Here is a 51,323-nt window from a genome sequence, read left to right as displayed (position 1 = left end):
CGAGCTCGGCGAGGTTCAGGAACACGTTGAAGTCGTTGCGCACGCTCGTCGCCTGCACCTCGAGATCGATCCCCTGACGACTCGCCTCGGCGATGCGTGCGAGATGCTGCTCTTCGGCCCGCAGCGCCAGCACGGTGTCGACGCCGCGCACCGCCTCGATCGTGCGCTGCCCGCGCTCGGCGACGACGGCACGGTGCGCGCGGTACACGGGCGCGGAACGACGCAGGAACCGACGCAGGGCGAAATACTGCAGGGGCGCGGCGAGCAGCGCGGCCAGAGCGAAGCGCCCATCGAGCAGTCCCATCCCGACGAGGCTGAGGGCGACGCCGAACAGGGCGCTGAGGAACGCCGGCAGAGCCTCCTCCACCACCTGCCCGACGGCCCGGACGTCACCGGACAGACGAGCGACCAGGTCGCCGGTGCCCGCGGCCTCGATGCGGGCGGTCGGCTGCGCGAGGGCGGATCGGAACGCGGCCTCCCTGACCTCGCGGATGGTCCTCTGTCCGAGCCGCGCCAGCAGTACACGACCCACCCACGTGAGCACCGCTCCGAGCACGACCGATCCGGCGAGCGCGATGCCGTACGGGAGCAGCGAGCGTCCGCCGTCGACGATGTCATCGACGATCGCGCCGATGATCCACGGAGCGAGGAGGGCGGCGCCGACTCCCGCGCAGAGCGCCAGGAGCGCGAACACCAGGAGCACCCGCTCCTTCCCGAGGGCGGTCGACAGCCCGCGAGCGGTCTCGGCCCTGGTCGCGATCGGCAGCTTCTCGTCAGACATCCTCCGCTCCTCTCAGGTCGTGCACGCGATGGCAGGCGGAAAGCAGCGACGCCCGGTCTGTGAGGAGCAGGATCGTGCGCCCTTCCGCGGCCAGTCCGGCGGCGACCTGCGCCTCGGTGACGGGGTCGATCGCGGTGGTCGGCTCGTGCAGCACGACCAGCGGCTGGGGCTGGTGCAGAGCCCGGGCGAGCAGCAGCCGCTGCCGCTGACCACCCGAGAGAAGCAGACCGCGCTCGCCCACACGCTCGTCGAGGCCGGCCGGGAGACGTCGGAGCACTTCGTCGAACGCGGACGCCTCGAGGTGCGCGTGGTCGATCCGGGGCGCGATGTTCTCCGCCGCGGTCCCGGTGAAGACGGCGGCGTCGTGGGGCGGCGCGAACACCGCGGCGCGCAGAGCCGCCGGCGCGAGGTGCGCGGCATCGACGTCGCCGATGAGCAGTTCACCGGCGACGGCATCTCGTCGTCCTCCGAACAGGTGCGCGAGGTCGACGATGCGCTCGGGATCGGCCCGGATGCCGGTGACCTCGCCCGCGGCGATGTCGATCCACCGTCCGGCGACCTGCACCCGGGCGACGGTGCGACCGCGAGGAGCGGACCGCTCCCCGTCGGGCTGAACGGCATTCGCTCCCCCGTCGGCGACGGCCCTGGCCTCGTCGGAGAACTCCGCGATCCGGGTGGCAGATCCGTGTTTGGCGGCGATCTGCGCCGGGAGGTGGCCGAGCGACTGCAGCGGTTCGCGGATCGTCTGCGCGAGCCCGATGGCGGTGACGAAGCCGCCGACCGTGATCGTCCCCTCCAACGCGAGCCATCCGCCCAGCACCGCGATCCCCGTGAAGGCGAGCCCACTCACGAACAGACTCAGCGCGCTGAGTCCGGCGGCCGCACGCTCGGCACGGTAGGCCGCCTCGGCGGCGATCGCGCTCTCCGCGACGTAGCGCTCCGTCGCTCGGGGCGCGCCGCCGAGCGCGCCGAGCACGCGCAGTCCGGTCGCGTAGTCGGTGCTCACGGCATCGAGCCTCGCCGCCTGACGCTGCGCCTCGTACCCGCGCCGCCGGAGCCCCCGGCTGCACGCGTTCACGACCAGCGCCTGCACGACGGTGCCGATCACGACGGCGACCGCCAGCGGCCAGGCGATCACGAGCAGCGTGGCGCAGGCGACGAGCACCGCGGTGGCCGCGGCAGCCTGCTCTGCGATCGTCCAGAAGAACCCGGCGGTCTCCCCGGCATCCGAGGACGAGATCGTGAGCACCTCGCCGGCCGGACGACGGGTGCGGCGACGCAACGCCAGCCCGACCACGCTCTGCCGCAGCTCATGCTCCCCCTGCGCGTACACGCGCGTGCCGAGACGATCGCCGAGCTGCCAGGCGCCGATCAGCACCGCGAACACGACGACCAGGAAGACGATCCCCCAGGCCAACGCCACAGGATCCCCCGGCGCGATGGCCCGATCGATCACGACACCCACCGCGACGGGCACCATGACCTCGGCGAGCTGATGCCCGCAGAATCCCGCGACGGACAGCACCGCGCGACCGCGGCGTCCTGGCCCCCAGAGCCCCTCGCGGAAGACAGCCCCCGCCGTCGTCACAGCGTCGCCGAGCCGAGCGGCACGACGAGCGGGCTGCCTGCGACAGGGTCGGCGACCACGAGGCACTCCAGGCCGAAGACCTCGTTCACCAGTTCGGCCGTCACGATCTCCTTCGGCGGGCCTTCGGCGACGACCTGGCCGTCCTTCATCGCGATGATGTGCGTCGCGTATCGGGCGGCGTGGTTCAGGTCGTGCAGCACAGCAACGAGCGTACGGCCTTCGTGATGCAGGCGTCGGAACAATTCGAGCAGCTCGATCTGGTGGGCGATGTCGAGGAAGGTGGTCGGTTCGTCGAGCAGCACGATCGGCGTCTCCTGCGCGAGCGCCATCGCGACCCACACCCGCTGACGCTGTCCGCCCGAGAGCTCGTCCACCAGCCGCGTCGACAGCTCCGTGGTGTTCGTCGCCGCCAGGGCCTCGGCGACCGCACCGGCATCCTCCGCCGACCACTGCCTGATGAGTCCCTGGTGCGGATACCGTCCCCGCGAGACGAGGTCGGCGACGACGATCCCGTCCGGAGCCAGCGAGGTCTGCGGCAGGAGGCCGACCTCTCTCGCGAGCACCTTCGCCGGCATGCGCGCGATCGAGCGGCCGTCGAGCAGCACGTGCCCGCGCACGGGCTTGAGCAGACGAGCGAGGCTGCGCAGCAGGGTCGACTTGCCGCACGCGTTGGGACCGACGATCACGGTGAACGAGCCGTCGGGGATACGCACGTCGAGCGCCTCGGAGATCACCCGACGGTCATAGCCGATCGTCACGTCGTCGGCGTGCAGTCGGGTGGTCGCGGGAGCGGATGCGGTCATGACGGGTCCGTCTTTCGAGAGGGTCATCGGCGCCGGGTCTCCCTGATCAGGAGCCAGACGAAGTAGATGCCGCCGACCGACACCGTGACGATGCCGACCGGGAGCTGCAGCGGGGCGAACAGACGCTGCGCGAGGAAGTCGCTGAGCACGAGCAGGAGAGCACCGGTCATGCCGGCGGCGATCAGGCCCACCCCGGCCGAGCGGGTGAGGCGGCGCGCGATCTGCGGCGCGACCAGGGCGATGAACGCGATCGGCCCGGCCGCCGCGGTCACCAGGGCCACCAGGGCGACGCCGAGGACGATCGCGGCGAGGCGGATGCCGGTGGGGCGCGATCCGAGGGACCCGGCCGCGTCGTCGCCGAGTTCGAGCACCCGCAGCGCCGGGGAGAGGGCGAGGACCGCCGGAACGAGCACGACGAGCACGACGACGACCGGCACCAGCTCCGCCACGGACAGGCCGTTCAGGGATCCACTCCCCCACACGCCGGCCGTCAGCTGCTGCTCGGTGGAGGCTTTGAGCATCAGATAGGTGTTGAGCGCCGCGAGCAGGGCGGAGACGCCGATGCCGACGATGATGAGGCGGAACCCCTGCACGCCCCGCCGGTAGGCGAGCACGAACACCACCAGGGCGGTGGCGATGCCGCCGAGCAGCGCTCCGGTCGCGACCGCGTAGTACCCGCCGCCGGTGACGAGGATCACGATGAGCGCGCCCGTGTAGGACCCCGCCGAGAAGCCGATGATGTCGGGCGAGCCGAGCGGGTTCCGGGTGAGCGATTGGAAGACCGCTCCCGACATCCCCAGCGCGATGCCGAACAGCGCCGCCAGCAGGGCACGCGGCATCCGCCACTCGCGCACCACCAGGACCGTGCCGCCGTCGGCCGTACCCAGGAGCCCGCCGACCACCTGGTCGAGTGGGATGTCGGAGGTCCCGGTGGAGATCGACAGGATCACACCGAACACGGTGGCGGCGGTGATCGCGAGTGTCACGAGCACCGCGCGTGCCGACACCGTGCCCGACCAGTGTCGATGCTGCACGCCGAACGTTCGATAGCCGAAATCGACCACGGGTCCGCTCGCGGTGTTCACAGCGTGCTCACCCTCGTGCGACGGGCGAGGACGATGAGCACCGGCGCCCCCACGAATGCGGTGACGATGCCCACCTCGAGTTCCTGCGGAGCGAGGACGACCCGCCCGACGACGTCGGAGGCGAGGAGCAGCAGGGCGGCACCGAGGGCCGAGAACGGGATGATCCAGCGCTGATCAGGACCCGTGAACCAGCGCACGACGTGCGGCACCATGAGCCCGACGAAACCGATCGGACCGGCCGCCGCCGTCGCCGCGCCCGCGAGCAGCGTGACGGCGACGATCACGAGAACGCGGGTGCGGGTCACGTTCGCGCCGAGCGATCGTGCGAGATCGTCGCCGAGCGAGATCGCGTTGAGCGGACGACCCGCGACCGCCCCGATCAGGAGTCCGATCGCGATGGGGACGGCCACCACGGCGAGGGTCGACCACCCCCGCCCCGCGAGCGACCCGGCGCTCCAGCGCAGCATGTCGTCGAACGAGTCCGGGTTCAGCATGGTGATCGCCGAGGCGAAGCCGCCGAGCACCGCGCCCAGCGCGATGCCGACCAGCGTGAGCCGCACGGGCGTCGCGCCCGCCGTCCCGATCGATCCGAGCGCGTAGACCAGCACCGTGACGAGGACGGCGCCGGCGAAGGCGAACCACAGATACTGCGAGAGCGCGGTGACCCCGAGCAGGCCGATCGCGATGACGACCGCGACGTTCGCTCCCGCCCCCACGCCGAGGATGCCGGTGTCGGCGAGCGGGTTGCGGGTGAGCGCCTGGATCAGCGCGCCGGCCACCCCGAGTGCTGCACCGACGGCGAGTGCGAGGCAGGCACGCGACATCCGCATCTCGTGCACGATGAACGACGTCTCGCCGCCGTCGGGATGCCAGAGCGCCTGCCACACCTCGGCGAAGGAGATCCCCCGTGCGCCCACCCCGAGACTCACCAGGAACATGAGGATGAGCAGGACCAGCGCAGCGAGGAGGAAGAGCGTGCGGGTGAGCGCCAGGTGCCGCGGACGCGCGGGCGCGGCCACCTCGGCGGCGGGAGTCTCGACGATCGTCACGGTCAGAGTCCGAGTCGGGCGAGGTGCTCGTCGTAGCGGTCACGGCGCACCTCGTCGTCGTCCGCCGACTGCCAGATCGCCTGGAGCGAGGCGACCGTGTCGTCGTCGAGTCCTTCGTAGCGCTCGAGCCACTCCTCCTGCCGATCACGCCAGTACCCGATCACGGCGTAGCGGTCGGCGGAGAGCCCGCGCTCGTGGCGCAGGTAGCGACGGGCGGCACGCAACTCGCCCGCCTCGCCGGCGACCCACACGTAGCAGTCGTCGGTGATGGGCAGCGCCCGGAGGGCCTCGGTGATCGCGCTCGGGCCCACGCCGTTGCCGCGTCCGACGATCCAGCGCACCGCCAGCGAGCCGTCGCCGACCGGCATCCGATGCGACTCCTCAGCCACTTCGACCGCGGCGACCGCGCGGATCCCGGGAGGCAGTTGCTCGCTCAGCCGCGCGAGCGCAGGCAACCCGGTCGCATCCGTGACGAAGACCTGCTCGATCGCACCTGACGGTGGTCGGTACAGCCCCCGCGGATCGCCGAACGCGACCCGGTCTCCCTGCACCGCGGCGGAGGCCCACGCGCCCGCCCGCCCGTGGCCGTGCACCACGAGGTCGATGTCGACCTCGCCGGTCGCCTCGTCATGCCGACGGATCGTGTACGGCTCGACGTGGTCGTCCACTCCCTCCGGGTAGTGCCAGACGCCGTCCTCGTCGATCGTCGGAAGATGCAGCACCCCGTCGGATGAGGGGAAGTGCACGCGGACGAACTCGTCGCCGACGCCGGTCGTGCGGAAACCGCGGAGCCCTTCTCCGCCGAAGGTGACGCGCACCATGCCCGGCGTGAGCCAGGCGGTGCGCGTCACCTCTGCGACATGCAGTTCGCTCATCAGCCCTGGGCGTCGACCTTCGTCTGCACCTGGGCGAGCAGGGCGTCGAGATCCTCGAGGTTCTCGGACGCCCAGCCGAACGATCCTGTGGGCGACAGCGGGATGTAGTCGAACACCATGCCGCCCTGCACCGCGGGGAGGTTCTGCCAGATCGTGTTCGCGTCGAGCATCGCGAGAGTTTCCTCGTCGTGGTTGTTGAGCAGGATGACGTCGGCGTTGGCGAGACGGTCGAGGTTCTCGTACGAGAACCAGTTCGGGAACTTCGCTTCGTTGATCTCGTCGTCCGCCTGCTCGCGGAAGGTCGCTCCGAGGTCGCGCAGGATCGGGGTCGAGAAGTGCGTGTCGGCGTACGTCGCCCACTCGTCCGCGAACGGTACGAAGACCGTGACAGCCTGATCCGAGAGGATCCCCGCGTACTGCTCCTTGATCTCGTCCCGGCGGGCGTCGTACTTCTCGACGAGGGGCTGCAGCACGTCCTCCCTGTCGAGGATCTTCGCCAGCTCCGTCGCGCGCGTGCGCCAGCTCTCGCCGTCACGCGCGTCGAACGTGATGATCGGCGCGACCTTCTCCAGCTCCTCGCGCAGCGGGTCGTCCAGGGGCAGGAAGTCGCTGGTCGCGATGATGACGTCGGGGTCAGCCTTGGCGACGGCTTCGAGGTTCAGCTCGTAGTACTCGCCGATGGACTCGACGTCGGCATCCGCGATGGCCGACGAGTACTGCACCGGGATCGCCAGCCCCTCGGTGTCGGTGAAGTAGGTGTTCACCACGCCCACCGGCATGATGCCGAGATCGATCAGCGCGGCCGGCGTGTAGAAATCGACCGAGACGATGCGCTCGATGGTCTCGGGCAGCTCGACGTCGCCGAAGGCGCTCTCGTAGACACGTGTGTCGTCGGAGGCGTCGCCCTCCGCGGGGGCGCTGCATGCGGCGAGCGCGAACACGGCGACGGAGGCGGTGAGGATGCCGGCGAGACGGCGCACTCTGCGATTCGGGTGCGCGGAGGCGAAGAGGGACATGGGACTCCTGTGATCGCGACGAAACCCCGGACGATGACACCGCCCGGCGTTGGTAAGGGTTGCCTGACCTAAGCTAGACGATCACCCATGCCGAAGAGGGGACGGGTTGTACCGGTTTCGGTACTCACTCTCCGCCGCTGCTGGCTCGATCCGCCCGCGAACCTCGCACATACTCCGCCGGCGTCTGCCCCGTGAGCGCGCGGAAATGGTCGATGAAGGTCGACGGATTGCGGTATCCGACCGACCGCGCGACCGCGACGATCGGGCGCCCGTGCGTGAGTTCGCGGATCGCGAGTTGCATCCGCGCGAGGATGCGCCACTGCGTGAACGAGATCCCGGTCTCCGCCTCGAACTGCCTCGCCAGCGTGCGTCCGTGCACCCCGCACTCGTAGGCCCAATCGGCGGTCGTGCGCTTGTCTGCGGGATCGGCGAGGATCGCACTCGCGACCATGTGCAGGTGCGCACTCCGCGGCATCACGAGCTCGAACGACTCGCGCGGCGCGGGCACGAGCAGGTCGAGGATCACCCGCTGCAGTCGATGCCGCGCACCGTCGTCGAGAGTGCCCTGCAGGTTGTGATCGAGCAGCACGCGCAACGGCTCGGTCATCGCCACCCCCGTCACGACATCCGGCATCGCCGCCGTGTGGGGACCGCCATGCGTCAGATAGGTGGCACGCACCCGTGCGCCCCGCTCGGCAGAGGCCCGATGCACCACGCGCGAAGGAACCCACACGGCGAGCGCAGGAGGGATCGCCCACACCCGACCCTCGGCCTCGAGCCGCGCCATGCCGCCGGCCGACCACAGCAGCTCATGCTCGTCGTGCACGTGCTCCGGCCAGACGACCGGGTCGTGCACGTCGTACTCGAAGGTCGTGAGCAGGTAGCCGGACGGCACCCGCCGATAGTCGACCTGCGGACCCGCCGCGCTCACGGCGCGCACCGATCCCGGCGGTGCCGCACCCACGGGATGCTGCCGGTGGCCGACAGGATCACGAGGCGTCGTCGTCGGGGTCGGTCGGCCATCGGCCCATCGTATCGAGCCCCCGTGCGGTGCGGAGCCGGCGATCGACCGGCCGGAATACTGGCACACTGAGCGGTGGGAGGGGTCCATGAGCATCGACGCGCACGCCGACGAATCCGCACGCCCGAAGAAGGTCCGCAGGCCCTGGCACCGCACGAAGGTGGCCCTGGCAGTGGTCATCGCGGTGGTGGCCGTGATCGCGATCATCGGGTCGATCACGCCCTGGCCGTCCGCCATGATCATCCGCGCCGTGTTCACGAAGGGCGGCGACGACACCGCCGCCGAGATGGAGCGGCACGTCCCCGACACGAAGCTCACCGAGAAGCTCGACGTCGCGTACGGGGATGGCGGCGCCGACACCACGATGGATGTCTTCCGTCCGGCGTCCGCCACGGGGCCGCTGCCGACGGTGGTGTGGATACACGGCGGCGCCTGGATCTCGGGCGCCAAGGAGAACGTCGACCCGTACCTGCGCATCCTCGCCGGTGAGGGATACACGACCATCGGCGTGAACTACACGATCGGCCCGGAGGGCGTCTACCCCCTCGCCGTGCACCAGCTCGACGAGGCGCTCGCCTACATCGACGCCCACGCCGCGGAGCTCGGCGTCGACCCGACGCAGATCGTGCTCGCCGGAGACTCGGCCGGTGCGCAGCTGGCGAGCCAGATGGCGACCCTGATCACGAGCCCCGACTACGCGGCCATCATGGGCATCACGCCCTCCCTCGAGGCCGACCAGCTCGCCGCGACCGTGCTGAACTGCGGCGTGTACGACCTCGCCGCCCTCGCCCGGCTCGACGGCATCGCCGGGTGGGGATTCAAGTCGGCGATGTGGGCCTATTCCGGCACGAAGACCTGGGCCGAGGATTCGACCGGGGCCACCATGTCGACCGTCGACTGGGTCACCGCCGACTTCCCGACGACCTACATCTCCGGCGGCAACGGCGACGGGCTCACCTGGCTGCAGTCGATCCCGATGGCGCAGCGCCTGGATGAGCTCGGCGTCGACGTGACGACCCAGTTCTGGCCCGCCCCGCATGAGCCGCAGCTCCCCCACGAGTACCAGTTCCACCTCGACCTGCCCGACGCGCGGACGACCCTCCAGAAGACCATCGACTTCCTCGACGCGCACACCACGCGCTGACGGCATCCGCCCGCGTGAGCACCTCGCGGTCGAGGCCCGGACGGCGCCCGCATGTGCCCGCCGACACGCCCCGGGCCGGCTCGCGCTGGGCCGCCTCACCCCGGGGGCCGACACGCCTCGGACTGGCTCACCCCGGGGGCCGACTTTCCCGGGCCGACACACCTGCGGGCCGACACGCCAGATGTCGGACGCATACCCGTAGTCCGTCCGACATGTGGCGTGTCGGCGGGCAAATGGACGGGCACAGGGCCCGGCTCACCCCGGACTTGCTCACCCCGGAGGCCGACACGCCTCGGACTGGCTCACCCCGGGGGCCGACACGCCAGATGTCGGACGCATCCCCGTAGTCCGTCCGACATGTGGCGTGTCGGCGGGCAAATGGACGGACACTCGGGCGCTCGGGCACACGGGCACGGACACGCACACGCACACGGGCACGGGCACGGACAAGGGCGAAAGGGCGGTGCCCGGAGCGCCGACGCCTCGCTACTTCATCGTGTCGAGGATGCCGACGAGGTCTTCGAAGGTCGTCAGCGGGTTCAGGATCGCGAAGCGCGTGTTCGGTCGCCCGGCATGCGAGCTGGGCACCACGAACGCCCGCTGCGAGTCGAGCAGGGCCGACGACCACCGGTCGTAGTCGGCGCGCTCCCAGCCCTCGCGTTCGAACACGACGATCGACAGCTGCGGGTCGCGCACGAGACGCAGCTCGGGACGTCGGGAGATCTCGTCGGCGATCCGTCGCGTCAGCGCGAGCCCCGCACTCACCGCCTCCCGGTACGCGGTGACCCCGTACGTCGCGACCGAGAACCACATCGGCAGACCGCGCGGTCGCCGGGTGAGCTGGATCGAATAGTCCGAGGGGCTGAACTCGTCGACGTCGGTGAGGATGTCGAGATATTCGGCGTGCTGCGTGTGCGCCCGGCGCCCGCTGTCGGGGTCGCGGTAGATCAGGGCGCAGCAGTCGAACGGCGCGAAGAGCCACTTGTGCGGGTCGACGATCACCGAGTCGGCACGCTCGACGCCCTCGAAGAGGTGCCGCGCCTCGGGGGCCAGCATCGCGGTGAGGCCGTAGGCGCCGTCGATGTGCAGCCAGAAGTCGAACTCGTCCTTGAGCGCGGCGATGCCGGAGATGTCGTCGACGATGCCGAAGTTCGTCGATCCCCCGGTCGCGACCACCGCACAGATCTCGTCGCCGTGCGCGAGAAGGGCTTCGCGCACCCCCTCCGCCCGCAGCACGCCGTCTTCCCCTGCCGGGACCAGGAGCACGTCGGCATCCATGACCCTCGCGGCCGACTTGTTCGAGGAGTGCGCCTCGACGCTGCACAGGATCTTCCACCGGGTCGGCAGGTCCTTGCCTGCTGCGATCAGTCGAGCCTTCGCTGCCTCGCGCGCGGCGACCAATGCCGACAGGTTGCCGATCGTGCCGCCCTGCACGAAAACCCCGCCCGCGGTGTCGGGCAGACCGAATTCGCTCGCGAGCCAGGACAGCACCTCGTTCTCGGCGTGCACGGCGCCGGCACCCTCGAGCCAACTGCCACCGTAGAGTCCGGATGCCGACACGACCAGGTCGAACGCGATGGCAGCCATGGTCGGAGCCGTCGGGATGAACGACAGGTACAGCGGGTGGCTCGTGGTCAGGCACGCGGGAGCGAGGACGTGCTCGAAGACGCTGAGGGCGCGCGCGGCGCCGAGGCCCGCATCGGTGATCGTGGGCCCGACGAGACGATGCAGTTCGGCCTCGGACTGCGGCTTGTCGAGCGGCACGTCGGCGGCGAGCATGCGGCGACGCGAATAGTCGAGCACGGCGTCGACGATCGCGGTCGATTCGGGCGAGGCCGCGTGCATGCGCACAGCATCCATGGGCGTTCCTTTACTTGTCTTCGGGGCGGGAGTCGGCGAGCCGGGAATCGGCGGACCGGAAGTCTTCGGGACGGGAGCCGGCGAGCCGGGAATCGGCGGACCGGAAGTCTTCGGGGCGGGAGTCGGCGAGCCGGGAATCGGCGGACCGGAAGTCTTCGGGCGTCGCGCTGTCGAGCACGGCCGACAGCGCGCGCCGGGCGAGGTCGGCACGGTCGCGGGGCGCCCACTTCACGAGCGAGTGCGCATTCATGCCGTCGACCATCGCGAGCAGCAGCCACGCGGCGGTGTCGGCACGGCCGGCGGCGATCGCCCCTGTGGCGGCGGCTCGGGCGAAGATCTGCTCGAGCGCGCTCTGCCACCCGTCCATCTCCTGCCGCACGCGCGCCGCGAGCGCATCGTTGCGGGCACCGAGCGCCCAGGCCTGCACCCAGATGAGGGTGACATCGTCGCGGTCGGCATCGAGCAGAGTCTCGATCAGGCGCAGCAGACCGGCCCTCAGGTCGTCGGCGTCGTCGAAGGCGGTGTCGTCGAACGCGGCGATCACCTCGTCGCGCTCCGCCGTCACGATCAGGCCGAAGACATCGGCGACGAACGTGTCCATCCCCGGTCGATAGTGCGCGACGAGTGCGGGGGTGACTCCGACGCGGGCAGCGACCGCGCGCACGGTGAGGCTCTCGAGTCCGTTCTCGCGGGCAAGGGCGATCGCGCCGTCGAGGATCGAGTGATCGCGCTCCTCCGGCGACATCCGCCGCGCGGCGGCACCTGTTGACGTGGTCTTCATCACGGGTTACCGTAACACCTGTTGATCGCGTGTTCAATAGATGGATCGGCCGCAGCGAGGAGACCACGATGAGTTGGCGCATGCCCACGGAGACCGCACGTCACGAGCGCACCTGGATGGCGTTCCCGGCGGAGGGCGAGACTCTCGGCGACACCGATTCCGCGCGTGAAGAGGGCTACGCCACCTGGACAGCCGTCGCCCACGCGGTCGCCGAGTTCGAGCCCGTGTCGATGCTGGTCGACCCGAGCGAGATCGCGAGAGCCCGGCGCATGCTCAGCGGCAGCATCGAGATCGTGGAGGCACCCGTCGACGAGTTCTGGGTGCGCGACTCCGGGCCGACGTTCGTCGTCGACGACGAGCGGCCGGGAGTGCTCGGCGCTGTCGACTGGATCTTCAACGGCTGGGGCGCGCCGGAATGGGCCGAATGGCGCAAGGCCGCGCAGCACGCCCGCATCGTGGCCGGTGCGGTCGGAGCCGAACTCGTGAGCTCGACGCTCGTGAACGAGGGCGGCGGCATCCACGTCGACGGTGAGGGCACCGTGCTGCTCACCGAGACCGTGCAGCTCGACCCTCGACGCAACCCCTACGCCGACAGGCAGCGGATCGAGGCCGAGATGGTCCGCACGATCGGTGCAAGCAAGGCTGTCTGGCTCCCCCGCGGACTCACCCGCGACTACGACGACTTCGGCACGAACGGCCACGTCGACATCGTCGCCACCATCGTCTCGCCCGGACGGCTGCTGCTGCACGACCAGCAGAATCCCGATCACCCCGACCACGCCGTCACCCGTGAGCTGCGCGCCCTGCTCTCGGAGCAGACGGATGCCGCCGGCCGCCGCTTCGAGGTGATCGGGTTGCCGGCTCCGTCGACGCTGAGTGACGACGAGGGGCCTGTCGACTGGAGCTACGTCAACCACCTCGTCACGAACGACGGCGTGGTGGCGTGCGGCTTCGGCGAGGAGAAGGCCGATGCCGCGGCGCGCGAGATCCTCGCCGATGCCTACCCCGGACGCCGGGTCGTCACGGTCGATGCGCGCCCCCTGTTCGACCGCGGCGGCGGCATCCACTGCATCACCCAGCAGCAGCCCGCGCTCGACGGAAGTCGCTGATGTTCGACGTGGTCGAGGCGCCCATCGCCGACCTGCGACGCGCCCTCGAGACAGGCGAGACAACCGCGGTCGAGCTGGTCGATGCATATCTCGCCCGCATCTCCGCCTTCGACGCGCCCGACACCGAGACCGCTCTGAACGCCGTCGTGGTCGCCAACCCGGAGGCACGGCGGGAGGCCACGGAATCCGACGCGCGCCGCGCCCGCGGGGAGACACGGGGTCCACTCGACGGCATCCCGTACACCGCGAAGGACAGCTACCTGGTGCGCGGGCTCACCGCCGCCGCGGGGAGTCCTGCGTTCGCGCAGCTCGTGGCCCAGCGCGATGCCTTCACGATCGAGCGGTTGCGCGCGGGCGGCGCGATCTGCCTCGGGCTGACGAACATGCCTCCGATGGCCAACGGCGGCATGCAGCGCGGTGTGTACGGCCGGGCCGAGAGCCCGTACGACGCGGCTTCTCTCACCGCGCCCTTCGCCTCCGGTTCGTCGAACGGCTCCGGCACGGCGACGGCGGCGAGCTTCGCGGCCTTCGGACTCGGCGAGGAGACCTGGTCGTCGGGTCGGGGCCCGGCGACCAACAACGCCCTGTGCGCCTACACGCCGTCGCGCGGCGTGATCTCGACCCGCGGCAACTGGCCGCTCGTACCGACGATGGACGTCGTGGTGCCGCACACCCGCACGATGGCCGACCTGCTCGAGGTGCTCGAGGTGATCGTCGCCGACGACGCGGAGACCCGCGGTGACTTCTGGCGCGTGCAGCCGTGGGTGGAACTGCCTGCCGCCTCGACCGTCAGACCGCAGTCGTACCCGGCACTCGGGACCGGCGACCCGCTCGCCCTCGTCGGCACGCGCATCGGCGTCCCCCGCATGTACATCAACGCGGATCCGGATGCCGGCAGCACCGCGGACCCCGGCATCGGCGGCCCCACCGGCCGGCGCATCGAGACACGGGCGAGCGTCATCGAACGTTGGGAGGCGGCTCGCCGCGACCTCACCGCCGCGGGAGCGACAGTGATCGAGGTCGACTTCCCCGTGGTGTCGAACTACGAGGGCGATCGGCCGGGCGCCCACACCATCGCGACCCGCGGCCTCGTCTCGCCCGAGTACCTGCACCGCGAGATCGTCGACCTCTCAGCGTGGGCGTGGGAAGACTTCCTGGGGGCGAACGGCGACCCGGCCCTGCACTCCCTCGTCGATGTCGACGGGTCCACGATCTTCCCCCACCCCGATGGCGCACTCCCCGACCGCTACACGGGCTTCGACGACGACATCGCCGAGTATCCCGACTGGGTGCGCGTCAATCCCGACGCCTCGTTCACCGACATGCCCGAGCTCGAAGACGGCCTGCGCGGCCTGGAGGAGACCCGTCGCCGCGATCTCGAAGTGTGGATGGACGTACTGCGGCTCGATGCCGTGGTCTTCCCCGCCGTCGCAGATGTCGGCCCGGCCGACATGGATGTGAACCCGGAGTCCGCCGACCTCGGTTGGCGCAACGGTGTCTGGATCGCGAACGGCAACCTCGCCGTGCGCCACCTCGGCATCCCGACCGTCACCGTGCCGATGGGCCTGATGAGCGACATCGAGATGCCGATCGGCCTGACCTTCGCGGGGCGGGCCTACGACGACACGAAGTTGCTCCGCCTCGCGGCGGCGTTCGAGGCCTCCGGCAGCCCGGGAACCCGTCGCACGCCACCGCCACGCACCCCCGCGCTCTGAGGATCCGCAAGATATAACACTCCTGTGACGCTCGCTACGAAAGTGATATGTTCGGCACATGCACACCGAGAACGAACGCGCCCTCGAATCCGGCATCGTCACCGACCTCTCGGGCCGGATGACGTACGGCTCGTACCTGGCGCTGGACCAGCTGCTCACGGCGCAGCATCCGGTGAGCGAGCCGCAGCACCACGACGAGATGCTGTTCATCATCCAGCACCAGACCACCGAGCTGTGGCTCAAGCAGCTGCTGCATGAGCTGTCGTCCGCCCGTGAGCTGCTCGCCCGCGACGACCTGCGCGAGGCACTGAAGCGCATCGCCAGGGTCAAGCGCATCCAAGACGTGATGACGCAGCAGTGGTCGGTGCTCGCCACCCTCACCCCCACCGAATACGCGCAGTTCCGCGGTGCTCTGGGCAACTCGTCCGGGTTCCAGTCCGTGCAGTACCGGGCGGTGGAGTTCGCGCTCGGCAACAAGAACGAGAAGATGCTGAGCGTCTTCGCCGACCACCCCGCCAACCTCGCTCTCCTCACCGCCGAGTGGGAGAAGCCGACGCTGTACGACGAGTTCCTGCGCTTCGCCGCTCGACGCGGGCTGCCGATCCCGACCGAGATCCTCGAACGCGACGTGCGCGAGCCGTACCGGGAAACCCCGGAGCTGGTGCCCGCGATCCGCGAGATCTATCAGGACCCGAGCCGGTACTGGGACCTGTACGAGGCGTGCGAAGACCTGGTCGACCTCGAGGACAACTTCCAGTTCTGGCGCTTCCGGCACCTCAAGACCGTCGCCCGCACGATCGGCATGAAGGTCGGCACCGGCGGCTCCAGCGGCGTCGGCTTCCTGCAGCGCGCGCTGGATCTGACCTTCTTCCCCGAGCTCTACACCGTGCGCACCGAGATCGGCCGCTGATGCACGCCGCGACGTTCTTCGACGGGTTCGGGTGGCGCGAGGGCGTCGTCGAGCTCGTCGACGGGCGTGTGCGGCTGCGCGAAGAGGTCCCGACCGCCGGACTCCCCCGCATCGAAGGCGTCATCATCGGTGGGTTCACCGACCACCACGTGCACCTGCAGCTGGTGGATCACGCCCTGCTGGCGGGCTCCCGTCTCGGTCGCGTGGTCGACCTCGGCGGAGAGCCCGAGGAACTGCGCCGGCTCGCCGTGCACAACTCAGGAGGAACACCCTCCGACCGGTCCGCCACGGGCGAATCCGGCCCGGCCGACGCTCATGCTCCTGAGATACGAACCCGGCAGGCGGTGGAGATCGACTTCGCCGGCGCGTTCCTGACGGCTCCGGGCGGCTACCCCTCCGACCGTGACTGGGCGCCGGCAGGCTCGGTCCGTGAGATCGCCGACGTGGATGCCGCGGTCGAAGCTGTGGCGGAGATGGCGGATGCCGGCGCCTCCTGTATCAAGGTCACCAGCAACAGCACCGCGGGCCCTGTCTTCACCGACGACCTCTTCCGCCGGACCGTCGGACTCGCCGCCGACCGCGGCCTCCTCGTCGTCGCGCACGCCGAGGGTGCGGGCGAAGCGCAGCGCGTCGTCCGTCTCGGCGCGGCACGTCTCGCCCATGCCCCGTTCACGGAGCGCCTCGACGACGACGAGATCGCCCGCCAGGCGGCCGCTGCCTCGTGGATCTCGACGCTGGCGATCCACGACGACCCGGAGCGTGCGATCGCGGTCGACAACGTGCGCCGCTTCCACGCCGCCGGCGGCACCGTGCTCTACGGCACCGATCTGGGCAACGGGCCGATGCCGGTCGACCTGAACCCGCTCGAGGTCGCCGCTCTTGCTCGTCCCCGGCAGCGCGGCGACCGCCGGCCCTCTCGACGCCCGCCCCCTCACCCCCGCAGATCTGAAGGTGTGACATGACCGATCCCCGCGATGACGCCCTCCTCGAACGCGCCCGCGCCCTCGACGCGGCCGACCCGCTGCGCGCGCACCTCGATGCATTCGCCGATGCCCCCGGCGTCACCGCCTACCTCGACGGCAACTCGCTCGGCCGCCCCCTGCGCGACATACCGGAGAAGCTCGCCGCCTTCGTGCGCGACGACTGGGGCACGCCGCTGATCCGCTCCTGGGACGAGCAGTGGATGACGCTGCCGATGGAGCTCGGCGACCGCATCGGCCGCACAGCCCTCGGCGCGGCCGCCGGGCAGACCGTCGTCGCCGACTCGACCAGCGTGCTGATCTACAAGCTCATGCGGGCCGCCGCGGCCGCCGACGCGGACCGGACCGAGCTCGTGATCGAGGCGGGCAACTTTCCCACCGACCGCTTCCTCGCCGAAGGTGTCGCCGCCGAGACGGGGATGACCCTGCGCTGGCTCGAGCCCGACCCCGTGCACGGAGTGACGATCGCCGATGTCGAGGCCGTGGTCTCCGCCCGCACCGCCCTGGTGTCGCTGAGTCACGTCGACTACCGCTCCGGAGCGCTGGCCGACATGCCGGGCATCACGGCGGCGGTGCACGAGGTCGGCGCCCTGATGATGTGGGACCTGTGCCACTCGGTCGGCGTGATCCCGATGCAGCTCGACGACTGGGGTGTCGACCTGGCCGTCGGCTGCACCTACAAGTACCTCAACGGGGGCCCCGGCTCCCCCGCCTTCGCCTATCTCCGCCGGGGACTCCAGGGTGTGCTGCGTCAGCCGATCCAGGGCTGGTGGAGCGCCGCCGACATCTTCGCGATGGGGCCCGCGTACGTGCCATCGGGCGACATCCGCCAGCTGCTCAGCGGCACCCCTCCGGTGACGTCGATGCTCGCGATGCAGGGCATGCTCGACCTCATCGAGCAGTCCACGATCGAGGGTGTGCGGGCCAAGTCGCAGTCGCTGACCGATCTCGCGGTGCGCGCCTACGACGAGGTGCTCGCGCCTCTCGGTGTGCGGCTGCTCAGCCCCCGCGACGCCGAGCTGCGCGGCGGCCACGTCACGATCGGCCACCCGGACTTCCGCGATGTCACGCGACGGCTGTGGGCCGACGGCATCATCCCGGACTTCCGGTTCCCCGACGGCATCCGCCTCGGGCTCTCCCCGCTGAGCACCTCGCACGTCGAGACGATCACCGGCGTGCTCGCGGTGCGCGACGCCTTGGAGTCCGGTGACTTCTGATCTCGCCGCCGCCCCCGTGCTCGATGACATCGATGCGCGTCCCGGCAGCACCGCCTCGCTGCTGCGGACGTTCATCGGCGTCTTCCTGCGCCCGCTCGGCGGCTGGATCTCGGCCGCCGATCTGGTGGCCCTCGCCGGCGACCTCGGCGTCGAGGCCGCCCCGGCGCGCACCGGCGTCGCACGCCTCAAGCAGAAGGGGCTGCTGCTCGCCGAGCGTGAGGAGCAGATCGGCTACCGACTGAACCCGGCCGCGATCCCGATGCTCGAGCGCGGCGACCGGCGCATCTTCGAGATGCGGGAGATGACGGATGCCGACCCCTGGTGCCTGCTGTCGTTCTCGATCCCCGAGAGCGCGCGGAGCGTGCGCCATCAGCTGCGTCGACGGCTGCAGTGGATCGGCGCAGGAGTCGTGTCACCGGCGCTGTGGATCTGCCCCGGCCACCTGCAGGACGAGGTGGCGCAGATCCTCGACGAACTCGACGCACGCCCGTGGGCGACGCTGTTCCTGTCATCCACCCCCGTCCCCTCCGGTCCCCTGATCGACGCCGCGGCCCGGTGGTGGGACCTGGAGGCGCTGCGCGCGGAGCACCTCGCCTTCCAGGTCTCGCTCGACGCGCTCCCCGCCGAGCCGTTCGCCGCGTATGTGCAGCTGATCGACCGCTGGCGGGTGCTGCCCTACACCGACCCGGGTCTTCCCCCGTCGATGCTGCCGACCGATTGGCCCGGTCGTCGCAGCTTCGACGAGTTCGCCCGACGTTCGGCGGAGCTGACGGCACCTGCCTGGGCGCACGTGCGCGCCCGGATCTCCTAGCTCGGTCATCCCGCCCCTGCCCGTTCCGGTCGAGAGTCGGGTCAGCCCGCGACCTCGGCGAGGAAGCCCGCGACGTGCTCCTGCAGTCGCAGGATGCGCAGGTCGCGCGCGAACTCGCGGTCGAAGCCCTGGTAGGCCAGCGGCGGCAGGATCCGCACGTTCCGATTGCAGCCGAACTCGGCGCAGGTGAGCACGCCGATGGAGTCGCCCTTCCGCCCGGCCGGCCCGGCTTTCCTGGCCACGAACAGCTGCACGTCGTTGCGGAGAGTGACGTCTTCGCACCACGAGCACTGCGCCCTGGCGATCACGCGCTGCTCGGCGCGCTGCAGGAAGACGCCGACCGGGGCGTCATCGATCCAGGTGACGACGTAGGCCCGGCGGGGCATCTTCGGGTCGACCCAGCCGAGGAAGTCGAGCCGATCGAAGTCGAGCTCGGCGAAACCGGGAGGCAGGGTGAGGTCGGAGACCTCTTTGCGGGAGGCGTTGAGGAAGGAGTCGCGGATGGCGCGCTCATCGATGGGACGCATGAGAGAAGTGCTTTCGGAGTGGTCGCCGCGAAGGCGAGTCGATCGGAGGAAGGATTCCCGGACGCGGACGCCGGGTACGACACGGCACCGGGGACGGGGGTTCCGCCTCCGGTGGGTCCTCAGCCTCTGTCTGCGGCGCGGAAGGCGCCTGCAGCTCCGTTCTGCGCCCCGAGGGCGCTCATCGACGACAGCACCCGGCGAGCCTACACCCGTTTGTTTCACTCCGTGTCGGCCGGCCTGGGCGCCGCGGGACGGCCGACTTAGTCTTTCCGGAACGTCGAACGAGAAGACGTCGAACGAGAAGGAGACCACCGTGTCCACGCCGCTGAACCGCCTTTCGCCCCTCCCGGTGCGTGAGCGTGCGGCGTGCATGTGCAGCCATGGCGGCCGGTGCTCCTCGTTCGCCCCCGGCCACGCACTGCACCTGATCCAGGCACGCATCGCCTCGGCCACGCCGGCTGAGTGGATCGACGCTCTGGTCGAACACGCCGACGCCGTCTCCGGAGACCTCCTGGTACGCACGCTCGACGGCGAAGCGCATGCGCTGTGGAACGGAGCCGGCGCCGCGCTCGAGGCCGCACCTGGCACGCCCGTCGCCCTGCACACGCGCTACGGCGTGCTGGCCGTCGGCAGCACCCAGTTCAACGTCGCCGCCGTCTGACGCCAGCCTCCGAGGAATCCCTGAACCCGAGCTGCGGTTCAGGCGCTCGCCATCAGCATGTCCTTCATGGCGGAGCACGCATCCATGCAGGCCTGGCACGCCTGAGCGCACATCCGGCACACGTCGCTCTCGTCCGCATGACGCGCGCACGCATCCATGCACGTCTTGCACATCGCGATGCAGGCGTTGAGCATCGCCATCATCGAGGCGGGCGTCATGCCCTGCATCCGCATCATCGACCGCATCATGGTGTTGCACATGTCCGCACAGTTCATGCACGCGGGCGAACAGTCCATCATCTGCGTGGAGCACACCGTGCAGGCTTGCTCGCACGCGGCGCACGCATCCATGCACGCCTGCATGACGGACATGTCCATCATCTGCATGTCGGGCATCGACTCCATGTTCTTCGACATGGCGCCCATCATCATCGAGTCCATCGCACACCGCTTCCTTGGTCGAGGTCCGCGGGCAGGACCACCCGCCTGGCGCCAGGCTAGTCCTTCGCGGAGCGCGCGTCGATGGCGGGCGGAACGCTGTCACGCCCCGGCCCGATTGTCAATCCCGTGGCCCCTTCGGCAACACGGTGACAGTGTCGGAGACGATCCAACCGCCTACGAGAGGAGCTGCACATGAGTGCCGCAGACGACATCAAGAACGCCGCCGAGAAGGCCGCCGGAAAGGTCAAGGAAGGCGTCGGAAAGCTCACCGACAACGAGAAGCTCGAGGCCGAGGGCAAGGCGGATCAGGTCAAGGCCTCCGCCAAGCAGGCCGGAGAGAACGTGAAGGACGCCGCCGAGAAGACCGGCGACAGCGTTCGCGACGCGTTCGACAAGAAGTAACGGCCCCTCGGACGCCGAAGAGGTGAGGTCCGCCGATGGGCGGGCCTCACCTCGATGGGGTCAGACGTACGGTGTCGTCAGACCTTGCGGCTGCCACTGATCGCTCGGATCAACCAGGCGATCACAGCGATCGCGAGGAGGACGAGCCCGACCCACAGGAGGAACTGGAGCGACTGCACCAGTCCTCCGGTGATCGCGAGGATCACTGCGACGACGATGACGATGATCAGGAGGATGTTCATCGGTCTTTCCCTTCTTTCGGGGCGCGGACGCCCGACTGCGGTGACTCCACGCTAGCCGTGGCACACCATCTGCCAGAGGGGGTTGACTTCCACCCTCCGAATGCGCGAAGGAGATGAGAAACATGCCAGGACGACGGAACAATTCACTCAAGGATCCCGAGCTGTACGAAGAGCTCAGGGACGAAGGGGCGTCGAAGGAGAAGGCTGCGCGCATCTCGAATGCCGCCGCGAAAGAAGGGCGCAGCGCGGTCGGACGGCGGGGCGGAGAGCATGGCGACTACGAGGACTGGACCGTCCCTGAGCTGCGCAAGCGCGCGAAGGAGCTGGGCCTCACCGGCTACAGCGGCAAACGGAAGTCCGAATTGATCTCCGCGCTCCGGAATCACTGAGGCCGGGGATGACCCGCTTCGGCATCGAGGAGGAGTTCCTCTTCCTCGATGAGCACTCGCTGGTGCCCGTGACTCTGGCCGCCGGCACTCGCGAGCGCATCACCCGCCTGCGCACGGGTGGCGAGGTCACGAAGGAGTACCTGACCTCGCAGATCGAGTGCCTGACGGAGCCCGTCTCGACCGCCGACGACGCCGACGCACAGCTGCGACACCTGCGAGGGCTCATCGGCTGGCATGCCCGGGAGCAGCAGGCGATCGCCGCCGGCACCGGCACGCCGTTCGCGACGACGCGCTCTTCGGCCGTCTCGCCCTCCCCGCACTACGACGACGTCTCCGCACAGCTCGGTCATCTCACCCGCGACCATGAGGTCAACGGCCTGCACGTGCACGTCGAGGTCACCGATGACGAGGAGAGGGTCCGCGCACTGAACCGCGTGCGGGGCTGGCTCCCCGTGCTGCTGGCACTCACCGGCAACAGCCCGTATGTGAGCGGCCGCGACTCCGGTTTCGCCAGCTGGCGCAGCATCCTGATCCGCCGGCTGCCCGCGTCGTGGAGCCCTCCGAGGTTCCACGACTTCGACGACTATCGCGCCGGTGTGCGGCGGCTCATCGATCTGCACGCCGTCACGGATGCCGCGTCGTTGGCGTGGGCGGCCCGGATCTCGGAGCGCTATCCCACCGTGGAGGTGCGGGTCTTCGATGCGCAGCTGACGCCGGAGGATTCGGTGTTCGCCGCACTCCTCTCGCGGGCGATCGTGCGCACGGACGATCAGCGGCAGGCCGACATCGGCGTCGACGGGATCGACGCCTCCCTGTGGACGGCGGCCCGCCGCGGAATGGGTGCCCGTCTGATCGATCCGACGACCGGCGAGGTGGATGATGCCTGGGCCGTCGCCGAGCGGATGCTGGCGATCATCGGCCCCGCACTGCGTGAGCTCGATGACGAGGAGCGGATCCGCGACGGAGTCGAGCGTCTGCGCGTCCACGGCACCGGCGCCGCCCGGCAGCGACGCGCGCACGATGAGGACGGAACGCACGGACTCGCGGAGCTGCTCCTCGCCGGAACGCCGACGCCGTCTCCCGCCGCGCAGACCACACCGCGTCCGGAGCCCGCTCCGGCGCCGTGATCGCACCGCCCCGGGGGTCCGCCACCGGGAGTAGGGTCGGCCTGTGGCATCCTTCGCCCCGCTCCAGCGGCTCGTGATCTCGATCGCGGTGCTCGCGTCTTTCGTGACGTTCCTCGACGGCACGGTCGTGAACGTCGCGCTGCCGGCGATCAGCCGTGAGCTCGGCGGTGGCATCACCACGCAGCAGTGGGTGGTCGATGCCTACCTGATCACCTTGAGCGCCCTGATCCTGCTGGCGGGCTCCGTCTCCGACGCGTACGGCCGCGTCCTCGTGATGCGCATCGGCCTCATCGCCTTCGGCATCGCCTCGATCGCGGTCGCTGCGGCGTTCGATCCCCTGATGCTGATCATCGCCCGCGCCGCGCAGGGCGCCGCCGGGGCCCTGCTGGTGCCGAGCTCGCTCGCGCTGATCACCGCGACCATGCGCTCCGACGTGCAGTCCCGCGCGATCGGGGTGTGGACCGCCTTCACCACCGCAGCCCAGCTGGTCGGCCCGCTGCTCGGCGGACTCTTCGTCGACTTCCTGTCGTGGCGCTTCGTGTTCCTCATCAACGTCGTCCCGATCGGGATCACCCTCTTCCTGCTCGCCCGCCTCCACCTTCCGGAGCATCCGCGCGGCATCAAGGTCGACTGGTGGAGCGGAGCCTTGTGCGCGATCGGTCTCGGCGCCGTGGTGTTCGCCCTGATCGAGCAGCCCAACATGGGGTGGCAGTCGCCCGCGATCTGGATCCCCGCGATCGCCGGAGCAGCCCTGTTCGCCCTGTTCCTGTGGCGCCAGCAGCACTCGGCGTCGCCGCTCATGCCGCTCTGGCTGTTCCGGGTGCGCGACTTCGGCTGGGGCAACCTCGCCACCTTCTTCGTGTACGCCGCGCTGTCGCTCAACGGGTTCGTGGTCGGCGTCTACCTGCAGCAGGGAGCGGGACTCAGCGCGACCGCCGCGGGGCTCGCGAGCCTGCCCATGACGATCCTGATGATCCTCGTCAGCTCGCGCGCCGGCCAGTGGGCCGGCAGGTTCGGGCCGCGCATCTTCATGACGGTCGGCCCGCTACTCATGGCCGTCGGCGCCCTGATGCTGCTTCTCGTCTCCACCGAGTTCGACTACTGGTGGCAGGTGCTGCCGGCCATGATCGTGATGGGGCTCGGGCTCTCGCTCACGGTCGCCCCGCTGACCGCCGCGATCCTCGGGGCGATCGATGAGAACCACTCCGGTATCGCCTCGGCCGTGAACAACGCGGTCTCCCGCGTCGCCGGCCTGCTCGTGGTCGCGATGCTGTCGACGATCGTCGGTGGCACCCTCGACCTCGACGGGTTCCACAGCGCGGCGTGGGTCACCGCGGCGCTGCTCGTGATCGGCGGCGTCGTGTCGTGGATCGGCATCCGTCGCAATCCGGCCGAGTCCGTGCCGGCCGACGTCGCCGCGTCCGGCCCCGACCCGCATTGACCGTGTCGGCGGCCGCGCGCAGACTGGACGCACCGTCGCTCAGCAACCGGAGGTCATCGTGAGCACAGGACAGACAGCCCTTCCGCCGGTCGTCGATGCCGAGACATGGCGCCGCGAGCTCGACGCGCTGCGGGTGCGCGAGAAGGCCGCGACCCGCGAACTCGATGCCATCGCCGCGCAGCGACGCCGTCTGCCCATGGTGGAGCTGCCCGAGTACACACTCGTCGGCGCCGACGGTCCGGTGCGTCTCGCCGACATCTTCGACGGCGCCTCGCAGCTCATCGTCTACAACCACATGTGGTCGGACGGCAGCGAGTGGCAGTGCCCCGGCTGCACCGGCTTCACCTCGCAGTTCACGCGGCTCGACGTGCTCGATCGCTACTACGACGCCCGCTTCGTGATCGGGACGAACGGTCCGATCGATGAGGCTCTGGCCTACCGCGACCGCGTGGGCAACCGGATGGACTGGTACTCGAGCGCCGACAGCACGTTCGGAGCCGATGTGGATGCCCCTCCGAACGCGGGCTTCGGGGTGAACGTCTTCCTGCGCGACGGCGAGACCGTGTACCGGACCTGGCACACCGAGGGCCGCGGCACCGAGCGGCTCAGCTCCCTGCAGGGGCTCGTCGATCTGCTGCCGTACGGCCGGCAGGAGGAGTGGCAGGACGTGCCGGAGGGCTGGCCCCAGCACCCGACCTACTCCCAGGGGATGGGCTCGAAGGAGATCGCGGAGCTGTACGGGGCGACGCACTGAACCGGCTGCTCCGTGGCGCGCTGCTCCCCGCCGTCGCGGCGCTGCTGCTCGCGCTCGCCAGAGGAGCTCCTGCTGCACGCCGACGGCGAGGTCGTCTTCGATCCGGACTGGCCCGATGAGGCGCTGCTCGACACGTCGACCGCCGAGCATCGCGACCGGATCGACGGCTACGCGTTCGAGGTCTGCCGCTGATCCGACCGGAGGATCACTGCGGCGTGAGCACGATCACGCGACCGCCGATCACCCACTCCGACACGGCGATGGCCCCCGACGCGTCGACCGCGATGCCGTGCGGACTGCGGAAGACACCCCCGACGAGCTCGGACCGCTCCAGCTCATCGCCGACGATCGTGTTCGGCCAGCCGGCTGCGTCCGCGCCGTCGGTGTCGCCCAGCCGCGCGGCCACCCGCTCGTCGAGCCCGAATGCCACGATCGCGCCGTGCAGTTCCGTGACCCACACCTGCTCTCCGTCGAGCGCGAACCCCGATGGGCTCGTCAGCTCTCCCTCGCCGTAGGAGCGGAGGAACCGCCCTTCGGTGCTGAGCACGACGATCCGTCTGTTGTTGCGATCCGCGACCAGCAGTTCGGGAACGGGCCGGCGTGTGTCGAGGATGATGGCGTGCGGTGACGCGAAGGCCAGGCCGCCGTCGCCGCCGTCGGTCGTCCAGAGCGGTTCTCCGCTGCGGGCGAAGCAGTGCACGCGGCTGCGCCCGTAGCCGTCCGCGACCCAGATGCGTCCGCCGTCGCGCTCGGATTCACTCGTCACGCCGGTCGGACGCCAGCCACGGGATTCCTCACCGAGGGCGCTGTCGTCGATGACCTGCTGCGTGTGCCCGGTGGCGTCGACCCGCACGACCTGTCCAGGCCGGTCGACGTCGAGGTGGTCGCCGCGCTCCCGGTGGTCGTACTTCGTGCCGTTGTCGGCGATCCAGATGGCGTACTCCGTGCCGAACGCGTCGACGCTCATGCCGTGGCACTCGGTGACGTCGAGCTCAGCGGTGCGTCGCCCCTGTGCATGACGCAGATGCACGAGCGCGCGGCCGTCCGGCGACGCGGTCACGAGTCCCTCACCGTCGGGGCCGACGACGACGCCGTGATGCGCCCAGCCCCGGACCGGCCCCGCAGCGGTCGTGTATTCGCGCCAGTGGTAGCTTCGCTCGCCGAGGTCGACGGTGGTCCGTGCATCCACGTTCTCCGCGTCCCAGATCCCGCTGCCCCTGTTGTCCTTCACACCGCTCACAGTCCGTCATCCAGGTGCCAGTGCTCCTGCCAGCGCCAGTCGATCGGCTCGGAAGCGCGTTGGTAGCGGATGTCCGTCGAGAGGCGGACGCGGTCGAGCGGATCGACGTTGTCGGTGCTGGCGTGCACGACGTACGACGAGTGCACCATCACATCGCCGGCGCGGTAGTTCGCCATCAGCCAGCGGGCGTCGTGCGCATCGGCGAGTCCGGGGAGGTCGGCGGTGATCGACGCGGCAGGGTGCTTGTCGCCGCGCGCACGTTCGTCGGCGAGCGCCCAGTGGTGGCTGCCCTCGAGGTAGGCGAGGCCGCCCTGTTCGGCCGGACAGTCCCCGAGCGGGATCCACATCGACAGCACGCGCTCGCTCCCCTCACGCAGATACACGAGGTCGTAGTGCGCCTGCGTCGCGGTGCCGATCCCCGACTCCCCCGGGCGGATGTGGCGGATGATCTTGCGCTTGTGCAGATGCACGTCCTCACCGAGGAACCACTCGAACCACCCGCGGATATCGGGGTGCCCCGTGAGCGCCGCATACTGTTCGCCGGGAACGATGTGGTCGAACAGCGCCGAGCGGATCTTGGCCCTGTCGATCTCGCCTTGGGCGCCGACGCCGACCGCGGGGTCGGATCCGGGTGCCACGATCCCGGTGTCGGACATGGCGGTGAAGTAATACTCGCGGAAGTCGCGCACGATCTGCGGATCGAGTTGCTGCGGCAGGTACAGGTAGCCGTCCCGGCGCAGGCGCTCCCACAGGGCGTCCTTGTCGGTGCGGATGGCATCGGGCACGGGCTCCATCCACCCCAACCGCGAAGGCGAGTCGTCGAGCGTATATCCGTTGGACGTGAACATGAATCCAGGATCGAGGACATTTGGACTTCAGTCCATGGACTTTCACGCCCGATCGTTGGATTTTCGGGATGAGAGCCTGGGGACTTGGATGATTCAGTCGTTCTGAACGCGAGCTTGCTGCCGCCGGAACACCGAGGGCGAGACGCCGGTGCGGCGGCTGAAGATGCGCGAGAAGTACGCGGCGTCCTCGTACCCGACCTGTGCCGCGATCTGGCCGACGTCGAGTCGCGTCTCCGCCAGGAGCGTCTGCGCACGCGTGAGGCGCACCTCGATCACGAAGTCGTTGACGGTCAATCCCGTCGCGGTGCGCACCGCCTCGCCGAGCTCGCGGGCTGTGAGCCCGACTCCTCCGGCGCGGTCAGCCACGGAGAGCGATCGGGCAGCATCCCGAGCGATGAGGTCGACGACGCTCCCGCCCTCGCCCGCCGCCTCCACGGGATCGAGAGCATCGAGGATCGCGAGCAGGAGCCGCTGCGCGGCGACCGAGGCGGCGACCTCCGACCGCGGCCCGACCGCGGCGACCGCTTCCCGCAGTTCTCCGAAGAGCGCTTCCGCCTCGTCCACGGGCCGCGCGAGCGACTGCACCGGGCGGAGCCGCCCTCCCAGCCCTGTCCCCTCGAAGGCCGCGAACGGCTCGCCCTCGAACAGGATCCAGTGCTCGGACCAGCCGCCGGCATCCGGTCCGTATCCGTGCCGGACGCCGGGGGTCAGCCAGATCACCGCCGGTCCCTCGACCGGCAACCGCAGACTCCGCGGTTCGTATTCCTCGTACGTGCCGCGCCCCTCGGAGACGTACACCAGGCCTCGGGTGGGCAGCGCACGCCGGCTGAAGGGGCGCAGGGGGCCCGACTGCTCCCCGGCGCCGTGACACGAGACCAGGAGACGCCGCAGCGCGTGGCGCGGCGAGGCGTAGTGGGACCAGGAGCCCTGCGCAGTCATCGACGTCAGCCTAACGCCCCTCGATCGTCGCGCTCCGCTTCGCATCCGCGTCCGCCGCATGCCCCGCTGGGCGGCGCACGTCAAGTCCCTGTGCCCACCTCGCTCGGGCGGGCAGGATGCGAATGTCCGCATCGATTGGGAGCCCGACACATGACCACATCCGCCCCGGCGTCCACCCCCGGCACATCCCTCGCCTTCGCGGCGCGCGGCCCGGTGAGCCGCGCCGTCCTGGCGCACCTCACGGGCGACGGCGCCGACGAATCCGACCACACCGCCCTCGCCGCGGAAGCGGTGGCGGCGAGCGGCGACATCGCACGCGACGACGACATCCAGCTCGCGCTCTTCCTCCTCTACGCCTCCGCATACGGATCACTGCCCACGCTGGCCGCCGACCTGGAGTGGGATCCCGCGCTCCTCGCGACCCGGCGTCTCCTCGAGGGGGCGTTCGAGAGCGAGCTGCGCGCGAGGGTACCGATCCCGGAGCTGCCGGAGCCGACCGTGGATGCCGTCGGCCGGGCGCTCTTCGCCCTCGCCGCCGCCGATACCGGCCCGAGCCTGTCACGGTACTTCGCGAAGAAGGCCACCAGGGAGCAGGCCGAGGAGATGCTCGTCCTGCGTTCGGTGTACACCTTGCGCGAAGCGGATCCGCATTCCTGGGCGATTCCCCGTCTGGAGGGCCGCGCCAAGGCCGCGCTCGTCGAGATCCAGTCCGACGAGTACGGCGGCGGGCGTCCGGAGCGCGTGCATGCCGTGCTCTACGCTCGCGCGATGCGGGCCGCCGGGCTCGACGACACCTACGGCGCCTACGTCGACGACGTGCCGGCCGTCACACTCGCGTCGCTCAACATGATGTCGCTGTTCGGACTCAACCGCCGCCTGGTCGGAGCGATCGTCGGGCACCTCGCCGCGTTCGAGATGACCTCGTCCATCCCGTGCCGGCTGTATGCGGACGGCCTCCGGCGCCTGGGCTTCGACGCGGATGTCGCGGAGTACTTCGACGAGCATGTCGAAGCCGACGCCGTGCACGAGCAGATCGCGGCGCGCGACCTCGCCGGCAGCCTCGCGGAGGATCGCCCGGAGCTGCTCTCCGACATCATGTTCGGTGCTGCCGCGTGCCTCGCCGTGGACGGCTGGAGCGGAGCTCGCACTCTGGACGCCTGGTCGGCAGGCCTGTCGTCGCTGCGCGGACGGGTGTCATCGTGAGCACCGGGCATGCGCACGCGCGCGCGACGATCACGCCGTACCCCGACGGCCCGCTGCTGGTGCGCGGCGACGTCGAGCTGCGCACCGGCGACGGCGAGCCGATCGCGCCGCACCGCCGCACCATCGCGCTGTGCCGCTGCGGACTCTCCGCTCTCAAGCCCTTCTGCGACGGGACGCACAAGGCAGCGGGGTTCCGCACCGACGACTGACCTCCGCTCGCGACCAGCAGCGGCCGGACTCACGAGCGGAGGAACGGATCGACCCCGACGGCGAGGAAGAGCACAGCGAGATAGACGATCGATGCCCGGAAGACGAGCATCGGGCGCAGCTCACACCCGCGGCGGTCGCGGACCCGCAGGCGGTGCGCCGAGAACAGGAACCCCGCTCCGGCCCCTACGGCGACCGCCGGGTACAGCCAGCTCACCTCCGCGACGAGCGGGAGGACGAGCGAGCAGGCGACGGTCGCCCACGCGTACCCGATCACCCGGAGGGCGACGTAACCGGGTTCGCGCGTCGCCCCGAGCATCGGCACCCCCGCCCGGCGGTAGTCGTCGCGGTAGGTGATCGACAGCGGCCAGTAGTGCGCAGGCGTCCAGAAGAACACCACGAGGAACAGCACGACCGCCGGCCACTCGATGACTCCGCGCTCCGCCGTCCAGCCCACGAGCACGGGGACGCACCCGGCGATCCCGCCCCAGACCACGTTCTGCTCGGTGCGGCGCTTCAGCACGAGCGTGTAGAGGACCACGTACAGGACCAGGCCCGCCGTCGACAGCGCCGCGGGCACCGGCCCGACGGTCGCGAGCATCCAGATCACGGATGCCACGGCGAGCGACCAGGCGAATGTGAGTGCCGCTCGCGGAGAGATGATCCCCGTGACCAGCGGGCGCTGGGCCGTGCGCTCCATCAGGGCGTCGCTCTCGCGCTCGAGGTACATGTTGAACGCCCCGGCCGAGCCGGCGCTCAGCGCACCGCCGAGGAGCACCGCTGCCAGCAGGAAGAGGTCGGGCCACCCGTCGGCCGCGAACACCATGACCGGGATCGTGGTGACGAGGAGGAGTTCCAGGATGCGGGGCTTGGTGAGCGCGAGGTACGCACGCAGGGTCCGCACCACGGGCGTTCAGGCCTCCGGCCAGTAGTAGCTGTCCGGCAGCGCGCGGGCGCCGAAGATCGCCTGCCCGACGCGCACGCAGGTAGCGCCCTCTTCGACGGCGATCTCGTAGTCACCCGACATGCCCATCGAGAGTTCGCCGTTGCCGATGAGCTCGGGCGCGTCTTCCCTCGCCTGATCGCGCAGCGTGCGCAGCACGGCGAAGCACTCCCTCACCCGTGCATCGTCCGGCGTCAGGATGGCGAGGGTCATCAGCCCCCGCACGCGAAGGGCGGAGTAGGAGGGAAGCGCCTCGAGGAACGCCGGGAGCTCCTCCGGCGGCATCCCGAACTTGGAGTCCTCCGCCGAGGTGTTCACCTGCACGAAGACGTCGAGACTGCGCCCTGCGGCCTGCAGGCGGCGGTCGAGCGCCTCGGCCACGCGCAGTCGATCGAGCGCCTGGAACTCGGTCGCGAACGCGGCGACGTCTCTGGCCTTGTTGGTCTGCAGGTGCCCGATGATCGACCAAGACACGTCGAGGTCGGCGGTCTCGCCGTTCTTGCGCACGGCCTCCTGCACCTTGTTCTCGCCCAGCAGTCGCATGCCCGACTCGATGGCGACGCGGACACGGTCGGTCGGGACGGTCTTGCTCACCGGGAGCAGCGTCACGTCCTCCGGCGCGCGTCCCGCCCGCCGGGCGGCATCGGCGATGCGCGCCTGGACGCGGGCGACGTTCTGCCGGAAGTCCTCGACGGTGAACGCCGTGGGATAGCGATCGTCGGACCCGATCGGTGCTTCCATCTTTGACATAGGTCAAAGCCTGACATAGTCTTAGGTCGATCCGACCGAGCGGATCCCTTCGTTCGGCGACGCTCACCGAAGGAGCCACCATGCCCTCGTCCCGCGTGCTTCCCGCCCGCTCGTCCGCACCGTCCGTCCTCACCGCGGTGCCGGGACCGCGCAGTCGCGAGATCCACGAGCGACGCCTGCGCACCGTGGCCCGAGGCGTGGGCAGCGTGCTGCCGATCTACATCGCGCACGCGGACGGGCCCTGGGTGACGGATGTCGACGGCAACCGCTTCCTCGACCTGGGCAGCGGCATCGGCGTGACGACCATAGGCCACGGGAACCCCGCGGCGACCGCTGCCGCCGCCGCGCAGCTCGAGCAGGTGACGCACACGCTGTTCACCGTGACGCCCTACGAGGGGTATGTGCGACTGGCGGAGCTGCTCGCCGAGAAGACGCCGGGCGACCACGAGAAGCGCTCGATGTTCGTGAACTCCGGCGCCGAGGCGGTCGAGAACGCGGTCAAGATCGCCCGCAGGAGCACCGCCCGTCGCGCCGTCGCGGCCCTCGACCACGCCTTTCACGGACGCACGAACCTCACCCTCGCGATGAACCACAAGGCGGCGTACGGCACCGGCTTCGGCCCGTTCGCCCCGGACATCCATCGCGTACCCAACTCCTACCCCTACCGCGACGGCCTCACCGGGGAGCAGGCGGCCCAGCGGACGATCGAGCACCTCGAACAGCGCATCGGCGTGACCGACCTCGCCGCACTGATCGCGGAGCCCATCCAGGGCGAGGGCGGATTCGTGATCCCCGCCGCCGGCTACCTGCCCGCTCTCCAGGAATGGTGCACGCGCAACGGGGTCGTCTTCATCGCCGACGAGATCCAGACCGGACTCGGCCGCACCGGCACCTGGTTCGCGAGCGAGCACTTCGGCGTCGTCCCCGATCTCGTGCTCACCGCCAAGGGAATCGCCGCCGGCCTCCCGCTCGCCGGGGTCACGGGACGCGCCGAGATCATGGATGCCCCCGACCCCGGCGGACTGGGCGGGACCTTCGGCGGCAACCCGGTGTCCATCGCTGCGGCACTCGCCGTCTTCGCCGAGCTCGAGAACGGCGACTTCTTCGCGGAGGCCCAGCGCATCGGTGGGCGACTCCAGCACCGCCTCGACGATCTCGCCTCGCGCCACCCGCTGATCGGGGACGTCCGCGGCACGGGCGCGATGTACGCGTTCGAGCTGAGCATCCCCGGCTCCCGACTCCCCGCGGCCGGCGCGGCATCCGCGATCGCCGCCTTCGCCGCGCAGCACGGCATCCTCCTGCTGACCGCGGGCAGCGACTCCAACGTCATCCGCTTCCTGCCGACGCTCACGACCACCGACGATCAGATCGACATCGCGATGGACGTGATCGACAGCGCACTCACCACCCTCGGGTGATCCCGTCAGCCGTGCGCGCCCGCGGCATCGACCCCGAGGACCCCGGCTCGCCACCGCACGCGGCCGAGATCGGCGACGACGAGATCGGGGTCCCCCGCCGCCGATTCCATCCCCACGCCGATCACGGCGCCGGCACCCGCCGCGCGCGCGGAGCGGATACCCGGCACGGAGTCCTCGAACACGACGCAGTCCTCGGGAGCACGCGCCAGCAGGTAGGCGCCGAGGAGGTAGGGATCGGGCTCGGGCTTCCCCCGGGAGACGTCCTCCGCGGCGACCATCACCGGCGGACGGGGCACATCGGAGCCCCGCAGCCGAGCCATCGCCACCGCACGGTTGCTGCTGGTCACGAGTGCCCACGCGTCACGTGGCAGCGACCCGACGAGGCGCGCGGCGCCGGGGATCTCCCGCGTGTGCACGGCCGCCGCGATCTCGAGGGCGATCAGCTCTGCGGTCGCGGCTTCTGCGGCATCCCGGCCCACCAGCCGGGCGACAACCTCGCTCGGCCGCATCCCGTGCGGCGCGTCCCGCAGGAAATCGAAGGAAGGGGCGTACCTGCGCGCCCAGGCATCCCACGCCGGAGCCGCAGCCGCCACGGAGTCCACGAGCACGCCGTCGCAGTCGAAAAGCAGTCCTGCGTGCGCGAACTCCCAGGAATCCCCATTCCGCGCATGTGATAATTTTGGCATAGGCCAAAAGTATCATCCGGCACGGGGGGACCGCGCCACAGAGAGGAGCCTCATGCCCGCACGAATCGCCATCAATGGACTCGGCCGCATCGGCCGCAATCAGCTCCGTCTGCTCCTGGCGCGCAGATCGGACCTGGAGCTCGTCGCCGTGAACGATCCACGCGGCACCCGCACCCTCGTCGGGCTGCTGCGCGCGGACGGGGGCAGCGGCCCCTCGACACGGGGCGTGAGACACGACGAGAAGCACCTCTTCCTCAACGGTCACGCGATCCGGATGTTCTCGGAGAACGATCCCCTGCGCCTCCCGTGGGCCGAACTCGGCGTCGATGTCGTGATCGAGGCTTCCGGCGCGGAGACCAGCTCGGACCACGCCAGAAGGCATCTGGCGGCAGGCGCGAAGAAGGTGATCATGACCGCACCCGCCGCGGGAGACGACGGGACCATCATGCTCGGCGTGAACGAGCAGACCTACGACACGAACAGGCATCACGTCATCTCCAGCGCCTCCTGCACCACGAACTGCCTCGCGCCGGTCGCGAAGATCTTCCATGAGGCATTCGGGATCGACGCGGGTCTGATGACGACGATCCAGGCCGGCTCGACCGATCACCTCCTACGCGACATCCCGCACTCCGACCGGCGCACATCCGGCGCGAAGGACGGGAAGATCACCTCGCGCGCGGCGGGCACGGCGCAGGCCATCGGACGGCTCCTGCCCGACCTCGATGACGGGCGCCTCGACAGCTTCGCACTCCAGGTCCCCACCATCAACGGGTCGATCACGCACCTCACGGTCACGGCGTCCCGACCGGTCACCGCCGACGAGGTCAGAGCCGCCTACAAGACAGCGGCCGAGGGGCCGTTCAAGGGGATCCTGCGATGCGCGGACGACGAGATCGCCGTCGCCGACACCGTCATCGATCCGCATTCGTCGATCCTGGATGCCGGGCTGATCCGGGTGATCGGATCCCAGGTGAAGATCTCCGCGTGGTACGACGACGAGTGGGGATACTCGCACCGTCTCACCGAGCTCGCCGAATACGTGGCAGAGAGGCTGTGAGCATGGGGAACCTCACGACGCGACCGCGCACCGCGCTCGCATTCCGGCACGTGCACTTCGAGGATCTGGGGATCATCGAGCCGCTTCTGCGCGAGCGCGGATACCACGTGGAATACCTCGACCTCGGCGTCGAGGCGATCGACATCGAGCGCGTGGACACGGCCGATCTGCTGATCGTCCTGGGCGGCCCGTTCGGCGTGCACGACACAGACGGCTACCCGCTTCTGCACGCCTCGAAGGAAGCCGTGGCGCATCGCCTCCGCGATGGACGCCCCCTGCTCGGGATCTGCCTCGGCGCGCAGTTGGTCGCCGAGATGCTCGGCGCCGAGGTGCGACCGACCGGAGCGGTGGAGATCGGGTACGCGCCCCTCGATCTCACCGATGAGGGCCGCGATTCGCCCTTGCGCGCCCTCGACGGCATGCCCGTGCTGCACTGGCACGGCGATGCGTTCACGATCCCCGAGGGCGCGCAGCATCTCGCCCGAACGCCGGGGTTCCCGAACCAGGCGTTCCGCATCGACTCGGTGCTCGCCCTGCAGTTCCACCTGGAAGCCGACCACCGGACGATCGGACGCTGGCTAATCGGCCACGCGCACGAACTGCACCACCACGGGATCGACCCGCGCTCCATCCGCGAGGACGCGAGGACCTATGGTCCGAAGCTGGAGATCGCCGCTCGTGCCGCTCTCGGCAGCTGGCTGGACGACGTCGAGAGCGACGCGCCGACGCCGACGACGGCGCCGACCGAGTGACGACCGATCCACGATGAAGGGCCGGGTCCGCATGGACCCGGCCCTTCATCTGTGGGACGCTCAGCTCGCGCGACGCAGTGCCACGCTCGGGAAGTCGATCGGGACGTCGAGCGCGATGTTCACGTAGTTGGTGAACAGATTCAGCGCGACCTGGGCGATGGTCTCGACGATCTCCTCGTCGCCCCAGCCCTGCGCACGGACGGCGTCGACGTCGGCGGACGACACCTGGCCGCGTTCGTCGACGAGCTTCAGTGCGAAGGCGAGCAGCGCGGCCGTACGCGGGTCGTCGGACTCGCCACTCTGCGCGGCGGCGAGGGTCTCCCGCGAGAGGCCTGCCTTCTTGCCGAGTGCGGTGTGGGCGGCGAGGCAGTACTGGCAGGAGTTGCGATCGGCGACGGCGACGGCGATCTGCTCGCCGAGCGCCGGACCGAGGGCACCGCCACCGAAGGCGCCGAACGCACCCCACATGCTGGTGAGCGCAGCGGGAGAGTTGGCGACGGCACGGAACATCGCGGGAACCGCGCCGAAGGCCCCGTTGATCTGGTCGAGCTGCTCCTTGACGTTGCCGGTGGCGTTTTCGCGGTCGATGAGAGGGACGTTGGGCACGAGATGCTCCTTCGATGGTGGATGGAACCCCGGTTCGGGTTGCTTCCAGTCTTTCGAGATCTACCGGACGATACGCACCAAAGTGTCTTGCTTTCATGACTTATCGTCCAGATAATGGAGTCATGCCTCCGCTCGACCGTCTGTCGCCGCTGCTCGAACGCTTCCGCGTGCGCACGCGCCTGTTCCACAGCGGGCCGTTGTGCGGGACGACCGTCTTCCCGGCGAGCGGCGGCCACGGCTTCCTGCACGTGCTCCGACGCGGCGAGATGGAGGTGACCCATCGTCGCGCCGACGGCGGCACGGAACGCGAGGTCATCGTGCGCCCGAGCCTGCTCTTCTTCCCCCGCCCTCTCGATCACGCCTTCTTCAATGCGCCGACGGACGAGTCGGACTTCGCCTGCGCGACCCTGGACTTCGACGGCGGAGCCACGCATCCGCTCGTGCGCACCCTGCCCTCGACGATCGTGCTACCGCTCGATGAGGTCGCGACGCTGAGTCCCGCGCTGGATCTGCTGTTCTCCGAGGTCGACAACGTCCGCTGCGGGCGCCCCCTGGTGGCGGATCGGATGTTCGAGGTCGTGCTGATCCAGTTGCTGCGGTGGATGCTCGATCACACCGACCAGCTCGAGCTTCCTCCCGGCCTCATCCCGGGCCTCGCGGATGAGTGCCTCGCCCCGGCATTGGTGGCGGTGCATGAAGCTCCCGGGGAGTCGTGGAATCTCGGTTCCCTCGCCCGCACCGCGAACATGTCGCGGAGCGCCTTCGCCGCCCGGTTCAAAGAGGTGCTCGGGCGCTCCCCCGGCGACTACCTGACCGAGTGGCGGCTCACGATCGCGCAGGAGCAGCTGCGCGCCGGGATGTCGGTGAGCTCGGTGGCGGCAGAGCTCGGCTACGCGAGCTCGTCCGCGTTCTCGCGCGTGTTCGCGCAGCGCTTGGGCCACTCGCCGCGCGCGTGGCTGGCAGCGGCCGCCTGAGACGGAACCCGATGTGAGGTGGAGGCAGGATTCGAACCTGCGTGCACGGTCTTGCGGACCGCGACCTGGCCACTCGGTCACTCCACCGGGTCGGAGGCGCTCAGCGCCCAGGTGGGGAGTACCCGTTCAGGAACGCACCGAAGCGTCGGAGCGCATCGGTGAGCACATCGGCCTCCGGGAGGAACGCGATCCGAAGGTGGTCGGGGGTGCGCAGATTGAACGCCCTGCCGTGCACGAGGAGGATCCGCTCCGCATCGAGGAAGTCGAGCACCAGCTGCTCGTCGTCGCCGATGCGATGCACCTGAGGATCCAGACGGGGGAAGAGGTAGAGTCCGCCACCGGCCTCCTGCGTGTGCACGCCCGGAATCGCGTCGAGCGCATCGAGCGCCGCATCACGCTGCCGCGTGAGACGACCATCGGGAGCGACGAGGGCGTCGAGCGTGGCGTCCTGGGTGAGGGCGGCCGTGATGGCGTGCTGGGCCGGCACGGATGCGCACATCCGCATGGACGCCAGCAGGCGCACGCCGGAGAGGAAGGGGTCGTCGCGATGGAATCCGGTCGCCGTCATCCACGCGGCGCGATATCCGGCCACACGGTGCGTCTTGGAGAGCCCCGCGAAGGTGATGCACGGGACATCCGGGGCCACCTGCGCCGTCGACACGTGCTCGAACCCGGGGTACACGACACGGTCGTAGATCTCATCCGAGAGCAGCAGGAGTCCGTGGCGCCTGGCCAATTCAGCGATCTGATCGAGCACCGCGCGCCCGTAGACCGCTCCGGTCGGGTTGTTCGGGTTGATGATGACGATCGCCACCGTGCGCGGGCCGATCAGTGATTCCATCGCCGCCAGGTCGGGGATCCACCCCTCGGACTCGACGCAGGGATAGTGCACGGCCCGCCCGCCGGCCAGCACCGTCGATGCCGTCCAGAGGGGGTAGTCCGGGCTCGGGATCAGCACCTCGTCGCCCGGTTCGAGCAGCGCCTGGAGGGTCAGGCCCACGAGTTCGGAGACACCGTTCCCGACCGTGATGTCGTCGATTCCGAGTGCGGGGAAACCGGGGCGAAGCGCATAGTGCGCGCCGATGGCCTCGCGGGTCTCGGGCAGCCCCGCGGACTCGGAGTAGCCGTGTGCGTGCGGCAAGGCCGAGCGGAGGGCCTCGACGATGGCCTCCGGAGCCTCGAAACCGAACGGGGCCGGGTTGCCGATGTTCAACCGGAGGATGGGTTCTCCGCGCTTCTCCAGCTCGGCAGCGCGCTCCGCCACCGGCCCCCGCAGGTCGTAGAGCACGCCCTCCAACCGCGACGAACGTCCGATCCGATGCTCGACGCCGTCCGGTCGACGCGCGGTCATGCCACTGCTCCGAACGGGCTCGCGGGGCCGACGGCCGCGACCAGGTCGTCGACGAGGCGACGCAGGTCCGCGTCGTCGAGGTCGTGCACGGTCAGGCGCAGATGCCTGGAGCCCGGCGAGGTTGCGGGGTCGAGCGCGAACTCGGCTCCGGGGCGCGCGAGCCAGCCGCGCAGCGCGAGCCGCCGACTGACCTCGGTGGCATCGTGGCGGACGTCGACCCACACGTTGAGACCGTCGTCGCTCTGCACCTGCAGTCCGTGCGTGACGAGCATCGAGACGAAGAGGCTGTTGCGCCGCGCATAGTGCTCGCCCGCTTCGGCGATCAGCCGCTGCGTGCCCTCATCGCGCAGCATCGCGGCGGCGAGCCGCTGCATCACGTGACTCACCCACATCGTGCCGGGGCTGAGCCGCCGCGCGAGTCGATGTGCAGTGACAGGGTCGGATGCCGTCACGGCGAGGCGCATGTCGGGGCCCAGGAACTTCGATACCGAGCGGACGAGCGCCCACCGCTGATGCGTGGGGGCGATGACGCTCGAGTAGTCCGTCGAAGCGAGCAGCGAGAAGTGGTCGTCTTCGATGACCAGCACATGAGGGTGGTCGACGAGCACCTCTCGAAGCTCCTGCGCGCGCGCCGCACTCGTGCCTACACCGGTCGGGTTGTGCGCCCGCGGCGTGCAGACGATGGCCCGCGCGCCGCTCTCGAGCGCAGTGCGAAGCCCCTGCACCGTCATCCCCTCCCGGTCGACGGGAATCGCGACGGGCGAGTAGCCGGCGAGGCGGGCGGTGTGGATGCTGGAGAGGAAGCAGGGATCTTCGAGCCCGACACGGTCACCCTGCACCAGGGTCTGCGCGAGCAGCCGCTCGACGGCATCCACGGCTCCGGCGGTGATCGACAGGCGGAAGGGCCGGGGGTGATCCGCGGCGATCCACTCCGTCGCCCATTCGGCGAGGTCGGCGTCGATCACGGACTCGCCGTACAGCACGTGGGTCGGCGTGACCGTGGAGAAGGCGGCGGCGAGGTCGGGCAGGTGTGCTGCGTCGGGATTGCCGCTGCCGATGTCGCGCAGCACGGAGCCGGGGGTGAACCCCTCGTCGGTGCTCTGCTCCGGCCCGAGCACCGTGGTTCCGGTGCGGCCGCTCGTGGCGGCGATCCGCGCCGTGACCAGCGAACGATACGCCGCGAGCACCGTGTTGCGATTGACGCCGAGGCGAGCGGCGAGCGCGCGCACCGACGGGAGGAGATCGCCCGGGGCGTATGCGCCGCGTTCGACGAGATCGCGCACGCTCTCGGAGATCTCGGCGGCGGTCGAACCCGCGATGCCCTCGGAGACGTCGTCGCGATCGGGTGCCTGGGCCATGGTTCGACCGTAGGTGATCTTTTGACCTATGTCAAAAGATCTGCGCCGCGGGTGGGGGACTTCGGGGGTGCGCGCGTCGGAGGCACCGTGCACGATGGGGGCATGACCGACGGTTACGACGCGGACTTCCTCGGGGCCCGACTCCCCCTCCCTCGCCCTGTCCAGGAGGTGCGCGCCCTTGCGTACCCCCGGTTCACGGTGCTGCTCGACCCCGTGCGGCGACTCGCGGCGGTGACGGCAGTGAACATCGACGGCGCCAGCCTGCGCAACCTGCCGCGCAGCGGCGAGTGGCGGCTCGACGAGCGCGTCACGGCCGATGAGCAGACCGGCCCCGAGGTCTACGCACGCAACGACCTCGACCGCGGCCACCTGGTGCGCCGACGCGATCCGGGGTGGGGCGAGACTGAGGAGGCTCGCACGGCCACGGAGGCCACCTTCTTCTACCCCAACGCCGCGCCGCAGGCGGCCGACTTCAACCAGTCGAAGGAGCTCTGGCTGGGCCTGGAAGACCACGTGCTCACCTACGCCGAGACGACCGATCAGCGCGTCTCCGTGTTCACGGCACCAGTCCTCGCCGAGGACGATCCGCCCTATCGCGGTATCCGCGTTCCCCTCCGGTTCTGGAAGGTCGCCGCATGGGCAGGCCCGGACGGCCTCGCCGCGGCGGGCTTCGTGCTGGATCAGTCCGCACTGGTGGACACCGGGCAGGAGACACTCACCGTCCCGCCCCTCGGGACCTTTCGCACGTTCCAGGTCCCGATCATCGACATCGCCACCATGACGGAGGTCTCCCTCGGGCCGCTGATCGATGCAGATGTGCTCACCGCGCCGGGCGCGCGCGGATCCGGATGGCGGATGCTCGACTCATCACGCGACATCATCCTGTGATCAGCCGCTCCCCCTCAGCCGCCGAGGCCCGCCAGCAGGTCGGCGAAGTGATCGAGATCGGCGGCCGTCCAGTTGCGGAGTCGCTCGCCGATGCGCCCTTCGTAGCGCGAGCGGGCGAGAGCCACGCGTTCCTGCGCGAGGTCGGTCGCCACGAGGACGCGGGCGCGGCGATCCTCCGGGTCGGGGACGCTCTCGACGAGGCCCAGCTGTTCCAGCTGTCGCACCTGACGGCTCACCGCCGACTTGTCGGTCTGCAGCCGTTCGATGATCGCACCGGCCGAGGTCGCCTTGCCCGTCGCGATGGAGGTCAGCACCTGGTAGCCGAGGGGCTGCAGGTCGGGATGCACGGTGGCCGCGGCCTCACGCCAGCCGATGCGGATCCGCGCGAAGAGTCGCCCGAGCTCCTGTTCGACCCTGGTGACGGCCTGATCGAGTTCCGCGTCTCCCAGCCGGCCCGTCGCGGCGGCGGATGCCGGGACCTCGGCGGGGGCATCGGAAGGGGCGTCGGAAGAGGCGCTCATGCTCGCCAGTGTACGGCGAAGCCCCGCCGTCGATCGTGACGGCGGGGCTTCGGGTCAGACCTCGGCGAGCAGCCGGAAGGCCTTGGAGGCCGCCTGGATCTCCTCGGGAGTCAGCTCGTCGATCACCGCCTGCAGACGCGTGCCGTATTCGCGGCGGACCTCGGCGAGCGCTGCGCATGCCGAGGGCGTCGCGCTCAGCACCCGGAGTCGTCCGTCGCGCACGTCGGGGTGCGACTCGAGGAGCTCCAGCTCCTCCAGCATCCGCACCTGGCGGCTGATGACCGACTTGTCCATCTCGAACCGCTCAGCGAGCTCATGCGCGTTCGCGGTCCCGGCCCGATCGATGAAGGTGAGCAGCTTGTAGCCGGCCACCTGCAGCTCCGGGTGGACCCGGGCCGCGGATTCCCTCCACAGCGACCGGGTCCGCGCGAAGATGAGGTTCAGGTGCGCCTGCAGATCACCGAGCGCGCTGTCGACATCCGACGGCACGACCGCTCCCGAGGCCATGACCTCAGCGCTCCCCGCCCCGGTCTTCGCGCTCACGGTCTTCCCGCTCGAGGACGCGGACCGAACCGGTCGTCGGCGCGGTGCTCGCACCTTCGAGGCGGATGGCTCCGGTGGAGAGCGAGGCGCCGACCTCGGCCTCGGAGACCTCGATCACCGATTCCTCGGCCTGCTCGAGCATCTGCTCTGCGGCGTTCTTCGTCGACAGCGGCTTGTTCTTGATGAACGCGATCGCGATGATGGCGATCACGGCGAGCGGGATCGCGATGATGAACGAGTCCGCGATGCCGTGGCCGTACGCGCTCTCCACGATCGCGCGGATCGTGTCGGGCAGCTGTCCCACCTTCGGCACGTCGCCGGATGCGAGGTGCTGCAGCGCGTCGATCTCGTCCGGCGTCGTCGGCGTGAATCCCTTGAGGGCGTCGGTCATGTAGGTGGCGACGCTGGTCGACAGCAGCGAACCCATCACGGTGACGCCGATGGTGCCGGCGATCGTGCGGAAGAAGTTCACGTTCGACGAGGCGGCGCCCAGCTGCTGCGGAGCGGTGTCGTTCTGCACGATGAGCGTGAGGTTCTGCATGACCATGCCCAGACCGGCGCCGAGGACGAACATGTAGACGGCGACCAGCGGGAACGGAGTGTCGTAGCGGAGGGTGGCCATCAGGCTGACGCCGACGGTCGCGAGGACAGAGCCTGTCAGCATCCAGCCCTTCCACTTGCCGAAGCGGCTCACGAGCTGGCCGATGATGATCGACGCCCCCATCTGGCCGATGATCATCGGGATGGTCATGAGGCCCGACTCGGTGGGCGTGGCGCCACGGGCCAGCTGGAAGTACTGCGCGAGGAACACCGAGGTGGCGAACATCGAGACGCCGATGGCGATCGAGGCGATGACCGAGAGGGTGAAGGTGCGGTTGCGGAACAGCGTCATCGGGACGATCGGTTCCTTGACGAAGAACTCGACCGTGATGAACGCGGCGATCGCGACACCGGCGGTGACGGCGAGCATGATGCTCGTCGAGGAGTCCCAGTCGAACTGGCTACCGCCCATGGAGACCCAGATGAGGAGTGTCGAGACACCCACGGCGAGGAGCACGATGCCGAAGTAGTCGATCGACACCTTGGTGTCACGCTGCGGCTTGGGCAGGTGCAGCGTGAACTGCAGCAGCACGAGGGCGAGGATCGCGAACGGCACGCCGACGAAGAAGTTGGAGCGCCAGCCCCACACGTCGGTGAGGAGTCCGCCGAGCAGCGGCCCGCCGATGGTGCCGAGAGCCATGATGCCGCCGACCACTCCCATGTACTTGCCGCGCTCACGCGGGGAGATGATGAGGGCCACGGCGATCATCACGAGCGACATCAGGCCGCCGACGCCGATGCCCTGGATGACGCGGACCGCGATGAGCATGTTCGTGTCGGTCGAGAAGCCGGCGATCACGGTGCCGACCGTGAAGAGGATGAGGGAGATCTGGACGAGGACCTTGCGGTCGACGAGGTCGGCGAGCTTTCCCCAGATCGGGGTCGAGACGGCCGTCGCCAGAAGGCTTGCAGTGATGACCCAGGTGTACTGGGACTGCGTGCCGCCGAGGTCGGCGATGATGACCGGCATCGAGGTCGACACCACGGTGCCCGAGAGCACGGCGACGAACATGCCGACGACGAGGCCGGAGATCGCGGTGAAGACCTCACGAGCCGAACGTGTCGTCTCGAGGGGTGCGGATGGGGTGTTTGTCACGTGTTGACGCTCCTGCGTAGAAAGTTGATCGAGGTCAACCATACGCCGGTAGTTGCCAAAGCGCAACTATTGCACGACGCGGCGTGATTCGCGCACCAGGGTCACGATCTCGCGCGGGCTGTAGCGCAGGAAGACCCGCTGCGGCCGCGCGCCGCGGACCAGCGCATCCGTCCCGCCGTCGCAGTACACGACCTGCCCGGTCATGAACCGGTTCTCGGGCGAGACCGCATGGGCGAGCAGCGCAGCCACGGGAGCGATCGGGCCCGGCGCCCCCATCGGCTGCGGGAGCGCCGTCTCCAGCAGACGCCGTTCCTGCTCCCAGGTGCGCATCACGACCTCCGTCCCGATGATCCCCGGCGCCACGGCGTTGAGGACGACCCCGCGGCCGGCCCACTCGGCCCGCACGGACGCGGAACGGACCCAGTGGTTGAGCGCGATCTTGCTGGACCGGTAGAGCTGACTGCCCTTTCTGCGGCGGATCAGTCGGCGGGCGACGTCGAGCGCCTTCGCCTCCTGGCCGCGCAGGCACGCACGCACCAGCGCGTCACTCCCGCGATTCAGAGTGGAGGACGACGAGACGACCACCGCCGCGGGTGCGGATGACCGCGCGAGGAGCGGACCCAGTCCTTCCAGCACGGCGATGGTGCCGAAGTAGTTCAGGGCGACCGTCTCCACCCGCGGCGCACCGATGCCCGCTGCGGCGACGACGCCGTCCACGCAGCCTCCGCTGAGAGAGCCGACCTCCGCGAGAAATCGCGCGCGCCCCTCCCCCGTCGCCAGATCCGCACGGACGTCGACCTCGTCGCCGACGCCGCAGGCGATCACCCGCCCCTGCACGGCGAGGAGGTCCGCCACCGCTCGTCCGAGACCTGAATCCGCTCCCGTCACGACGTACGCCCGCGTGCTCGTTTCCATATCGACATCATGGATCAAAGATTGCAGATCTGCAATCTTTGATCCCTGAGTCTAGACTCGACGCATGCCCCAGGCGCCGGAAAACGGACACGACGCGCGCCGGAAGCGCACGCACCAAGCGCTGCGCGACAGCGCATCCCAGCTCTTCGAGACGCGCGGCTACGAGGCGACGACGGTGGCGGAGATCGCCCGCCACGCCGAGGTCTCCGAGCGCACGTTCTACGTGCATTTCCCCTCGAAGGAAGACCTCCTCTTCGCGCACGTCGACGACTTCGCCGCACTCGCCTGGCGCGTCGCCCACGAGACCGGATCCGCCCACGCCGCCGATCGGGTGCACGCGGCCATGCGAGCGCTGATCGATGCCGCATCCACCGAAGAGGCCGTCACCCGACAGGCCGCCATCCGCGCAGCCCTCGGAGCACGAGGCGAGCTCCCCCGCTCCCTCGCCAACCGGCTGATGAACCTCGCACGGGGACTCGCCCTGCGGATCTCGGCCGACACGGGCTCTGCACTCGCGGATGTCGCCCCCATGGTCGGCGCCGCGCTCGGAGCCATCGAGGGCGCCGGTCTCGACGGCGCACTCCGCGTCGACGCGATCGACGTGCGGCGCGAAGCGATGATCCGGGCCCTGGATGCCGCGCTTCACGGGTTCCGCGCCCTGGACGCCGAGCACCCCGCGAGCGACGAGCCGCGACGGCATCCACATCGCCCGTGACCTCGTTTCACGATCCCGGCGCCGAGCACGCCGCAGGCAGCTCCGAGGCAGGACTGGCCGACGCCGACGTTCGTCTTCCTGACGGCGCCGGCGAGCGCGAGGATCGCGCCCCGCTCACGAGGACCGCCGCCACTCCCGCCGCACAGAGCACGAATCCGAGGAGCGTGACCGGCGTGAGCGGTTCGCCGAGGAGGAGCGCCCCCGCGAGCGCCGTCGCGGGGGCGATGAGGAAGAGCAGGGCGTTCAGCGCCGTGACGCCCACCCGCCGCAGCAACCACCAGTACAGGCCGTACCCGGCGAGCGTCGGGAACGCCGCCGCGAACCCGGCGGCGAACCAGAAGGAGGCGGACGCGGGCGGGCCGAGCGCGCCGAACACGGCAGCGACGGGGATGAGGGCCACGGTGGTCACCGTCACGTGGATGGTCAGCGTGAGGAGCATGCCCGTGCGCGGGGCGGACCGACGCTGGAGGAACGTGCCGACGATGAGACAGGCCATCGCCGACGCGGGCCAGAGATAGGCGGCCGGGTGCGCCGTCGAGTCGTCGAGCTGCGAGCGCACCACCAGGAGCACCCCTGCCGCGCCGACCAGGAGTCCGACCCACTGCGCCCCGCGCACCCTCAGTCCGAGAAGCGGCCCGACGAGGACCGCGACGATGAGCGGCTGCACGGCGTCGATCAGGGCGGTGGTGCCGGTGGCGACGCCGGACGCGATCGCCGCATACACGGCGGTGCAGTATCCGAACTGGGCGAAGAGTCCGATGAGCGCCTGGCGCCCGATATCGATTCGCGCGACCCCGCGCGCCGCACCACTGAGCGCGACGACCATGAGCAGGATCGCCGCGAGGGGCACGAACCGCCAGACGAGCAGGGTCAGCGGCGCGGCCTCGGCCGCGGCGATCGCCGGCACGAGGAAGCCCGAGCTCCACGTCGCGACGAACGCCACGGCGGCCGCGATGGTCACACCGAGATGGAGTATACCGATCTGTTTACTCATCTCCCCGACTATACAGGTAGGTATACTCACCTCATGGCACCCTCCACCCCCGTCCCCGAGCTCGCCCCCCTCACTCCGGGCGCCACCCGCGTGCTCGACGCCGCCTCCCGCCTCTTCTACGAGCGCGGCATCCACGCCGTGGGGGTCGACACGATCGCGGAGGCGGCAGGGGTCACGAAGAAGACGCTCTACGACCGGTTCGGCTCGAAGGAGGCGCTCGTCGTCTCCTACCTCCAGCACCGCGACGCACGCTGGCGCATCCATCTCGCGGAACACCTGTCCCGCGTGCCCGACCCCGGAACGGACCGCATCCTCGCCGTGTTCGATGCCGCCATCGCCTGGTCGGACGAGAACAGCCCGAAAGGATGCAGCGCCATCAATGCGCGCGCCGAGATCGGCGACGGACACGACGGCCACCCGGTCTTCCCCGAGGTCGCCCGCCAGAAGACGTGGCTGCTCGCGCTGTTCGCCGAGCTCTGCCAGGAAGCCGGCGCATCCGACGCGGATCTGATGTCGAAGACGATGATGCTGCTGTACGAGGGGGCGATCGTCACGGTCGGCATGGAGACCTTCGACGAGCCTTTCGCGGTGGCGCGGCGCCTGGCGCGCGTGCTGCTGGAGCAGGATCCGGCACGGCAGTACAGCTAGCGGAACGTCGGCCGAACAGGTCAGGCGTTGTTGTTATAATAATATGATGTCGGCTTCCGCCATCCCTCTCTACGCACAGATCGAAGACGCCCTCGTCGCCCGGATCACGAGCGTCCTGCATCCGGGAGATCGCCTTCCCACCGAGGATCAGCTGATCGACGAGTTCGGAGTGAGCCGGATCACCGTTCGACGGGCCGTGCAGAACCTCGTGGCCCGCGGTCTGGTGGTGACCCGACCGGGACGGGGAGCGTTCGTCACGGCACCGAAGCTCCGCCAGCCGTTGACGGAGCTGACCGGATTCGTCGAGGACATGGAGGCGCACGGTCTGGCCGCCACGGCGCGCGTGCTCAGGGCGGAGGAGATCACCGCACCGCCGGAGGTCTGCACCGCGCTGGAGCTGCCGGCCGGGTCGACCGTGATGCTCATCGAACGCGTCCGCCTCGCGAACGGCACGCCGATCTCCTTCGATCGCACCCACCTTCCCCTCGAGCTCGGTCGGCGGGTGGCGGAAGAGGACCTCGCGAACGAACCGATCTTCGACGTTCTGGAGCAGAGACTCGCCACTCCGCTCCGGGAGGCGTCCTACGCCCTGCAGGCGGTAGCGGCGGATGCCGGCGTGGCCGAGCTGCTCGAGATGCGGGCGGGCGATGCCGTCTTCCGCATCGAACGCACGTCGTACACCGACGGCGGGCGGCCGGTCGATCACGAGGTGCTGCACTACCGCGGTGAGACCATCACCTTCACCACCCGCCTCCCGCGGCGTCCCACGTCGCCGGACGCCGCACGGTGAGCCCCGATCAGTTCCTCCTCCTCTTTGTGGCGGCGCTGGCGGCCGGCGCCCTGGGGAGCGCCCTGGGAATGGCAGGCGGCATCTTCATCGTCCCGATCCTGACGCTGTTCGCTGGAGCGCCCTTTCCCGTCGCCGTGGCGGTCAGTCTCCTCTCGGTGATCGCATGCTCCTGCGCCAGCGCCTCACCGTTCCTCGCCGCCGGATTGACGAACCTGCGCCTCGCGGTCGTCCTCGAGGTCGCGACCGCGCTCGGCGCTCTCGTCGGCATCCTGATGATCGGGATGTTCCCCCCACGGATCCTCTTCGCGATCTTCGCTGCGGTGCTGGTGGCCTCCGCGATCCAGATGCTCCTCGGTCGGCGCCCTCCACCCCCACTCCCCTCGGCCGGTGCGGATCGGAGGCTGCGTCTCGCTTCCTCATACACGGAACACGGAGGGACGACCGTCGCGTATCGCGTCTCGCGCGTGCCGCTCGGCCTGTCCTTCATGTTCGGCGCGGGACTGCTCTCCGCGCTGCTGGGCATCGGCAGTGGGGTGCTGAAGATCCCGGCGATGGATGCCGCCATGCGTCTGCCCCTCAAGGTGTCGTCGGCGACCGCGAACCTCACCATCGGGGTGACGGCATGCGGCGCCGCCGCCGCATACCTGCTGGCCGGGAACGTCGATCTGACGCTCACGACACCCATCGTCCTGGGTTCGCTCGCCGGCGCCGTCATCGGTGCTCGAGCCCTGGTCCGGATGGCGGGACCGGGGCTGCGCATCGCGTTCGTCGTCGTCCTGCTGGGCCTCGCGATCCCGATGACGTCGAGCGCGTTCGGCCTCACCGACCTCGGAGGGGTGTCATGACGGAGCTCCGGTCTGCCGACGAGGAAGACCGCGCGCTGCGCCGACGAATCGCGAGACTGATGCGCGGGGGCACCGGAGCGGCGGCCGCCCTCTTCGCGACCGGAGCGATCCTCGGGTGGGCAGGAGCGCCTCTCGTGTCGACCGCGATGCTCATCGCCGGATGCAGCACGCTCGTCCTCCTGCCGTTCACGCGGCTGCTCCTCATGCTGGGCGCGTTCGCCCGACGGAGGGACGCCCTCTACGTCGGCATCACCGCAACCGTGATCGTCCTCGTCATCGCTTCCGCCGCGACCGGGCTGCTCCGGTAGCGGCGCGGGGCACGGCCGCGCCCCCGGCTGCCTCGAAGGAGGGACCGGGGGCACGGCCGATCGGCTACGCGACGTAGTCGCCGATCAGGGAGCGATCGTGCTTGTAGGGCTCGTCGAGCGCGTGCGCCTCGATCCCGAGCCCCTCCGCCGCCGCCCGGATGCGGTCGCCGAGTTGGTCGGCGATTACTCCGGCATGAGTCGCGCGGCCGTCTCGTCAGCGGTGCGCACGCTCCTCGTCCACGGCATGATCACCCGCTCGGCATCCGCCACCGACGCAGGAACCGGATGCCCGACTCCACGAGCCCGCCCCGGAGACGAAGAGCATCACCTAGACCGGCGCGCGATCTTTCTGCACGGGCGTGCGGAGGAGTAGCTTTTCAGCGTGTCGACGGAATCGCGGAGTGAGCGGGCGCCCATCGCCCCGGCATCCCTCGACGCGGCCATCGGCGACATCGACTGGACGGTGCCGCCGTCAGGGTCGACGAGCTCACGGTTCTCCGCACCGAGCGGCGACCTGGCCGTGGTGTCGCTGGGCGATCCCGCGCATCCGCGCGTGGTCCTGGTGCCGGGGGCGACGGGGTCCAAGGAGGACTTCACCCTGATGCTGCCGCTCCTCTCGCAGGCCGGCTACTTCGTGCAGTCGTTCGACCTCGCGGGACAGTACGAGTCGCACGCGGCCGGCGCGGACGCGAGCTACACCTACGAGCTGTTCATCGGCGACCTCATCGCCTTCCTCGATGCCGGAGCACCGGCCCACCTGCTCGGGTACTCTTTCGCCGGCACGGTGGCGCAGTCGGTGGCGGTACGCCGCCCCGACCTGGTCCGCTCGCTCGCGCTCCTCACCACTCCGCCCGGCACCGGCAACGTCTTCGCGACGATGAAGTGGCTGGGGCCGCTCGCCCCGATCGCAAGCCCTCGCCGTGGCGCCGGACTGCTGATCTGGGGGATCGTGACGAACAAGAACCGCGTCCCGCCCGGGCGACTCGACTTCGTCCGCTCCCGGTTCGCACTCACGAGCCGCCGCAGCGTCGACGAGATCGTCGGCCTGATGATGACCGCACCCGATCTGCGGAGCGACGTGCGGGCGCTGAGCGTCCCCAAGCTCGTGGTCGCAGGCTCGCACGACCTCTGGCCGATCACCGCCCACGAGCGGTTCGCCCGCGACATCGGCGCGGACTTCCGCGCCTATGCGACCGGGCACAGCCCGAGCGAGACCACACCGCACCAGCTGACCGCGGATCTGCTCGGCCTCTACGCGCGCGCCGACGGCTGAGTCACCGCCCGAGCGCCGACGGCTGAGTCACCGCCCGAGCGGCGACTCGGTCGCCTGACGACGGGCCTGACGTCGGCGATGCAGAGTCTCGCGAGGCAGGTGCAGGCGAACGGTGGGTAGCACGTAGCTCAGCCGACGCCGCAGAGACGCCCAGTCCTGGAAGGGTCGCGCCGACACCTCGACGACCAGGCTCCGATCGCGCAGCACGGTCATCCCCGGTCGCACATGGAACGACAGGTCGAAGTCGTCGTGGATGTTCTGCTCCTCCCGATGCACCTCGCCGCTCAGTGCCCGCCAGGTGGAAGAGCGCATCGCCATGTTCGAGCCGAACAACGGCGCGTGTCCGAGCAGCGGGGTGAACACCGTGTACATGCCGCCGATGTAGAGGTGCTCCCCCACCCAGTGCACGAGCGGTGTCGAGCCGTAGAAGCGGGGGTCGCCCGTGAGGAAGTCGAGACCGTCGCGGTCGCGGAAGGTCCGCTCGATCCGCGCGATCCAGTCCGGCCCCGGGCGGGAATCGGCATCCAGCCTGGCGATGATGTCTCCCGTCGCCGCGTCGTAGCCGGCCGACGAGGCACGGGGGATCCCCTGGACGGGTTCGGTCACGACGTGCGCGCCGAAGCGCTCCGCCACGGCCACCGTGTCGTCGGTGCTGCCGTTGTCGACGACGACGACCTCATCGGCCCTGCGCGTCTGCTGCTCGAGGGCACGAAGGCAGCGCTCCAAGAGGATGGCGTCGTTCCGCACCGGGATGACTACGGAGACGGAACACGGGAAGACGGTCGTCATCGTTCTCCTGTCTGCGCGTCGCGTCACTCACGGACAGTCTCCATCGTTCGCACGCGGGCGTGTGGATTGAGCGAGGATGGACGCATGATCCGAGCCGTACTGTTCGACCTCGATGGCGTCATCCGGCACTTCGACCCCCGGTCCGTCGCCGAGATCGAGCTGCGGCACGGGCTGGCCGCCGGAACGCTCGAGGGCAGCGCATTCGCGAAGCCGCTGATCGACGAAGTCACCACCGGACGGATCACCCGGGCCGAGTGGGTACGTCGGGTCGGAGAGAGGGTCGGGAGCATGGCGGCCGCCGAGGAGTGGGGCACCCAACCCGCCACGGTCGACGACGCGGTGCTGGAGATCTCCGACGAGCTCCGCGCCTCGGGCCTCCGCACGGCCGTGCTCACCAACGGCACGGACACCATCCCGGCCGAGATCGAGGCGCACGGCATCGCCGACCGGTTCGATCGTTTCTTCAACTCCGCGCAGATCGGGTTCGCGAAGCCCGACGTCCGGGCATTCCAGCACGTCCTGGACGCGCTCGACACGACGGGCACCGAGGTGTTCTTCACCGACGACTCCCCCTCGAAGCTCGCCGGCGCGGCGCGCCTGTCGATGCGCACGCATCTCTTCACGGGGGCAGCCGGCCTCCGCGCCCAGCTCCTCGCGGCCGGCGTCGAGTTCCAGCAGCCGCGGGACGAGACCACGCGCGAGTTCAGAGGCGGGGCCGCCGCCGTCGTGCGAGGCCGAGCCCCATCAGCACGATCAGAATCCCCGCCGCAAGAGCGGTCGTGCTCTCCGCGCCCGTGATCGCGAGCCCGCCGCTGCTGCCGCTCCCGCCACCGCCTCCTGGCACAGGAGCCGCCGCGGCATTCCAGACACCCTGAGCGTCATTGTCGGTCGCCGACGCATCGGTATCCGTGTCGATCGTCGGCACGACGAGCGGGTTGTGGCGCTCGAAGACGACGTCGTCGAACCCGTCGCCGTCGAGGTCGCCGACGTCAGCCGGCGCGACGTAGGCGACGTCGCGCATCGTGCCACCGCCGCCCGGCACCGTGACGATCCGGGCCACGACGGTGATGACGGCCCCTTCGACCGCTGCCGGCAGGTCGTCGACGGATGTCGCGGTCGCTCCCGCGACGGCGTAGCCCTCGCCCGTCATCGACACGAGCTCGACCCCCTCGGGGAGGAGTTGCGTGACAGACCATCCCGCCGGTGCGGCCCGGGGGCCCGCGTTGTGCGGGGTGAGGGTCCACGTGATGGTGTCGCCGGAATTGATCACCTGGCCATCGTCGAGGTCGAGCGACTGCTGGAGCGACAGGTCGATGCAGTTCATCGGATAGAGGA

At 70.0% G+C, this 51,323-nt stretch carries 58 protein-coding genes and 1 tRNA gene (1 of these 59 only partly in view); 29 read left to right on the top strand and 30 right to left on the bottom strand.

The window, feature by feature from the left end:
• The 8 genes from CQ042_RS12095 to CQ042_RS12060 all read right to left on the bottom strand — a co-directional run.
• Window positions 1-781, bottom strand: a 781-nt coding sequence (locus CQ042_RS12095; RefSeq protein ID WP_146115393.1) for an ABC transporter ATP-binding protein, incomplete at its 3' end; no start/stop codon positions are given.
• Window positions 774-2,369 carry an ABC transporter ATP-binding protein gene (locus CQ042_RS12090; RefSeq protein WP_146115392.1) on the bottom strand — a complete coding sequence of 532 codons (1,596 nt, stop codon included), beginning with the start codon at window positions 2,367-2,369 and terminating at the stop codon, window positions 774-776. The genes CQ042_RS12095 and CQ042_RS12090, both read right to left, overlap by 8 nt.
• A complete protein-coding gene (locus CQ042_RS12085; protein WP_105670725.1) occupies window positions 2,366-3,199 on the bottom strand; it encodes an ABC transporter ATP-binding protein in 834 nt (277 codons plus the stop codon). The genes CQ042_RS12090 and CQ042_RS12085 overlap by 4 nt, the downstream gene beginning before the upstream one ends.
• Window positions 3,196-4,257, bottom strand: a complete 1,062-nt coding sequence (locus CQ042_RS12080) for an iron chelate uptake ABC transporter family permease subunit (RefSeq protein WP_105670724.1) — start codon at window positions 4,255-4,257, stop codon at window positions 3,196-3,198. Before CQ042_RS12080 ends, CQ042_RS12085 begins: the two co-directional genes overlap by 4 nt.
• Complete coding sequence (locus CQ042_RS12075) at window positions 4,254-5,306, bottom strand: iron ABC transporter permease (RefSeq protein WP_258132239.1); 1,053 nt, start codon at window positions 5,304-5,306, stop codon at window positions 4,254-4,256. Before CQ042_RS12075 ends, CQ042_RS12080 begins: the two co-directional genes overlap by 4 nt.
• A 2-nt stretch (window positions 5,307-5,308) precedes the next feature.
• The gene (locus tag CQ042_RS12070; RefSeq protein WP_105670723.1) at window positions 5,309-6,181 is read right to left on the bottom strand and encodes a siderophore-interacting protein; all 873 of its coding nucleotides are present in this window, start codon (window positions 6,179-6,181) and stop codon (window positions 5,309-5,311) included.
• The gene (locus CQ042_RS12065; protein ID WP_105670722.1) at window positions 6,181-7,197 is read right to left on the bottom strand and encodes an ABC transporter substrate-binding protein; all 1,017 of its coding nucleotides are present in this window, start codon (window positions 7,195-7,197) and stop codon (window positions 6,181-6,183) included. Before CQ042_RS12065 ends, CQ042_RS12070 begins: the two co-directional genes overlap by 1 nt.
• Window positions 7,198-7,321: 124 nt before the next feature.
• The gene (locus tag CQ042_RS12060) at window positions 7,322-8,128 is read right to left on the bottom strand and encodes an AraC family transcriptional regulator (protein WP_181157551.1); all 807 of its coding nucleotides are present in this window, start codon (window positions 8,126-8,128) and stop codon (window positions 7,322-7,324) included.
• A 178-nt stretch (window positions 8,129-8,306) separates the two neighbouring features.
• Between CQ042_RS12060 and CQ042_RS12055 the strand changes: the two genes are divergently transcribed.
• Complete coding sequence (locus tag CQ042_RS12055) at window positions 8,307-9,362, top strand: alpha/beta hydrolase (RefSeq protein WP_105670720.1); 1,056 nt, start codon at window positions 8,307-8,309, stop codon at window positions 9,360-9,362.
• 486 nt (window positions 9,363-9,848) lie between these two features.
• Here CQ042_RS12055 and CQ042_RS12050 read toward each other — a convergent pair whose 3' ends face one another.
• Both CQ042_RS12050 and CQ042_RS12045 read right to left on the bottom strand, forming a co-directional pair.
• Window positions 9,849-11,222, bottom strand: a complete 1,374-nt coding sequence (locus tag CQ042_RS12050; RefSeq protein WP_105670719.1) for a pyridoxal-dependent decarboxylase — start codon at window positions 11,220-11,222, stop codon at window positions 9,849-9,851.
• A gap of 10 nt (window positions 11,223-11,232) precedes the next feature.
• Window positions 11,233-12,003: a TetR/AcrR family transcriptional regulator gene (locus CQ042_RS12045; protein ID WP_105670718.1), complete on the bottom strand. Its 771-nt coding sequence runs from the start codon at window positions 12,001-12,003 to the stop codon at window positions 11,233-11,235.
• Window positions 12,004-12,071: 68 nt separating this feature from the next.
• On the opposite strand from CQ042_RS12045, the gene CQ042_RS12040 reads away from it, so the two are divergent.
• Genes CQ042_RS12040 through CQ042_RS12015 form a run of 6 tightly spaced genes read left to right on the top strand, consistent with a single transcriptional unit; the run spans window position 12,072 to window position 18,745 of the window.
• Window positions 12,072-13,112, top strand: a complete 1,041-nt coding sequence (locus tag CQ042_RS12040; RefSeq protein WP_105670717.1) for an agmatine/peptidylarginine deiminase — start codon at window positions 12,072-12,074, stop codon at window positions 13,110-13,112.
• Complete coding sequence (locus CQ042_RS12035; RefSeq protein WP_105670716.1) at window positions 13,112-14,827, top strand: amidase; 1,716 nt, start codon at window positions 13,112-13,114, stop codon at window positions 14,825-14,827. The genes CQ042_RS12040 and CQ042_RS12035 overlap by 1 nt, the downstream gene beginning before the upstream one ends.
• 58 nt (window positions 14,828-14,885) lie before the next feature.
• On the top strand, window positions 14,886-15,737 hold the full coding sequence (locus tag CQ042_RS12030) for a tryptophan 2,3-dioxygenase (protein WP_105526331.1): 852 nt from the start codon (window positions 14,886-14,888) through the stop codon (window positions 15,735-15,737).
• Window positions 15,737-16,699, top strand: a complete 963-nt coding sequence (locus CQ042_RS12025) for a hydrolase (RefSeq protein WP_105670715.1) — start codon at window positions 15,737-15,739, stop codon at window positions 16,697-16,699. The genes CQ042_RS12030 and CQ042_RS12025 overlap by 1 nt, the downstream gene beginning before the upstream one ends.
• Entirely contained in the window at window positions 16,696-17,934 is a 1,239-nt protein-coding gene (locus CQ042_RS12020; protein WP_105670714.1) for a kynureninase, read from the top strand. The genes CQ042_RS12025 and CQ042_RS12020 overlap by 4 nt, the downstream gene beginning before the upstream one ends.
• On the top strand, window positions 17,924-18,745 hold the full coding sequence (locus tag CQ042_RS12015) for a PaaX family transcriptional regulator C-terminal domain-containing protein (protein ID WP_105670713.1): 822 nt from the start codon (window positions 17,924-17,926) through the stop codon (window positions 18,743-18,745). Before CQ042_RS12020 ends, CQ042_RS12015 begins: the two co-directional genes overlap by 11 nt.
• Window positions 18,746-18,786: 41 nt before the next feature.
• Here CQ042_RS12015 and CQ042_RS12010 read toward each other — a convergent pair whose 3' ends face one another.
• Complete coding sequence (locus CQ042_RS12010; protein WP_105670712.1) at window positions 18,787-19,272, bottom strand: FBP domain-containing protein; 486 nt, start codon at window positions 19,270-19,272, stop codon at window positions 18,787-18,789.
• Between the two features lie 313 nt (window positions 19,273-19,585).
• On the opposite strand from CQ042_RS12010, the gene CQ042_RS12005 reads away from it, so the two are divergent.
• Window positions 19,586-19,933, top strand: a complete 348-nt coding sequence (locus tag CQ042_RS12005) for a hypothetical protein (protein ID WP_105670711.1) — start codon at window positions 19,586-19,588, stop codon at window positions 19,931-19,933.
• Window positions 19,934-19,971: 38 nt separating this feature from the next.
• Here the strand turns inward: CQ042_RS12005 and CQ042_RS12000 are convergent, their stop codons facing one another.
• Window positions 19,972-20,373 (bottom strand): hypothetical protein, encoded by a 402-nt coding sequence (locus CQ042_RS12000; RefSeq protein ID WP_105670710.1) that lies wholly within the window; start codon window positions 20,371-20,373, stop codon window positions 19,972-19,974.
• A 192-nt stretch (window positions 20,374-20,565) separates the two neighbouring features.
• On the opposite strand from CQ042_RS12000, the gene CQ042_RS11995 reads away from it, so the two are divergent.
• Window positions 20,566-20,775, top strand: a complete 210-nt coding sequence (locus tag CQ042_RS11995) for a CsbD family protein (RefSeq protein ID WP_105670709.1) — start codon at window positions 20,566-20,568, stop codon at window positions 20,773-20,775.
• A gap of 77 nt (window positions 20,776-20,852) precedes the next feature.
• On the opposite strand, the gene CQ042_RS20490 is transcribed toward CQ042_RS11995, so the two are convergent.
• Window positions 20,853-21,017, bottom strand: a complete 165-nt coding sequence (locus tag CQ042_RS20490; RefSeq protein ID WP_017201713.1) for a hypothetical protein — start codon at window positions 21,015-21,017, stop codon at window positions 20,853-20,855.
• Between the two features lie 122 nt (window positions 21,018-21,139).
• On the opposite strand from CQ042_RS20490, the gene CQ042_RS11990 reads away from it, so the two are divergent.
• From CQ042_RS11990 to CQ042_RS11970, 5 genes are read left to right on the top strand one after another with little or no spacing between them, the layout of a single operon-like run.
• Window positions 21,140-21,406, top strand: coding sequence for a Rho termination factor N-terminal domain-containing protein (locus CQ042_RS11990; RefSeq protein WP_105670708.1), 267 nt, complete (start codon window positions 21,140-21,142; stop codon window positions 21,404-21,406).
• Window positions 21,407-21,414: 8 nt separating this feature from the next.
• Window positions 21,415-22,533, top strand: coding sequence for a YbdK family carboxylate-amine ligase (locus tag CQ042_RS11985; protein WP_105670707.1), 1,119 nt, complete (start codon window positions 21,415-21,417; stop codon window positions 22,531-22,533).
• Between the two features lie 43 nt (window positions 22,534-22,576).
• Complete coding sequence (locus CQ042_RS11980; RefSeq protein WP_105670706.1) at window positions 22,577-23,974, top strand: MFS transporter; 1,398 nt, start codon at window positions 22,577-22,579, stop codon at window positions 23,972-23,974.
• Window positions 23,975-24,029: 55 nt separating this feature from the next.
• Window positions 24,030-24,728, top strand: a complete 699-nt coding sequence (locus CQ042_RS11975; protein ID WP_219844852.1) for a DUF899 family protein — start codon at window positions 24,030-24,032, stop codon at window positions 24,726-24,728.
• Window positions 24,729-24,740: 12 nt separating this feature from the next.
• On the top strand, window positions 24,741-24,920 hold the full coding sequence (locus CQ042_RS11970) for a hypothetical protein (protein ID WP_105670704.1): 180 nt from the start codon (window positions 24,741-24,743) through the stop codon (window positions 24,918-24,920).
• 13 nt (window positions 24,921-24,933) lie between these two features.
• Here the strand turns inward: CQ042_RS11970 and CQ042_RS11965 are convergent, their stop codons facing one another.
• From CQ042_RS11965 to CQ042_RS11955, 3 genes are all read right to left on the bottom strand, one after another.
• Window positions 24,934-25,959 (bottom strand): hypothetical protein, encoded by a 1,026-nt coding sequence (locus tag CQ042_RS11965; RefSeq protein ID WP_146115390.1) that lies wholly within the window; start codon window positions 25,957-25,959, stop codon window positions 24,934-24,936.
• Between the two features lie 5 nt (window positions 25,960-25,964).
• Window positions 25,965-26,816 (bottom strand): phytanoyl-CoA dioxygenase family protein, encoded by an 852-nt coding sequence (locus tag CQ042_RS11960; RefSeq protein ID WP_105670702.1) that lies wholly within the window; start codon window positions 26,814-26,816, stop codon window positions 25,965-25,967.
• Window positions 26,817-26,909: 93 nt separating this feature from the next.
• Window positions 26,910-27,755 (bottom strand): AraC family transcriptional regulator, encoded by an 846-nt coding sequence (locus CQ042_RS11955; protein WP_146115389.1) that lies wholly within the window; start codon window positions 27,753-27,755, stop codon window positions 26,910-26,912.
• A 150-nt stretch (window positions 27,756-27,905) separates the two neighbouring features.
• On the opposite strand from CQ042_RS11955, the gene CQ042_RS11950 reads away from it, so the two are divergent.
• Together CQ042_RS11950 and CQ042_RS11945 are read left to right on the top strand one after the other, a co-directional pair.
• Window positions 27,906-28,958: an iron-containing redox enzyme family protein gene (locus CQ042_RS11950; protein ID WP_105670700.1), complete on the top strand. Its 1,053-nt coding sequence runs from the start codon at window positions 27,906-27,908 to the stop codon at window positions 28,956-28,958.
• The gene (locus CQ042_RS11945) at window positions 28,955-29,167 is read left to right on the top strand and encodes a CDGSH iron-sulfur domain-containing protein (RefSeq protein WP_105670699.1); all 213 of its coding nucleotides are present in this window, start codon (window positions 28,955-28,957) and stop codon (window positions 29,165-29,167) included. The genes CQ042_RS11950 and CQ042_RS11945 overlap by 4 nt, the downstream gene beginning before the upstream one ends.
• 29 nt (window positions 29,168-29,196) lie before the next feature.
• Here CQ042_RS11945 and CQ042_RS11940 read toward each other — a convergent pair whose 3' ends face one another.
• Together CQ042_RS11940 and CQ042_RS11935 are read right to left on the bottom strand one after the other, a co-directional pair.
• Window positions 29,197-30,072, bottom strand: coding sequence for a heme o synthase (locus CQ042_RS11940; protein WP_105670698.1), 876 nt, complete (start codon window positions 30,070-30,072; stop codon window positions 29,197-29,199).
• Between the two features lie 6 nt (window positions 30,073-30,078).
• Window positions 30,079-30,858, bottom strand: coding sequence for a YggS family pyridoxal phosphate-dependent enzyme (locus CQ042_RS11935; protein ID WP_258132238.1), 780 nt, complete (start codon window positions 30,856-30,858; stop codon window positions 30,079-30,081).
• 80 nt (window positions 30,859-30,938) lie between these two features.
• Here CQ042_RS11935 and gabT point away from each other — a divergent pair, with 80 nt between their 5' ends.
• On the top strand, window positions 30,939-32,276 hold the full coding sequence (gene gabT / locus CQ042_RS11930; protein WP_105670696.1) for a 4-aminobutyrate--2-oxoglutarate transaminase: 1,338 nt from the start codon (window positions 30,939-30,941) through the stop codon (window positions 32,274-32,276).
• 5 nt (window positions 32,277-32,281) lie between these two features.
• Here gabT and CQ042_RS11925 read toward each other — a convergent pair whose 3' ends face one another.
• The gene (locus CQ042_RS11925; RefSeq protein WP_105670695.1) at window positions 32,282-32,962 is read right to left on the bottom strand and encodes an HAD-IA family hydrolase; all 681 of its coding nucleotides are present in this window, start codon (window positions 32,960-32,962) and stop codon (window positions 32,282-32,284) included.
• Between the two features lie 52 nt (window positions 32,963-33,014).
• On the opposite strand from CQ042_RS11925, the gene CQ042_RS11920 reads away from it, so the two are divergent.
• Complete coding sequence (locus CQ042_RS11920) at window positions 33,015-34,022, top strand: type I glyceraldehyde-3-phosphate dehydrogenase (RefSeq protein WP_105670694.1); 1,008 nt, start codon at window positions 33,015-33,017, stop codon at window positions 34,020-34,022.
• Window positions 34,023-34,024: 2 nt separating this feature from the next.
• Entirely contained in the window at window positions 34,025-34,774 is a 750-nt protein-coding gene (locus tag CQ042_RS11915) for a glutamine amidotransferase (RefSeq protein ID WP_105670693.1), read from the top strand.
• Window positions 34,775-34,834: 60 nt separating this feature from the next.
• Here CQ042_RS11915 and CQ042_RS11910 read toward each other — a convergent pair whose 3' ends face one another.
• Complete coding sequence (locus CQ042_RS11910; protein ID WP_105670692.1) at window positions 34,835-35,380, bottom strand: carboxymuconolactone decarboxylase family protein; 546 nt, start codon at window positions 35,378-35,380, stop codon at window positions 34,835-34,837.
• A 122-nt stretch (window positions 35,381-35,502) separates the two neighbouring features.
• On the opposite strand from CQ042_RS11910, the gene CQ042_RS11905 reads away from it, so the two are divergent.
• Window positions 35,503-36,354 carry an AraC family transcriptional regulator gene (locus CQ042_RS11905; RefSeq protein WP_105670691.1) on the top strand — a complete coding sequence of 284 codons (852 nt, stop codon included), beginning with the start codon at window positions 35,503-35,505 and terminating at the stop codon, window positions 36,352-36,354.
• Window positions 36,355-36,370: 16 nt separating this feature from the next.
• On the opposite strand, the gene CQ042_RS11900 is transcribed toward CQ042_RS11905, so the two are convergent.
• From CQ042_RS11900 to CQ042_RS11890, 3 genes are all read right to left on the bottom strand, one after another.
• Window positions 36,371-36,441 (bottom strand) — tRNA-Cys (locus tag CQ042_RS11900).
• 13 nt (window positions 36,442-36,454) lie between these two features.
• Window positions 36,455-37,705, bottom strand: a complete 1,251-nt coding sequence (locus CQ042_RS11895; protein ID WP_105670690.1) for a pyridoxal phosphate-dependent aminotransferase — start codon at window positions 37,703-37,705, stop codon at window positions 36,455-36,457.
• Window positions 37,702-39,063 carry an aminotransferase class I/II-fold pyridoxal phosphate-dependent enzyme gene (locus CQ042_RS11890; RefSeq protein ID WP_105670689.1) on the bottom strand — a complete coding sequence of 454 codons (1,362 nt, stop codon included), beginning with the start codon at window positions 39,061-39,063 and terminating at the stop codon, window positions 37,702-37,704. Before CQ042_RS11890 ends, CQ042_RS11895 begins: the two co-directional genes overlap by 4 nt.
• Before the next feature lie 102 nt (window positions 39,064-39,165).
• Here CQ042_RS11890 and CQ042_RS11885 point away from each other — a divergent pair, with 102 nt between their 5' ends.
• The gene (locus CQ042_RS11885) at window positions 39,166-39,951 is read left to right on the top strand and encodes a DNA/RNA non-specific endonuclease (RefSeq protein WP_105670733.1); all 786 of its coding nucleotides are present in this window, start codon (window positions 39,166-39,168) and stop codon (window positions 39,949-39,951) included.
• A gap of 14 nt (window positions 39,952-39,965) precedes the next feature.
• Here the strand turns inward: CQ042_RS11885 and CQ042_RS11880 are convergent, their stop codons facing one another.
• From CQ042_RS11880 to CQ042_RS11865, 4 genes are all read right to left on the bottom strand, one after another.
• Window positions 39,966-40,472, bottom strand: a complete 507-nt coding sequence (locus CQ042_RS11880; RefSeq protein ID WP_105670688.1) for a MarR family winged helix-turn-helix transcriptional regulator — start codon at window positions 40,470-40,472, stop codon at window positions 39,966-39,968.
• Between the two features lie 54 nt (window positions 40,473-40,526).
• Window positions 40,527-41,015: a MarR family winged helix-turn-helix transcriptional regulator gene (locus tag CQ042_RS11875; protein ID WP_105670687.1), complete on the bottom strand. Its 489-nt coding sequence runs from the start codon at window positions 41,013-41,015 to the stop codon at window positions 40,527-40,529.
• On the bottom strand, window positions 40,984-42,711 hold the full coding sequence (locus tag CQ042_RS11870) for a DHA2 family efflux MFS transporter permease subunit (RefSeq protein ID WP_105670686.1): 1,728 nt from the start codon (window positions 42,709-42,711) through the stop codon (window positions 40,984-40,986). Before CQ042_RS11870 ends, CQ042_RS11875 begins: the two co-directional genes overlap by 32 nt.
• A gap of 66 nt (window positions 42,712-42,777) precedes the next feature.
• Entirely contained in the window at window positions 42,778-43,626 is an 849-nt protein-coding gene (locus CQ042_RS11865) for an SDR family oxidoreductase (protein WP_105670685.1), read from the bottom strand.
• Window positions 43,627-43,690: 64 nt separating this feature from the next.
• Here CQ042_RS11865 and CQ042_RS11860 point away from each other — a divergent pair, with 64 nt between their 5' ends.
• Window positions 43,691-44,341, top strand: a complete 651-nt coding sequence (locus CQ042_RS11860) for a TetR/AcrR family transcriptional regulator (protein WP_105670684.1) — start codon at window positions 43,691-43,693, stop codon at window positions 44,339-44,341.
• 7 nt (window positions 44,342-44,348) lie between these two features.
• Here CQ042_RS11860 and CQ042_RS11855 read toward each other — a convergent pair whose 3' ends face one another.
• Window positions 44,349-45,335 carry a DMT family transporter gene (locus tag CQ042_RS11855; RefSeq protein ID WP_258132237.1) on the bottom strand — a complete coding sequence of 329 codons (987 nt, stop codon included), beginning with the start codon at window positions 45,333-45,335 and terminating at the stop codon, window positions 44,349-44,351.
• Window positions 45,336-45,368: 33 nt separating this feature from the next.
• Here CQ042_RS11855 and CQ042_RS11850 point away from each other — a divergent pair, with 33 nt between their 5' ends.
• The 6 genes from CQ042_RS11850 to CQ042_RS11825 all read left to right on the top strand — a co-directional run bounded on the left by CQ042_RS11850 (window position 45,369) and on the right by CQ042_RS11825 (window position 49,199).
• Window positions 45,369-45,983, top strand: coding sequence for a TetR/AcrR family transcriptional regulator (locus CQ042_RS11850; RefSeq protein WP_105670682.1), 615 nt, complete (start codon window positions 45,369-45,371; stop codon window positions 45,981-45,983).
• A 46-nt stretch (window positions 45,984-46,029) separates the two neighbouring features.
• Entirely contained in the window at window positions 46,030-46,773 is a 744-nt protein-coding gene (locus CQ042_RS11845; RefSeq protein WP_219844850.1) for a GntR family transcriptional regulator, read from the top strand.
• Window positions 46,770-47,618 carry a sulfite exporter TauE/SafE family protein gene (locus CQ042_RS11840; RefSeq protein ID WP_105670680.1) on the top strand — a complete coding sequence of 283 codons (849 nt, stop codon included), beginning with the start codon at window positions 46,770-46,772 and terminating at the stop codon, window positions 47,616-47,618. The genes CQ042_RS11845 and CQ042_RS11840 overlap by 4 nt, the downstream gene beginning before the upstream one ends.
• Complete coding sequence (locus CQ042_RS11835; protein ID WP_105670679.1) at window positions 47,615-47,926, top strand: DUF1634 domain-containing protein; 312 nt, start codon at window positions 47,615-47,617, stop codon at window positions 47,924-47,926. The genes CQ042_RS11840 and CQ042_RS11835 overlap by 4 nt, the downstream gene beginning before the upstream one ends.
• 97 nt (window positions 47,927-48,023) lie before the next feature.
• Window positions 48,024-48,299 carry a helix-turn-helix domain-containing protein gene (locus CQ042_RS11830; RefSeq protein ID WP_146115388.1) on the top strand — a complete coding sequence of 92 codons (276 nt, stop codon included), beginning with the start codon at window positions 48,024-48,026 and terminating at the stop codon, window positions 48,297-48,299.
• Window positions 48,300-48,308: 9 nt separating this feature from the next.
• Entirely contained in the window at window positions 48,309-49,199 is an 891-nt protein-coding gene (locus CQ042_RS11825; protein WP_105670677.1) for an alpha/beta fold hydrolase, read from the top strand.
• A gap of 27 nt (window positions 49,200-49,226) precedes the next feature.
• Here the strand turns inward: CQ042_RS11825 and CQ042_RS11820 are convergent, their stop codons facing one another.
• Window positions 49,227-49,988, bottom strand: a complete 762-nt coding sequence (locus tag CQ042_RS11820; protein ID WP_105670676.1) for a glycosyltransferase family 2 protein — start codon at window positions 49,986-49,988, stop codon at window positions 49,227-49,229.
• A gap of 84 nt (window positions 49,989-50,072) precedes the next feature.
• Here CQ042_RS11820 and CQ042_RS11815 point away from each other — a divergent pair, with 84 nt between their 5' ends.
• A complete protein-coding gene (locus tag CQ042_RS11815; RefSeq protein WP_105670675.1) occupies window positions 50,073-50,786 on the top strand; it encodes an HAD family phosphatase in 714 nt (237 codons plus the stop codon).
• Here CQ042_RS11815 and CQ042_RS11810 read toward each other — a convergent pair.
• A protein-coding gene (locus tag CQ042_RS11810; protein WP_105670674.1) for a right-handed parallel beta-helix repeat-containing protein crosses the window boundary here: on the bottom strand, window positions 50,692-51,323 show its 3' end. The gene runs 2,527 nt beyond the window's last position; the window shows 632 of its 3,159 coding nt (coding positions 2,528-3,159); its start codon lies off the right edge, out of view; its stop codon occupies window positions 50,692-50,694. The genes CQ042_RS11815 and CQ042_RS11810 overlap by 95 nt on opposite strands.

This window comes from Microbacterium sp. MYb62, from assembly GCF_002979475.1.
Classification (GTDB): domain Bacteria; phylum Actinomycetota; class Actinomycetes; order Actinomycetales; family Microbacteriaceae; genus Microbacterium.
This window is presented reverse-complemented; position numbering and strand designations above follow the sequence as displayed.

Bases quoted from the DNA above. Each gene is read 5' to 3' on its own strand.
- CQ042_RS11935 (WP_258132238.1), bottom strand. From the start codon at position 30,858: ATGTCAAAGATGGAAGCACCGATCGGGTCCGACGATCGCTATCCCACG.
- CQ042_RS11850 (WP_105670682.1), top strand. From the start codon at position 45,369: ATGGCACCCTCCACCCCCGTCCCCGAGCTCGCCCCCCTCACTCCGGGC.
- CQ042_RS11890 (WP_105670689.1), bottom strand. From the start codon at position 39,063: ATGGCCCAGGCACCCGATCGCGACGACGTCTCCGAGGGCATCGCGGGT.
- CQ042_RS12010 (WP_105670712.1), bottom strand. From the start codon at position 19,272: ATGCGTCCCATCGATGAGCGCGCCATCCGCGACTCCTTCCTCAACGCC.
- CQ042_RS11950 (WP_105670700.1), top strand. From the start codon at position 27,906: ATGACCACATCCGCCCCGGCGTCCACCCCCGGCACATCCCTCGCCTTC.
- CQ042_RS11925 (WP_105670695.1), bottom strand. From the start codon at position 32,962: ATGCCAAAATTATCACATGCGCGGAATGGGGATTCCTGGGAGTTCGCG.
- CQ042_RS12070 (WP_105670723.1), bottom strand. From the start codon at position 6,181: ATGAGCGAACTGCATGTCGCAGAGGTGACGCGCACCGCCTGGCTCACG.
- CQ042_RS12000 (WP_105670710.1), bottom strand. From the start codon at position 20,373: ATGGACTCGATGATGATGGGCGCCATGTCGAAGAACATGGAGTCGATG.
- CQ042_RS11895 (WP_105670690.1), bottom strand. From the start codon at position 37,705: ATGACCGCGCGTCGACCGGACGGCGTCGAGCATCGGATCGGACGTTCG.
- CQ042_RS11815 (WP_105670675.1), top strand. From the start codon at position 50,073: ATGATCCGAGCCGTACTGTTCGACCTCGATGGCGTCATCCGGCACTTC.
- CQ042_RS11985 (WP_105670707.1), top strand. From the start codon at position 21,415: ATGACCCGCTTCGGCATCGAGGAGGAGTTCCTCTTCCTCGATGAGCAC.
- CQ042_RS12030 (WP_105526331.1), top strand. From the start codon at position 14,886: ATGCACACCGAGAACGAACGCGCCCTCGAATCCGGCATCGTCACCGAC.
- CQ042_RS11820 (WP_105670676.1), bottom strand. From the start codon at position 49,988: ATGACGACCGTCTTCCCGTGTTCCGTCTCCGTAGTCATCCCGGTGCGG.
- CQ042_RS11960 (WP_105670702.1), bottom strand. From the start codon at position 26,816: ATGTTCACGTCCAACGGATATACGCTCGACGACTCGCCTTCGCGGTTG.
- CQ042_RS11860 (WP_105670684.1), top strand. From the start codon at position 43,691: ATGCCCCAGGCGCCGGAAAACGGACACGACGCGCGCCGGAAGCGCACG.
- CQ042_RS11990 (WP_105670708.1), top strand. From the start codon at position 21,140: ATGCCAGGACGACGGAACAATTCACTCAAGGATCCCGAGCTGTACGAA.
- CQ042_RS12035 (WP_105670716.1), top strand. From the start codon at position 13,112: ATGTTCGACGTGGTCGAGGCGCCCATCGCCGACCTGCGACGCGCCCTC.
- CQ042_RS11955 (WP_146115389.1), bottom strand. From the start codon at position 27,755: ATGACTGCGCAGGGCTCCTGGTCCCACTACGCCTCGCCGCGCCACGCG.
- CQ042_RS20490 (WP_017201713.1), bottom strand. From the start codon at position 21,017: ATGAACATCCTCCTGATCATCGTCATCGTCGTCGCAGTGATCCTCGCG.
- CQ042_RS11915 (WP_105670693.1), top strand. From the start codon at position 34,025: ATGGGGAACCTCACGACGCGACCGCGCACCGCGCTCGCATTCCGGCAC.
- CQ042_RS12050 (WP_105670719.1), bottom strand. From the start codon at position 11,222: ATGGATGCTGTGCGCATGCACGCGGCCTCGCCCGAATCGACCGCGATC.
- CQ042_RS12020 (WP_105670714.1), top strand. From the start codon at position 16,696: ATGACCGATCCCCGCGATGACGCCCTCCTCGAACGCGCCCGCGCCCTC.
- CQ042_RS11835 (WP_105670679.1), top strand. From the start codon at position 47,615: ATGACGGAGCTCCGGTCTGCCGACGAGGAAGACCGCGCGCTGCGCCGA.
- CQ042_RS11995 (WP_105670709.1), top strand. From the start codon at position 20,566: ATGAGTGCCGCAGACGACATCAAGAACGCCGCCGAGAAGGCCGCCGGA.
- CQ042_RS11845 (WP_219844850.1), top strand. From the start codon at position 46,030: ATGTCGGCTTCCGCCATCCCTCTCTACGCACAGATCGAAGACGCCCTC.
- CQ042_RS12065 (WP_105670722.1), bottom strand. From the start codon at position 7,197: ATGTCCCTCTTCGCCTCCGCGCACCCGAATCGCAGAGTGCGCCGTCTC.
- CQ042_RS11865 (WP_105670685.1), bottom strand. From the start codon at position 43,626: ATGGAAACGAGCACGCGGGCGTACGTCGTGACGGGAGCGGATTCAGGT.
- CQ042_RS11920 (WP_105670694.1), top strand. From the start codon at position 33,015: ATGCCCGCACGAATCGCCATCAATGGACTCGGCCGCATCGGCCGCAAT.
- CQ042_RS11885 (WP_105670733.1), top strand. From the start codon at position 39,166: ATGACCGACGGTTACGACGCGGACTTCCTCGGGGCCCGACTCCCCCTC.
- CQ042_RS12045 (WP_105670718.1), bottom strand. From the start codon at position 12,003: ATGAAGACCACGTCAACAGGTGCCGCCGCGCGGCGGATGTCGCCGGAG.
- gabT (WP_105670696.1), top strand. From the start codon at position 30,939: ATGCCCTCGTCCCGCGTGCTTCCCGCCCGCTCGTCCGCACCGTCCGTC.
- CQ042_RS12085 (WP_105670725.1), bottom strand. From the start codon at position 3,199: ATGACCCTCTCGAAAGACGGACCCGTCATGACCGCATCCGCTCCCGCG.
- CQ042_RS11880 (WP_105670688.1), bottom strand. From the start codon at position 40,472: ATGAGCGCCTCTTCCGACGCCCCTTCCGATGCCCCCGCCGAGGTCCCG.
- CQ042_RS12025 (WP_105670715.1), top strand. From the start codon at position 15,737: ATGCACGCCGCGACGTTCTTCGACGGGTTCGGGTGGCGCGAGGGCGTC.
- CQ042_RS11855 (WP_258132237.1), bottom strand. From the start codon at position 45,335: ATGAGTAAACAGATCGGTATACTCCATCTCGGTGTGACCATCGCGGCC.
- CQ042_RS12055 (WP_105670720.1), top strand. From the start codon at position 8,307: ATGAGCATCGACGCGCACGCCGACGAATCCGCACGCCCGAAGAAGGTC.
- CQ042_RS12040 (WP_105670717.1), top strand. From the start codon at position 12,072: ATGAGTTGGCGCATGCCCACGGAGACCGCACGTCACGAGCGCACCTGG.
- CQ042_RS11905 (WP_105670691.1), top strand. From the start codon at position 35,503: ATGCCTCCGCTCGACCGTCTGTCGCCGCTGCTCGAACGCTTCCGCGTG.